Origin of the sequence: Rhizobium sullae, assembly GCF_900169785.1 — a bacterium.
GTDB classification, from domain to species: Bacteria; Pseudomonadota; Alphaproteobacteria; order Rhizobiales; family Rhizobiaceae; genus Rhizobium; species Rhizobium sullae.
Genome location: NZ_FWER01000008.1, coordinates 1 through 54,991, shown reverse-complemented (window position 1 = coordinate 54,991; position 54,991 = coordinate 1). Strand labels below are relative to the sequence as shown.

Sequence of the window (54,991 nt, the reverse complement as noted above, 5' to 3'; positions counted from 1 at the left end):
AGCTTTTCCTTCCGCTGCGGTTCGTCTTTCGTCTCCGAATCCAGCAGCCTTTGCATGTCGCTTCGCCATTCACTGCCGCCCGGCGCCTTGCAGAGCGTGCGCAGGTAATGAACCGACCCGATCACTTCCGCCAGCCGCAAAAGCTTGTCGTCATAAGGCACGATGGCGGGCGCTGCAGGTATGGTTTCGGGCTCGACCGGCGGTGCCTTGTCCTGCGCCCATGCCACAGCCGCCATAGCCGAACCGGCGCAGACAACGAGAGACAAGAAAACGCGTCGAACGGGAATCATGCTGATAGTTGATACCCTCGCCATGACCGGAACAAGGCGGGCTGATGACTATCCACGCCGTTATTGTCGCACGGAGAGCCGTTCGGCGCATTCAAGCACCGACTGGGGCACCGGCAAGCGGCGGATTTCCTCGACGGTGTACCACCCGAGAGCGGCCGCGTCGTCCGAAGCTTCGGCGATCGCTTTCCCGTCAGCCTCTACGGTGAAAACCGAAAGGAGAAAATGGCTGCTGACGCTGCCGTCGGCGGCATGGGCCTTCAGGTCGTAGGCCGCAAAGAGCTGCGGATTATAGGCGCGGATGCCGGTCTCCTCCTCGAATTCGCGCAGCGCGGTCTGGTCCGGTGTCTCGCTATTTTCCGCCCGGCCGCCGGGAAAGGCATACATATCAGCAGACGGCGGGTTGCGGCGGAGTACGAGAAGGAAGCGGCCGTCGCGCTCAAGGATCGCCGAAGACGCTGCTCTTGGATTTGAAGTCATGACCTGCCGTCTCTACACTCAGCCGGGATTTCCGTATTCTCGTTTTGAATATTCAATCGCCGATTCGAAGGGAAGCGTGCCTGACCTACATCATCTACGCTTTTGCGGCCCTTTTTGAAATCGCCGGTTGCTTCGCCTTCTGGGCATGGCTCCGGATAGGCAAGCCGGTCTGGTGGCTCGCGCCGGGCATGGTTTCGCTTGCGCTTTTCGCCTGGCTTCTGACGCTGGTGCCGAGCGAGGCGGCCGGCCGCACCTTCGCAGCCTATGGCGGCATTTATATCGTCGCATCACTTTTATGGCTGTGGCTTGTGGAAAATCGCGTTCCGGACCGCTGGGATATCGGCGGCGCGGCCGTCTGCCTTGCAGGGGCGGCGATCATCCTCTTCGGGCCGCGGCCTTGACCGCTGCAAAACAGGGTGCAAAGACAACGTCATGTGCGGACGCTATGCCTTGACGCTGACCCCCGAGGAGTTGAAGGAGATACTTGGGCTTCTCGAGCTTGAGGACTTTCCCGCTCGCTACAATATTGCGCCGACACAGCCGATCCTCGTCGTCGTTTCCGGCGAAACGCAGGTGAGGGGCAGCAATCTTCCGGATCGTCGCGCCGTGCTGGTGCGTTGGGGCTTCACGCCATCCTGGGTGAAGGATCCCAAGGAATTTCCGCTGCTCATCAATGCGCGGGCCGAAACCGCGACCGGCAAGGCATCCTTCCGTGCCGCCATGCGCCATCGCCGCGTGCTCGTCCCGGCCTCCGGCTTTTACGAGTGGCACCGTCCCTCGAAGGAAAGCGGCGAGAAACCGCAGGCCTATTGGATCAGGCCTCGCCGCGGCGGCGTGGTCGCTCTCGCCGGCCTGATGGAAACCTGGTCGTCCGTTGACGGCTCGGAAGTCGATACGGGCGCGATCCTGACCACAGCCGCCAACGCGTCCATTGCATCGATCCACGACCGCATGCCGGTCGTCATCAAGCCGGAGGATTTCGCTCGCTGGCTCGACTGCAAAACGCAGGAGCCGCGGGATGTCGCTGGCTTGATGCGGCCCGCAGAAGAGGACTTCTTCGAAGCGATCCCCGTCTCTGACAAAGTCAATAAGGTCATCAATATGGGGGCCGATCTGCAAACGCCCGTCGTTGTCGAGAAGCCGGCGAAACCGCCCGGCAAGAAACCTGGCGGCGACCAACTCAGCTTCTTCTGAAACCTCACATCATTCAGCATTTTCCGGATAACAAATGTTCTCGATCTCGGCTGCCCTTTCGGGTTTCTTCCTCGGCGCATCCCTCATCATTGCGATCGGTGCACAGAATGCTTTCGTGCTACGCCAGGGGCTGCTGCGCTCGCATGTCTTCGTCATCTGCCTGATCTGCGCTCTGTCGGATGCGCTGCTGATCGCAGCCGGCGTCGCCGGCCTCGGAACCCTGATCTCGCATTCGCCGGCGCTGATTTCCGTCGTGACGCTCGGCGGCGCGATCTTTCTCGGTGTCTATGCCGTCATGGCCTTCCGCCGCTCGCTGCATCCCGGCGTCATGAAGGCGGGAGCACCAGACGGACTGAGCCTGAAGGCCGCCGTTGCCACCTGCCTGGCCTTCACATTCCTCAATCCGCATGTCTATCTGGATACGGTCGTCCTGCTCGGCAGCCTTTCGGCCGCCTACCAGGGGTCGGATCGAATCGCCTACGGGGCAGGGGCTGCCGTCGGGTCATTCCTCTGGTTTTTCGGGCTGGGATATGGCGCGCGTCTGCTGCAGCCGGTCTTCGCAAAACCCGCCGCGTGGCGGGTCCTCGATGTCATCATCGGTATCGTCATGAGCCTGCTGGCAATCAGCCTACTCGTTCGCTTCTTCCGTCCGGCTTAGGAGACTTTCTTGACGATGGGCGGCTTGCTCTTCAGCATCAGCGCGGCGGCCAGTACGGCCTTGAGGCCGACCGGGCGGTAATGTGTACTCAGATCCGGTTTTGCCGCTTGTTCCGCCTGATCCGTCTTATTCGAACTCACGATACTCTCCTTACGTTTCCCTAGACTTTTTATTATTTTGCTCTTTTGTCGCCAAAGACGACAAAATAGAGGCATGGCTTGTCAGGAATTGTGTACGCCAATCACATCGCGCGAGGCGAAGCCCCGCGCTCGGTGCGGCGTATCGGAGGAGCATGAAATCAGATGTGGCGGCCGATATCGTCGTCGCCGTCGCCCGGCTCTTCGATCGTGAGCGTGCCGTACTTCAGCCGCCACTTGCGTGCCCCAAAGGGCAGCGACAGCAGGTAGACGATGACGGTGAACACCATGACTTCCCACGTGAAGCTCATCAGCAGGGCGACATAAAGCACGACACCGAGCATCAGCGGCAGCACGAGATCGCGCCGCAGGCGGCTGCCTTCCGACTTGCCGGACCAGACGGGCAGGCGGCTGATGAGCAGGAAAGCGATCAGGACCGTATAGGCCGAAGAGATATAGGCGAAGGTGCGGTCCTCGGTGAGGCCGAGGAATCCGAGATAGACGGGCAGGAGCACCAGCATGGCCCCGGCAGGCGCGGGCACGCCGACGAAATACTCGGATTGCCAGGGCGCGCGGCTTTCCCGTTCCGCCATGACGTTGAAACGGGCAAGGCGGAGGCCGGCGGCGATCGCATAGATCAGCGCGGCGATCCAGCCGATGGAGCGCGCGCTGTCGAGCGCAAAGACATAGACGACAAGCGCCGGCGCGACCCCGAAATTGACGATGTCGGCGAGAGAATCCATCTGTGCGCCGAACTTGGAGGTTGCTTTCATCAGGCGGGCGATGCGCCCGTCGATGCCGTCGAGAAAGGCGGCCAGCAGCACCATCATCACCGCCAGCTCGTAGCGGCCTTCGAAAGCGAGGCGGATGCCGGTCAGCCCCGCGCAGATCGCCAGGATCGTGATGAGATTGGGAACGACGAGCCGCAGCGGAATTTCGCGGAGCCGCGGACCGCGCGCCGAATCGTTGGGGCCGTTCGGTTCAAAGGGCGGAAAAGGCGTCTCCATAGCGCGCTCCATTCGTTCTAGCTGCGGCGGCTGATGACCGGCCCTTTGGGGGAGCCGAATTCAGCAAGCACCGTTTCGCCGGCAATTGCCGTCTGGCCGAGCGATACACGCGCCGCCGCGCCGGCAGGAAGGAATACGTCGAGTCTGGAGCCGAAGCGGATAAGGCCGAAACGCTCGCCGGCATCCAGCGGCTCGTTGTTATTGGCCCAGCACAGAATACGGCGGGCGACGAGGCCAGCGATCTGCACGACGCCGACCTGGCCGTGGACGGTCTCGATCACCAGGCCATTGCGCTCGTTGTCCTCGCTCGCCTTGTCGAGCTCGGCATTCACGAAGCTGCCCGACCGGTAGTTGATGCTGACGACGCGGCCGCGCACCGGCGAGCGGTTCACATGGCAGTTGAAGACGTTCATGAAGACGGAGATGCGCAGCATCGGCTCGCTGCCGAGATCGAGCTCGGCGGGTGGGGTGACCATCTGGATCGAGGAAACCTTGCCGTCGGCCGGCGAGATCACCAGATCGTCATCCTGCGGCGTCATGCGCTCGGGATCGCGGAAGAAGTAAGCGCACCAGAGCGTCAGGACGAGACCGACCCAGAAGAGTGGCTCGAATATCCAGCCAAGGATCAGCGAGGCTACGAAGAACGCGGCGACGAATACATAGCCTTCCTTGTGCACCGGAACGATGGTGTTTCGAACGGTATTGAGCAAGCTCATCGACGCTGGTCTCCTCGCGCTTTTTCGTTCCCGCTGGTTATAGAAAAAGTCCTGCGGGAGCAATGCCGTGCCGCTTCCGCTCGACCTTATGGCATGGTTCTAAACAGCAAAACGGCAAAGCGGTCGTTTGGTTCGAACGCTCAGCTTGCCGGCGCGAGACGGGCAACGATGCCCAGGTCGTCGCTTTCGCGTACCTGTTTCAGATGTTCCTCCGCCTGCGTCGCTTCGCGCTGGCGGTTCCACATCGAGGCGTAGAGGCCGTCCTTCTCGAGCAGCGCCGCATGCGTACCGCGCTCGGTGATCTCGCCGCTCTTTAGCACGATGATCTCGTCGGCGCCGATGACGGTCGACAGGCGGTGAGCGATGACGAGTGTCGTGCGGTTTTTCGAAACGACGTCGAGGGCCGTCTGGATCTCCCGCTCCGTCGTAGTGTCGAGCGCCGAAGTCGCCTCGTCGAGGATCAGGATCGGCGGCGCCTTCAGAATCGTTCGGGCGATGGCGACGCGCTGTTTCTCGCCGCCCGAAAGTTTCAATCCGCGTTCGCCGACCTTGGTTTCGAAGCCTTCCGGCAGCAGTTCGATGAAATGCGCGATCTGGGCAATTTCCGCAGCCGCCTTCACCTCAGCATCGCTGGCCGACGGGCGGCCGTAGCGGATATTGTAGGCGACGGTATCGTTGAAGAGCACGGTATCCTGCGGCACCATGCCGATCGCCGAGCGAAGGCTTTTCTGCGTGACATGGCGGATATCCTGGCCGTCGACGGTGACCGCCCCACTCTGGATGTCATAGAAACGGTAGAGCAGGCGCGAAAGCGTCGATTTGCCGGCGCCCGAGGGGCCGACAACCGCGACCGTCTTGCCGGCCGGAACCTCGAAGGATATCCCCTTGAGGATCGGCCGCGCCGGATCGTAGGCGAAATGCACGTCCTTGAAGCTGATCGCGCCCTGGCCGATCTTGAGCGGTGCAGCGTTGGGCGCATCGGTTACTTCGGGCGTCACGTCGAGCAGGTCGAACATCTGTTCGATATCGGTAAGGCCCTGGCGGATTTCACGGTAGACGAAGCCGATGAAGTTGAGCGGCACGGAAAGCTGCAACAGCATGGAATTAACGAAAACGAAGTCGCCGATGGTCTGCTCGCCGCGCTGGACGGCAAAGGCTGAAAGCAAGAGCATGACCGTCGTTCCGATGCCGAAGATGACGCCTTGGCCGAAGTTCAGCCAGCCGAGCGAGGTCCAGACATCGGTCGCCGCCTTCTCGTAGCTTTCCATCGACCTGTCGAAGCGTCTGGCCTCCATCTCCTCGTTGCCGAAATATTTGACGGTCTCGAAGTTGAGGAGGGAATCGATCGCCTTGGTGTTGGCGTCGGTATCGCTGTCGTTCATCGCCCGGCGGATGGCGATGCGCCAGTCGGACGCGCGGATCGTGAACCAGATATAGGCCCAGACGGTGAAGGCCGTCACCGCGAGATAGGAGAAGCCGTAGCCCCACCAGAAGATCACGGCCGTCAGCAGGAATTCGATGACGGTCGGAACCGAGTTCAGGATCGTGAAGCGAACGATCGTCTCGATGCCCTTGGTGCCGCGCTCGATGATGCGCGACAGCCCGCCGGTCTTGCGCTCCAGATGAAAGCGCAGCGAGAGTTCGTGGATATGCACGAACGTCCGGTAGGCGAGTTGGCGCACCGCATATTGCCCGACGCTGGCAAAGAGCGCGTCGCGCAGCTGATTGAGGCCAAGCTGGATCAGACGGGTGAGGTTATAGGCGATCACCAGTACCGTCGCGCCGACGAGGAGCGGCGGCAGCGTACCGGCGAGATCCACGCGGCCATTCAGGGCGTCGGTCGACCATTTGAAGAAATAGGGAACAAGCAGGAGCACGAACTTGGAGACGAGCAAGTAGACCGTCGCCCAGACGACGCGCATCTTCAGGTCCGTCCGGCCGGAAGGCCACATGTAGGGCCAAAGATTGAAGAGCGTCCGCAGCAGGTTGGATTCCGAAACCGTCTTGCCGTTTGCCATGCCCATCTCCAGCCCGGTCGGGCCCGGCCGCGAATGCGGCGTTTCGATACGGCAAAAGTGCAAAAGGCGGAGATGCCCGATTGAGCCTCCGCAGACAGGATCGCCGTCTCCGCCAGATAGGGTGCGCGGCGTGCGAATGCAACATGTGAAAAGCCGGGGCGGACAGAGGCCGGGCGCGATATCGGCCCGGCCTTTCCATCATTTGCTTCGGCTTAGAGATGCTCGCCGGAAAGGCGCTTGCGATGAAGCTCTTCGGCGTTCGGCAGCGCTTCCTTCGGCAGGCCGAAGATCTGGCCGGGCAGAATGCGGTCCGGATTGTTGATCTGGGTTTCATTCGCGATGTAGATCGTCGTGTAACGCACGCCGAGGCCATAGACGCGGCGCGAAATCTGCCACAGCGTATCGCCGCGGCGGATGATGACGGCGGTGTTGTCCGCCGTCAGCGGCGCCTGCTCGATCGTCTTTGGCTGGCTTGGGTCGGCGGCTGCTTCGTTTGAAGCCGGTGCGCCGGCTGCCTTTGGCGTTGGCATGGCCGTAAGACTGTCGATCGTCGTCCCTAGCTTGCCGAGAGCATCGCCTACGGACTTTGCATCCTTCGGCAGCGCCTGGAGCATGGCGAGCGCGCTGGATGCCGACTGGGAGGCCGTGCCCGCCGTCTGTTTGAGGGCAGGCGTTGCTTCTGCTGCCGGACGGAAGTCGGCGATCGAGCGGAGCGCGAATTCAGTTGCCGAACGCGCTGCTGCAAGCTGCTCGGCGCCGGGGAGCTTGCCGTCGGCAAAAAGGCCCTTCAGCAGTCCAAACGCCTTGCCCGCATCGGCCCTCAGCTTGCCGAGTTCGCCTTCATCGAGCGGAACCATCGCGGCACCGGCGCCGTTTGCGGGCGGTTTTCCGGGCTGTGCCGCAACGGTGACCTGGTCGCCTGCCGGGCGGGTGAAGTTGACGGAAGCGCGAATGACCACCTTGCCGCTGCCGTCGACGACATCCACGCGAATCTTGTGGTCGCCGACCGAAAGTTCCATGACGCCGTCGATGACGAAATGGCCGTCGCCACCTGCTGTTGCCTTGCCGATCAGGGCGTCGTCCGCATAGGCGATCACGTTGGCGTTCGGCTTGGCGGTGCCGGCGACGAAGATCTTCTTGCCTTCGATTTCAACCGCATTGACCATCACCTCGGCGGGCGCCGAAGGTGCGCCTGCCTGTGGCGCGGACGGAACTGCGGGTGCGGTATTGGCGATCTCAGGCGAGCCGGCCGGCAGGCCGGGCTGAGCGGAAGCCTGGTCGCCGCCTGCTGCAGGCTGAGCAGCCGGCGTGCCGGCCGTCGGCGCCGTGATGATGCGGCTCGCCGCGCCCGGCTTGGAAACCATGGCAAGAAGTTCGGCTCCGCTGCCATCCTTCGGAACGGAGACGGTTGCGACTTCTTCCGAGGTCTGGCTCTTGCCGTCCTGGCCGGTCGCCTTGAGCACGAGCTGATGGTCGCCGGGCGGCAGCGGGTTGTCGAGGACGGCTGCAAAATCGCCGGTCGGGCCGACATTCGTCGTGGTGACAACCTTGTCGCCATCCATCACTTCGAGCTTGCTGTTCGGCGTGGCCGAACCGGCGATGACGGTGGATCCGTCCGGCTCTACGCGCAGGACGTCGAAAGCGGGAAGCTTCGATCCGGCATTCGCATCAGTTGCCGGTGCCGCGGGCTGGCTTGCACCGGACAGTTCGGCTTCAGCCTTGGAGATGGCGGCAAGCGCGTCGGCGATGTTTTCTGGCAGGGCCTGGACGATTGCCAGCGCCTTTGCCGCGCCGTCCTTGGCTTTTGAGGCGGTGGCCGCAGTTGCCGGATCGGTCCCTTCGGGGATCGCGAAGTCAGCGAGCGCCCTCAGCGAGCCTGCCGCCTTTGTCTTGGCGGCATCGAATGCTTCGGCCGTCGGACCCTTGCCGTCCGCAAAGAGCGCCTTAAGTTGCGTGAGAGACTGACCTGCGTCGGCGGAAAGACGGCCGAGCTTCTCAGTCGTAGCCGCCGCGTCGGCAGCCGTGTTACGCGCGGTCTTGCCGGCTTCTTCAACCGTGTTCTTGACCTCGGAGCCTGCTTGATTGATGGCATCGCCAACTTTTGCCGCGTCTTCGCCGATCCGGGGCATGACCACGAAGACCATCAGAAGGATTGCAACTGCAAGCACTGCGAAAGCCAGCAAGCCGGCACGATTTCTCATCATTTACTCTCCCCAGCCGGCAAATGTGCCGTAGTACTAAAAATTGCTAGCGATTCCCATTGCTTTTCACAAGCATTCAAAGCAATGACGCAGGCTCGACGCGCAGCTTTTCTGTCATTTTTCTTGACTGCGCAGGCATGGAATAGTTGTTTTCCCATATGAGCGATCAATCTCATTCAATTCAGTCCATCTGTGTCTACTGCGGGTCGAGGCCCGGGCGGGATACAGCATACATGGCCGCCGGGCGCGCGCTCGGCAAAGAAATCGCCGAATACGGCCTGCGGCTCGTCTATGGCGGCGGCACCAAAGGCATCATGGGTGCTGTTGCGAGCGGCGTGCTTTCCAATGGGGGGCAGGTGACCGGCATCATCCCCGAATTCCTGATCGACATGGAGGCGACGCGCCATTCCCTCGGCCAGCTCAACGAGCTCATTGTAACGCCGGACATGCATGCGCGCAAACACCTGATGTTCGAGCGCTCCGACGCCTTCGTGGCGCTGCCGGGCGGGATCGGCACGCTGGAGGAAATCGTCGAGATCATGACCTGGGCGCAGCTTGCCCGTCACGAGAAGCCGATGGTCTTCGCCAACATCAAGGGCTTCTGGGACCCGATGATGGAACTGATGAAGCACATGACTGACGAGGGCTTCGTGCACACGGCGCACCGCGTGCAGCCGCTCGTGATCGACGACATCTCCGGCATCATTCCCGCCATTATGGCGCAGGCAGCCGAACTCGCTGCCGACCGTGAGGGCGAGGATGCTGTGATTTCGAAGATGTGAAGCGAGGCGCTCAGCGCCCGCGCGTCGCGTTCAGCATCGACCAAGTGTAAAGCACGAGGCCTGCCCAGATGAGCGGGAAGGCGATCATGCGCGCTGTATCAAGTGGTTCGTGGAAGACGAAGATCGCGATCAGGAAGATCATCGTCGGCGCGATGTACTGCATGATGCCGATCGTCGAGAGCTTCAGAAGCTTTGCGCCGTTGGCGTAGATCATCAGCGGCGCGGCGGTGACGATACCGCAGCCGAAAAGCAGGGCCGTATCACTAAAGCTTGTTTGAACGAAGTGGCCCTGTCCGCTGAAGAACTCCAGATAGACGATGTAGAGGATGGCTGGAACGCTGAGGATCAGCACTTCGAGCAGGAAGCCCTGGTTGGGGCCAAGCGGCAGTGTCTTGCGGAAGAAGGCATAGAAAGCCCAGCTGAAGGCGAGCGTCAGCGCCACCCACGGAAGCCCGCCGCCGTCGACGGCGAGAACGACAACAGCAACTGCCGCCAGCCCGATGGCGACGATCTGGACTGGGCGCAGTTTCTCCTTGAGCAGCACCGCGCCCATGAAGATGCTGATCAGCGGATTGATGAAATAGCCCATCGCGGCATCGAGCGAATGCCCGGCGCCGATCGCCCAGACATAGGTGCCCCAGTTGACGGTGATGAGCGCCGCCGTCAGCGCCGCCATGGCAAGCATGCGCGGCGAGCGCAGCGCGTCACGGATGTCCTGCGTGCGGCCGAGCGCGAGCAGCACGAGCCCGGCAATCGGAACGGACCAGAGAACGCGATGCGCGATCACCTCCGCCGGCGAAATATGCGCCAGCGCCTTCATGTAGATCGGCAGGAATCCCCACAGAAGATAGGCCGCCAGCGCAAACGCGAAACCGCGCGTGCTATCTTCGTTCTTGACGGCAGCAGGGCTCGCTTCGGCAGACATCGGGTGTTTCCATCTTTGTTCTTCTTCTGATCTCGATTAGCGTAAGTGCCGTGAATAGACCAATTCATTTCGGTGAATGGATCGTCAGCGGATTTGAAGCGGAGGAGTTGCATGGCTTTCGAGGATGAGCCGCCATACCGGCAGATTTATGCCCGCCAGATACTGGCGAAGGCAGGTGTTGCGAAGAACGACAGGCTGCTTGCGGCCTTTGCCGAAGTACCGCGTGAGAAATTCGTCGGCCCGCCGCCCTGGGTCTATAACGACTTCCGTAATTATCGGGAAATGGCTTCCACCGATCCGCTCGTGCTTTATCAGGACTTGTTGATAGGCCTCGACACCCAGCGCGGGGTCAACAACGGTATGCCCTCCCTTCACGCGTCTGCTCTGAATACGCTTGGAATCCGGGAGGGCGAGACGGTTGCCCATCTGGGCGTCGGGACCGGTTATTACACCGCGATCATTGCCGGACTCGTCGGCTCCGCTGGCAAGATCGTCGCGATCGAATACGACAAGGCGCTGGCCGAAAAGGCGCGAGAAAACCTTTCCGGTTATCCCAATGTTGAAGTGGTGCAGGGCGATGCGGCCGAATGGCCGAAGGAGGACGCCGACGTCATCTACGTCAATTTCGCGCTCGATCACCCGCCGGCCGCCTGGATCGAAAACCTGGGCATCAGTGGGCGGCTGTTGTTTCCGCTCGGAATCCCGGCAGTCAAGAATGGCAGGTCGACCGGCTTCACCCGTTCGGCAGGCTTCCTGCTTATAGACCGGCGCGCCAGGGGTTTTGGCGCCCGCTTCATTCAGCCTGTCTCCTTCGTTTGGGCCGAGGGTCAGGAACCGCCACCGGGCGGCCGCCACGAGGGACTGGGGGAAGCCTTCCACAGCCGCCGGCTGTTTCAGGTTCGCAGTTTCCGCTGGCGGACCGCGCCCCATGGGGAGGAGTGCTATGGCGAGCAGGACTGGGGGCTTTCCTTCGAGGAGCCGTGATCCTCACTCCGCCGCGATCTTGCCCGCCAGCTGCCGGTTCTTCATCAGCTTGTAGATCACCGAATCCATGAGCGCCTGGAACGAGGCGTCGATGATGTTTTCCGAGACGCCGACCGTCCACCAGCGCACGCCGTCGCTATCGGTGGATTCGATGAGAACGCGGGTGACAGCTTCCGTGCCGCCGTTGAGGATACGCACCTTGAAGTCGGCGAGGACCAGATCGTCGATTTCGTGCTGGTATTTGCCGAAATCCTTCCGCAGTGCCAGGTCGAGCGCGTTGACCGGGCCGTCGCCTTCTGCCACCGACATGATCGTGTGGCCGTCGATGACCATCTTCACCACGGCTTCGGAAACGATCTTCACCCGCCCGTGCGAGTCGAAGCGGCGCTCGACCATCACGCGGAAGCCTTCGACCGAGAAGAATTCCGGGATCGTGCCGAGCGTGCGGCGCGCCAGCAGCTCGAAGCTCGCATCTGCGCCCTCATAGGCATAACCGGTGGCCTCGCGTTCCTTGACGATGGAGATCAGCCGGTCGAGCTTCGGATCGTCCTTGGTGACCTCGATCCCGCGGCGCTTCAGCGCATTGATGAAATTCGCCTTGCCGCCTTGGTCGGAGACCATGACCTTGCGGAAATTGCCGACGCTTTCCGGCGGCACATGTTCGTAGGTGCGCGGATCCTTGAGCAGCGCGGAGGCATGGATGCCCGCCTTCGTGGCGAAGGCCGAAGCGCCGACATAGGGCATCTGGTGGTCCGGCGAGCGGTTGAGAAGTTCATCGAAAGCATGCGAAAGCAGCGTAAGGTTGACCAGCCGTTCCGTATCGATGGCGCTTTCGAAGCGCGTGCTGTAGCTGTCCTTCAGGGCCAGCGTCGGGATCAGAGTCACCAGGTTGGCATTGCCACAACGCTCGCCGATGCCGTTAAGCGTTCCCTGGATCTGGCGCACGCCGGCCTCGATGGCGGCAAGCGAATTGGCCACCGCCTGGCCGGTATCGTTATGCGCATGGATGCCGAGACAGTGCCCGGGGACGCCCGCAGCGATCACCGCCTCGGCGATGGCGCGGATCTCGGGTGGCTGCGCGCCGCCATTGGTGTCGCAGAGCACGACCCAACGCGCTCCCGCTTCATAGGCCGTTTTTGCGCAGGCGAGCGCATAGGCGGGATTGGCCTTGTAACCGTCGAAGAAATGTTCGCAATCGACCATCGCTTCCTTGCCGGCGGCAACGGCTGCCTTCACGCTCTCAGCGATGCATTCGAGGTTTTCCTCATTGGTGCACCCGAGCGCGACTTTGACGTGGTAGTCCCAGCTCTTGGCAACGAAACAGATCGCATCGCTCTGTGCCTGCAAGAGAACGGCAAGCCCCGGATCGTTAGAGGCGGAAACGCCGGGCCGCTTTGTCATGCCGAAGGCGACGAACGCTGCTTGGCTGGTGCGCTTCTCTGCGAAGAAGGCGGTATCCGTCGGGTTCGCACCTGGATATCCGCCCTCGACATAATCGAGGCCGAACTCGTCCAGCATGGTCGCAATCGCAATCTTGTCCTCGACCGAAAAGTCGATCCCGGGCGTCTGCTGCCCGTCGCGGAGCGTCGTGTCGAAGAGGTAGATGCGTTCTTTCATAGCGTCCTCCCGGCAAGCGGGTCCTTTAGTCTCTGTTGGTGTGCGTGGCGCCTCATTCGCCCTTCGGGCCTTCTCCCCGAGGGGAAAAGGGGGCTGCGCCGGTCTCGTTTGGGTTGTCCCCTCTCTCTCGGGTAGAGGCTAGGGGCCTCGCGGCAATGCGTCAGACCTTCCCCGCAAACTTGTCCGTCGCCCGGATCAGCTGATCCAGGATGCCGGGTTCCGAAAACGCGTGGCCGGCGCCTTCGATCAGGTGGAACTCCGCCTTCGGCCAGGCCTTGTGCAGCGCCCAGGCGAAGCGTGCGGGGCAGGGCATGTCGTAGCGGCCGTGCACGATGACGCCCGGGATATCAATGAGTTTGTAAGTGTCGCGGATGAGCTGCCCTTCCTCCAGCCAGCCGGCATTGACGAAGAAGTGGTTCTCGATGCGGGCGAAGGCATAGGCGAATTCCGCCTCCTCGAACTTGCCGCTGGTCGACGGCTCGGGCAGGAGCGTGATCGTCTCGCCTTCCCAGATGCTCCAGGCATGTGCGGCTTCGAGCGCGATCGCCTTGTTATCGCTCGTCAGGCGGCGGTGATAGGCATGCATCATCTCGTGGCGCTCTTCCGGCGGGATCGGAGCGATGAAGCGCTCCCACTTGTCCGGGAACATCTGGGACACGCCGAACTGGTAATACCAGTCGAGCTCCGCCTTCGTCAGCGTATAGATGCCGCGCACGACGAGTTCGGAGACCCGTTCGGGATGCTTCTCGGCATAGGCGAGCGCCAGCGTCGAGCCCCAGGAGCCGCCGAAGACCTGCCATTTCTCGGCCCCCGCCATGTCGCGCAGCCGCTCGATATCGGCGACCAGATGCCACGTCGTGTTGGCATTCAAGTCGGCATGCGGCGTGGACTTGCCGCAGCCGCGCTGGTCGAACAGCGTCACGTCGTAGAGCGCCGGATCGAAGAGGCGGCGGTGAACTGGCGAAATGCCGCCGCCCGGACCGCCGTGCAGGAAGACGGCCGGCTTGGCGCCCGGCGTTCCGCTGCGCTCCCAGTAGATCACATGGCCGTCGCCGACATCGAGATGGCCCGATGCATAGGGTTCGATTTCAGGATAGAGCGTACGCAGCACTTCGGTCATATCTTCACGCCTTTCGCGGGCCAGGCCTTGGTATCATGGTCGGGATGCTGGAAGGAGATGATCTGCTCCTGCCGGGAATAGTAATCAGGATCCCGATGAACCGGTGCCTCGAAGATCGTTTCGACCCAGGGCAGGCGCGAGTCGTAGTTCACCTGTATCTGCGGCGCGAGATCGCTGCGGTCGTCGAAGGTGCCAATGGCGAGCTCCAGTCCGCCCGGATGCCGGTAGGTCATCGGCGTGCCGCAACTGCTGCAGAAGCCGCGGTCGATATTGACCGAGGATTGGAAGTAACTCGGCTCGCCGCGTGTCCACTCCACGCCCTCGTCCGGCGCGGTGACGAGCGCGGAAAAGAAGCCGCCGAATTGCTTCTGGCACATGCGGCAATGGCAGATCGACGGCCGCCCCAGCTTGCCTTTGATGCGGAAACGTACGGCGCCACACTGGCAACCGCCTGTTCGAATGATTTCGCTCATGTCTGTCCTCCGGACGGCCAGTGGCTCGTATCGTGATCGGGATGCTGATGGTTGCTCGCCGCGATCGCGCCTTCGCGCTCCGAACTTTCATCGTCGGGCTCCACCGGCAGCGTGTCCAGCGCGTGGAACCAACTCATCTTGCGGCCGGTATTCGATTGCATCACCGGTTTGACCGCATCGGGCTCGTCCAGCGATCCCAGCGTAATATTGACGGAATCGGCTTCGGGAATGTCGTAGAAGAGCGGCGTGCCGCAATCCCCGCAGAAGCCGCGGCGCACGAGATCGGAGGAGCGGAACCACTTCGGTTCGCCGCGCGTGATGGCGAAATCGACGCGCATGAAACTGCCAAGCGGCAGAAAATAGTTGCCGGCCGCCTTCTGGCACATGCGGCAATGGCAGACATGCGGATAGCCGGGCTCGCCGGAAGCGCGATAACGCACCGCGCCGCATTGGCATCCGCCGCTATGGCTTGCTCCCGCCGTCACTTGCGCTCCTCCGGCCATTCCGCCGTGTCGTGATCCGGATGCTGATAGGAGACGATCTCGTTGATGAATTCGGCCGCCTCGGTGTCGTCCTCAGTCCGGGTGCCGGGAAGCTCGTGCAGTTTGTCCGTGAACGGCAGCTTTCCTTCGATGCCGTATTGGGTTGTCGGGGGCAGCGCCGACGGATCGTCGAACGCGCCCGCGGCGATCGCCATCCCGTCCGGTGCCTCATAGGTCAGCGGCGTGCCGCAATCGCCGCAGAAGCCGCGCTCGGCGAAATTGGACGACCGGAATGTCTTCCGCTCGCCGCGCGTCCACTCAAAATCGGCTCCACGTACGGAAACCAGCGGCGCATAATAGCCGCCGAATGCCTTCTGGCACATGCGGCAATGGCAAATCGACGAATGCGTAAGCCCGCCTTCGAGCCGAAAGCGGATCGCCCCGCATTGGCAGCCGCCGGTGTAGACGGTCATTGCGGCCTCCTCCAGTTTGGCGTGGGCGAAAAGACACCTCCCAACCCTCCCCACAAGGGGGAGGGCCAACTAGTGGCGCCGACGTTATCCTCTGCGTCAACGTCGGTAGATATGGCAAGATTCGCGGTGAGGCTATTCCGCAGCGTCGCGGCATAGTAGCCCCTCCCCCTTGTAGGGAGGGGCTGGGGAGGGGTCTTGGATGTCAGCAAACTCACCGTTTCACCTCCCACGTCGTCACCCGCTTGCCGGTTGCCGCATCCTTGCCATCCTTGAGCTGGATGCCCTCGGCAAGCAGTGTCTCGCGGATCTTGTCGGCCTCGGCGAAGTTCTTTGCCTTCAAGAGTTCAAGGCGGGCGCGCACGCGCCTGTCGATTTCGGCGGCGACCGCTTCGTCGACCTCCGTTTCCCTCATCTCGACACCGAGAAGGGCAGCACTCGCCGCGAAAGCGGCGGCATTGCCGGATTGCGCCAGGGCGTGGAGCGCCTGGACGGCGGCGACCGTGTTCAGGTCATCGGCAAGCGCGTTCAACACGCTCTCATCCGGAACTGCGTCGCCGGCATCCGCCACTGGCCACTTCGCCAGCAGGCGTTCCGCCTCTTCCAGCCGCTTGATCGAAAAATCGATCGGCTCGCGGTAGTGCGTCATCAGCATCGCAAGGCGCAGCACTTCGCCCGGCCATTTGCGGCCGCCGAATCTCTCGGTGTGCAGCAACTCGTAGATGGTAACGAAATTGCCCTCCGACTTCGACATCTTGCGGCCTTCGACCTGCAGGAAGCCGTTGTGCATCCAGACATTCGCCATCACCTCCGTGCCGTGGGCGCAACGCGACTGGGCGATTTCGTTTTCATGGTGCGGGAAGATCAGGTCCAGCCCGCCGCCGTGAATGTCGAAGACCTCGCCGAGATAGCGTTCGCTCATTGCCGAGCATTCGATATGCCAGCCCGGACGGCCGCGGCCCCAGGGGCTTTCCCAGCCGGGTTCGTTGTGGCTTGAAAGCTTCCAGAGAACAAAGTCGCCGGGGTTCTTCTTGTGCGCATCGACGGCGACGCGGGCGCCGGCCTGCTGCTCGTCGAGATTGCGCTTCGACAGCGCGCCGTAATCCGCCATGGATTTCGTGTCGAACAACACTTCGCCCTCCGCCTGATAGGCGTGGCCTTTGGCAATCAGCTTCCCGATGATCTCGACCATCTGCGGAATATTTTCCGTTGCCCGCGGCTGGATAGTCGGATCGAGGCAGCCGAGCGCCTTGGCATCTTCGAGATACTGCGTCTCGGTCTTTTCGGTGACCAGGCGGATCGCCTCGTTCAGCGGCAGGCCGGGGTGGTCGCGCAGCGCCCGCATGTTGATCTTGTCGTCGACGTCGGTGATGTTGCGCGCATAGGTGACGTGCTCGGCGCCATAGACGTGCCTGAGCAGCCGGAAGAGCACGTCGAAGATGATGGCGGGACGCGCATTGCCGATATGGGCATAGTCATAAACAGTCGGGCCGCAGACATACATGCGGACATTCTGCGGATCGATCGGCTTGAAGACCGTCTCCTCGCGCGTCAGCGTATTGTACAGCTTGATTTTCGGCTTCTTCTGTTCCGGCTGACCGGCCATGTCTATTCTCCCAAAATGCAATGATCCGAAAAATACCGGCACCCGCGGGCCGGGGCGTTTCTCATCTTTGGGTATTTGGGAGACGAAAACGGCCAGGCCAGCGAGCGCGCTAGCGGATAATCTTCCGGCAGATAATGCAGATAACCGTTTTCATGGCGCGTTTTATGGCGCGGGAACGGTGTTTGGTCAAGTGCCGCGTAAGCGGCTGTATTCGATCCAGTGAATCGATTGCAGGGCCGGGACGTCGCCATTCGTCGTTGCGCATAAAATTCTGCTAGAAAAAACAGAAATACCGGGAAGGAAGCCGCGTGAGGAAGATCCTGCACCGCGCCGTAATTGGCATTGCCATTCTGGCTGTCGCATCGGCATCGTATCTGGCATACGATCGAGCCATGGCGCCGTTTGTTCCTCCTTCACTCGAAGACTATCCCATCCAGGGAATCGACATCAGTCATCATCAGGGCGTTATCGATTGGAAGACGCTCGCCGCGCGGCCGAATGTGCATTTTGCGATTATGAAGGCGACTGAGGGCGGCGACCACAAGGATACACGTTTCGCGGAAAACTGGCAGGCGGCGAAAGAGGCCGGCATCGTGCGCGGGGCGTACCACTTTTTCACCTTCTGCCGCCCTGGCCGCGAGCAGGCGCAGAACGTATTGGCGACAGTTCCCAAAGAGCAGGGCACGCTGCCGATCGCGATCGATCTCGAATTTGTCGGCAACTGCGACAAGGTCCCGACGCTCGAGGAAATGACTGCTGAAGTAAACGCGTTCGTCACGGAGCTTAAGGGCACTTTTCCCGAAAAGCCAATCTTTTACGTCACCCAAGAGTTCTTTGATCAGTATCTGAAAGGCAACGAATCCCGCTTCCCGGATCACTATCTCTGGTTGCGCAGCGTATTCAAAGAACCAGAGCAGGAGAGATGCGGCCGCTGGTCGATATGGCAGTTTGCCGACAACGGTAGAGTCGACGGCATTGAGGGGCCGGTGGACCTCAATGCGCTATGCCCCGCGCAAACGGGCTTTGCGGCGCTGTTCGCCGAAACCGCGGCCCAGTAGCCCTTATTCCGGCAGACGGTAGTCCACGAGCCTGTTCTCGCGGACGATGAAGAGCTTGCCTGTCTCGGTCACATCCGGGCCGACGAGCGGCAGGATCGCCTTGGCGACTTCGGAAGGGTGCGGCAGCGTCGAAGGATCTTCGCCGGGCACCGCCTGGGCGCGCATGGCAGTGCGCGTGGCGCCCGGATCGACGCTGGTGATGCGAAGGGCCGTCGACCGGCTTTCGCCGGCCCAGGTGCGGGCGAGCGCTTCGACGGCGGCTTTCGACGCGGAGTAGGGACCCCAGAACGGGCGGCACTTGTGAGCGGCAGCCGACGAGATGATCACGGCGCGACCGGCGTCCGAGCGCGTCAGCAGCGGATCGACAGAGCGGATCAGCCGCCAGGTGGCGGTGACGTTGATGTTCATCACCCTCTCGAAGGTTTTCGCCTCGATATGGCCGATCGGCGAGATGACGCCGAGCACGCCGGCGTTGGCAACAAGGACGTCGAGCTTGCCCCAGCGCTCGAAAATCGAGGCACCGAGCGCATCGATGGCGTTCATGTCGGCAAGATCGAAGGGCACCAGCGTAGCGCTGCCGCCTGCCGCCTTGATGGCATCATCGAGTTCCTCGAGGCCGCCGACCGTGCGAGCGCAGGCGATGACGTGCGCTCCGGCCTTTGCCAGTTCCAGTGCCGTGAAATAGCCGATGCCGCGCGATGCGCCGGTCACGAGTGCGATGCGGTTCTTGAGGTCGATGGTCATGATCGTGTCGTCCGTGTCGCTTGCGCGAAAACGCATCTCACCCTCACGAGGGGAAGAGGAGGCGCTGGCGCTCATTCAGATTTATGAAGTCCCTTAGCCGTTGCTGGCCATCACGGCGAGCTTGCGCACGTTGCTCGTGCTTTCCTTGTCGAGCAGGCGCGTCGGGTAGTCGCCAGTGAAATAGTGGTCGGTGAACTGCGGATTCTCGTTATCGCGATCTTCCCCGCCGACTGCGCGATAAAGCCCGTCGATCGACAGGAATTCGAGCGAATCTGCGCCGATGTAATCGCACATCGCTTTCAGGCTGTTGTACTGGTTGGCAAGCAGCTTGTCGGCGTCCGGCGTATCGATGCCGTAGAAGTCCGGGAAATAGATCATCGGGCTTGCGACGCGGATGTGGACTTCCTTGGCGCCTGCGTCACGGATCATCTGGACGATCTTCAGCGATGTGGTGCCGCGCACGATCGAATCGTCGACGAGGACGACGCGTTTGCCTGTGATCGTTGCCCGGTTGGCCGAATGCTTGAGCTTGACGCCGAAGGCGCGGATCTGCTGCGTCGGCTCGATGAAGGTGCGGCCGACATAGTGGTTGCGGATGATGCCATATTCGAAGGGAATGCCGCTTTGCTGGGCGTATCCGAGCGCTGCCGGCGTTCCGCCGTCCGGAACCGGAACGACGACATCGGCATCGACCGGCGCTTCCTTGGCAAGATTGATGCCCATGTTCTTGCGGGCGACATAGATGCTACGGCCGCCGACGACGGAGTCTGGGCGAGCGAAGTAGACAAATTCGAAAAGGCAGAGCCGTTCCGGTTTCGGCGCCTCGGGCTTGCGGGCATCGATGCTGATCGAGCCGTCCGGCTGGATTTCGCAGATGACGACTTCGCCGTTTTCGACGTCGCGGATGTACTTCGCACCGATGATGTCGAGCGCGCAGGTTTCCGAACAGAAGATCGGCTTGCCGTCGAGCTCGCCCATGACGAGCGGGCGGATGCCGATCGGATCGCGCGCGGCGATCAGCTTCGTGCGGGTCATGGCCAGCATCGAATAGCCGCCTTCCATCTGGCGGATAGCATCGATGAAACGGTCGGAGGAGGAGGCCTGCTTGGAGCGGGCGATCAGGTGGAGAACGACTTCGGTATCCGAGGTCGACTGACAGATGGCGCCATCGGCAATCAGTTGACGGCGAAGCGTCAGGCCGTTGGTGAAGTTGCCGTTATGGGCGACGGCGATGCCGCCGACCTCCAGTTCGGCAAAGAGAGGTTGGACATTGCGGAGCGCAACTTCGCCCGTCGTCGAGTAGCGCGTGTGGCCGATGGAGATGAAGCCCGGCAGCTTCGCGAGCGTTGCTGGATCGGTATAGTGGTCGCCGACGAGCCCCATGCGCTTTTCGGTGTGGAACTGGCGGCCGTCGAAAGTGACGATACCGGCCGCTTCCTGTCCGCGATGCTGGAGAGCGTGAAGCCCGAGCGCCGTCAGCGTGGCGCCGTCGGGATGGCCGAGAACGCCGAAGACGCCGCACTCCTCGTGGAGCGTATCTCCATCGAGTTCATCGTTGAGCGTCAAGGAATGGGACTGGTTCATTGATGCGGGCCTTTGCTCTCACAAGAATGGATCGGCTTTTCCATGGTATGATGCCGGATTCAGGCATTTTAAACGGCGGAGGCCCGGCAGAGCAAATGCCCGGCCGGACCCTTATTTCGCGTCCCGCTCAAATGGCAATTGCCACGCGGCAGGTCAAGCTGTTGAACACTGCGTCAATTCGACTGCGGCTGCGCGCCGCCGGACGGGGCTGCATCATCCGCCGGGGCCTGTTCGCCGGCCGGCGCATTGCTGCCTTCAGCGCCCTGGCCCTGCGGCTGAACCTTCTCGAGCACGCTGGCTCTCACCATCTGTGCGAATTCCTCAGGCAGGACCGATTGCAGCTTTACGACCATCGAGTCAAGGAACGGCTTTGACTTGGCGTTGTTTACCCAAGCCGGCCGGTGATCGGCATCGACGAGCCAGTTCCAGAAGGCCACCGCCACGACGAGAAGCAGTATGCCGCGTGCCGCCCCGAAGAGGAAGCCCAAAGTGCGGTCCAGCGCGCCGATCCGGCTGTCGATGATGAAATCGGCAATCTTCATGGTGATGAAGGAAATGACGATCAGCGCAATCAGGAACACGACGGCGGCTGAGCCGACGATTGCGATGCGGTCGTCGTCGGTGTACCGCTTCGCGTAAGGCACGAGATACGGATAGAGGTAGTAGGCAGCGGCGGCCGAGCCACCCCAGCTTGCGATCGACAATACCTCGCGCGAAAAACCGCGGACCATCGCCAGAACGGCGGAGAAGAGGACGACGCCGATGACAATACCGTCGAAAATCGTGATGGGCATATAAATTCAACTCCAGGACCGCCGCTTGGTCATGCGGTTCGGTCGGGCTTCATTCGTGTGCATCCTATATCACCACCGTTTATGGCAATGAAAGGATCAAACCTCGTCTTCCACACGTCGTAGCGCACCTTTGGATCCGGCGATGCGCACGACCAGATCCGGCAGGCTCTCGATTTCGCTCCAGCGTCCGCCCGAACCCTTCGGCAAATCGGCGGAGGCTGACGGAAGCAGCGCTGCAGAAAATCCCAGCTTCTCGGCTTCTTTGAGGCGCTGAGGGGTATGCGCAACCGGACGGACGGCTCCCGACAGGCTGACTTCGCCGAAATAGACGCAATCGGCGGGAAGGGCAATACCGGCAAGCGAGGAAACCAGGGCGGATGCGACGGCAAGATCGGCCGCCGGTTCGCCGATGCGATAGCCGCCGGCGACATTCAGATAGACGTCGTGCTGGCCGAGCCGGATGCCGCAATGCGCCTCGAGCACCGCAAGGATCATAGAAAGCCTGGCCGAATCCCATCCGACCACCGCGCGGCGTGGCGTGCCGAGCGATGTCGGCGCCACCAGCGCCTGCACTTCGACGAGGATCGGGCGCGTGCCTTCCATGCCCGCGAAGACCGCCGCTCCTGGCGACTTTTCATTGCGCTCGCCGAGGAAAAGTTCGGACGGGTTGCCGACTTCGCGCAGGCCCCCGTCGGACATTTCGAAGACTCCGATCTCGTCCGTCGGGCCGAAGCGGTTCTTCACCGTGCGCACGATGCGGTAGTGATGGCCGCGGTCGCCCTCGAAGTAGAGCACCGCGTCGACCATATGCTCCACGACCCGTGGACCTGCGATCTGGCCGTCCTTGGTGACGTGGCCGACGAGAACCATGGCGGCTCCTGTCTGTTTGGCAAAGCGGATCATCGACTGCACGCCGGTGCGCACCTGCGTGACCGTTCCGGGCGCGGATTCCGCCAGTTCGCTCCAGAGCGTTTGGATCGAATCGATGATGACGAGGTCTGGCCGCTTGCCTTCTGCGAGTGTCGCGAGGATATCCTCGACATTGGTTTCAGCGGCAAGCATCACGTCGGTATCGGCAGCGCGCAGGCGCTGGGCGCGCAGGCGCACCTGCGCCACGGCCTCTTCGCCCGAGACATAGATGATCTTGTGGCCGCGCCGCGAAAGGGCCGCCGCCGCCTGCATCAGCAGCGTCGACTTTCCGATGCCGGGATCGCCGCCGACGAGCACCGCCGAGCCGCGCACGAAGCCGCCGCCGAGAGCCCGGTCGAGCTCCGAAATGCCTGTATGGATGCGCGGGGCTTCCTCGATCTCGCCGGAAAGCGCCGTCAGCGTCACCGGGCGGCCCTTCTTCGGCGTTCTTGCCGGTCCGCCGCCAATCCCGCCCATTGGGTCTTCCTCGACGATGGTGTTCCATTCGCCGCAGCTTTCGCATTTGCCGGCCCAGCGGTTATGGATCGTGCCGCAGCTCTGGCAGATGAATTGTGTCCTGGCCTTCGCCATCAATGATGCTTTCGTCCATGAGCGCCGGTGCGCCCGAATCAGATTGCCGTAGATAATGGCTTGCGGGACCGATCAAAACTAATGATTTTCCCATCAAGTGCTCACGTGGCAGCATGGGAGGATCATCTGATGGATTGCCAATGCTCGATTATTCGTTCGCCCACTGGATCGCCTTCTTCACCGCCGCCGTGCTTTTGAACCTGTCGCCGGGTCCGGATCTGGCTTTTATCCTCGGCCATACGATCAAGAGCGGCACGCGCGCCGGCTTTTCGGCCGTCTTCGGAATCTGGACCGGTGCCTGTCTGCACGTGCTTCTTGCCGCCTTCGGCCTTTCGGCGGTACTTGCCGCCTCCGCCGTTGCCTTCTCGGCAGTGAAATGGATCGGCGCGATCTATCTCGTCTGGCTCGGCATCCAGGCCCTGCGGTCGAGCGGCGAGGGCGCCTTCCTCAAGGCGGCAGGCGAAAGGCTGGGTTGGGGACGGATCTACCGGCAGGGCGTGCTCGTTTCGCTGCTTAACCCGAAGGTCGCGATCTTCTTCCTCGCCTTCCTGCCGCAGTTCGTCGTCGAAGGAGCCGGACCGGCCTGGCTGCAGCTATCCGTGCACGGCGCCTTGATCATTGTGGTTGCGGCCTTCATCGAGCCGCCGCTGATCCTGGCCGGAGGGCGGCTTGCCGATCTCGTCAAGCACAACAGCAAGATCGGCCTGTGGCTCGATCGCGGTCTTGGCGCGCTGTTCGTCGCCCTCGGCGCGCGGCTGGCGTTGACGAGCCGTTGAGTTCATTCTTCGCTGATGTATTTGCGCTCGTAGCGCAGCCCAGCGCCCGCGAGCATCTCGTAGCCGATCGTGCCGGCCGCCCGCGCAGCATCGTCGACGGGGATGTTCTTGCCGAAGAGCTCGATGTAATCGCCGGAACGGATGAGGTTTTCCGGCAGATCGGTCACGTCGAAGATGGTAAGGTCCATGGTGATGCGCCCGGCAACCGGAACCATGTAGCCCTCGAAGAAGCCTTGGCCGCCCCGCGGCACAACCTGGCGAAGCGGCACGCCGCCGCTCGACTGGCAGCGCATGTAGCCGTCCGCATAACCGGCGGACACGATGGCGAGGCGGCTATCGCGGTCAAGCTTCAGAGCCCGTCCATAACTGACCGATTCGCCGGCGCGCACGGTGCGGACCTGGATCACGCGGGCCTCCGCCGTCGCAACCGGCCGCATGGGGTTCGCCATGCCGCTCACCGCTTCGCCGCCGTAGATGGCAATGCCGGGGCGCGTCAGGTCGAAATGATAATCCTCGCCGAGAAAGATGCCGCCGGAAGCCGCGAGACTTGATTCGATACCTTCATAAGCGGCGCTAACCTTGCGGAATGATTCAAGCTGCTGCTTGTTCATCTGCGATGACGGATCGTCGCCGCAGGCGAGATGGCTTAGGACCAAAACCGGGGCGAAGCTGGCCGGGCGAGAGACGTCATCAGCCAATGCGAGTGCTTCGTCTATGTGAAGGCCGAGCCGGTTGAACCCGGTGTCGACATGAAGCGCGCAAGGATAGTCGCCATATTCCGAAAGCACGGCCATCCAGAAGGCAAGCTGCTCCTCGGAGGAGATGACCGGCACAAGATCGTTCTCGAAGAAGCGCCGTTCCGTGCCCGGCCAGATGCCCGCGAGCACAAAGATGCGGGCTTCAGGCGCGTAGAGGCGCAATGTCACGCCTTCATCGACTGTTGCGACGAAGAAATCCCGGGCACCCGCCATGTAGAGCGCTTCACCTGCATCCTCGATGCCCATGCCATAGGCGTCCGCCTTCACAACTGCGGATGCGCGCGCCTTGCCGGAGCGCCGTGCCAGGTCCTGCCAGTTTTCCGTCAGTGCAGTCAGATCGACCGTCAGCCGCACGCCGGCGGAAGCAAACCTGTCTTCTTCGAAATCGTCAGAAAATTCAGTCATGAATCCACATCAAAAAATGGCCGGAAGATGAGTCTCCAGCCAGTTTAGTGGCCAACTTGGTCAATAGGAAGTCCGGCGCCGCACTGCAGCTTGGTTCTTCGGAGTGAATGAGGTTTCGTCGGTCGTCGCAAAACTTTGCGCTGCACAATCCTTCAGAAGAAAGCCAGCATCAGGCAACGCTGCGAAGGTCGAAATCCGCGTGGATGACGTCGTAGGGCACATGAATGCGTCCCTCGTCATTGACCTCGACCAGCCCCCATTCGCTGAGCGCCGCCGTGTCCTCATGCACCCGCTTGACGTCGCGGGAAAGGGCGGAGGCTAGACTACGATACGTCGAGGGGCCGAGTCTCTGCAGTGTCTCGATCAAGGTCCAGCGCTTGGGCGTCAGGATCATAAAGAGCTGCTCGGGGGAGGAAAAGCTGAAGACATGGTCCTGTGCTTCACCCGTCTTCCAGCTGCAGCGAATCCCTCAAGGGCTTGCCGGAGCGCAGTTTCGTCGTTTCGCTGAATTCGGATCGTGGCGGTTGTCATCGGCGGGGTTGCCTCCTCATCTCTACGTCTGTGAGGAAATCATCGATAAGCTTGTCGATCGTCGAGAATTCATACGTCTCCTCATGGCCTCGGATATGCTTGTGGTCGCCGTATCCAACGACGCGCTTTCCAGGATAACCGTAGAACAGGCTATATTTGTAATTATGCTGGCTGCCCAGCAATGGCCGCGGAACGTTCCAGATCACCACTTCCACGATGGCCCCGTCCGACAGCACGCTTTTCGAACGGTAAAGCAGTTGCGCCCTCATGTTGGCGATGATGCCAACATGAGGGCAGCTGTCAAATCGCACTGGAACTCAGTGTTCCTCGTACTGAACGAAGGACGAGTCGGCGAGATCGGCAAAGCGCGTGAATTCCGCCTGGAAGGCGAGCTTCACGGTGCCGGTCGGTCCGTGACGCTGCTTGGCGATTATGACATCCGCCGTGCCCTTCACCTTGTCGAACAGCGCTTCCCATTCCGCATACTTCGGATCGGCCGGATCGCGTGGTTCCATGTTCTTGACGTAATATTCCTCACGGAAGACGAAGAGCACGACGTCGGCGTCCTGCTCGATCGAGCCAGACTCGCGAAGGTCGGAAAGCTGCGGGCGCTTGTCGTCGCGGCTTTCGACCTGACGCGAGAGCTGAGACAGCGCGATGATCGGAACGTTAAGCTCCTTGCCGAGAGCCTTGAGGCCGGTGGTGATCTGGGTGATTTCCTGGACGCGGTTCTCGTTCGCCTTGCCCGAGCCGGTCATCAGTTGCACGTAGTCGACGACCAGCACGTCGAGACCGCGCTGGCGCTTCAAGCGGCGGGCGCGGGCGGCAAGCTGGGCAATCGAGATGCCGCCGGTCTGGTCGATATAGAGCGGCACCTTCTGCATCATCATCGAGCAGGCGACGAGCTTTTCGAAATCCGCGTCGTTGATGTCGCCGCGGCGGATCTTCGAGGAGGAGACTTCCGTCTGCTCGGAGATGATGCGGGTGGCGAGCTGTTCGGAAGACATTTCAAGCGAGTAGAAGCCGACGACTCCACCGTTCTTCGCCTTCATGCTGCCGTCGGATTGGACTTCGCCCTCATAGGCGGCGGCAATGTTGTAGGCGATGTTGGTCGCAAGCGAGGTTTTGCCCATACCCGGGCGGCCGGCAAGGATGATCAAGTCCGATCGCTGCAGTCCGCCCATCTTCGAATCGAGCGAATGAATGCCCGTCGAAATGCCCGAGAGACCGCCGTCGCGCTCCTTGGCGACCGCAGCCATATCGATCGCCAGCGCCACGGCGTCGTTGAAGGCCTGGAAGCCGCCGTCGTAGCGACCGTTTTCGGCAAGCTCGAAGAGGCGGCGCTCGGTATCTTCGATCTGCGTCTGGGGCGGCATGTCGAGCGGCGCGTCATAGGCGATATTGACCATGTCCTCGCCGATGGTGATCAGCGCCCGGCGTAGCGCCAGATCGTAGATCGCCCGGCCGTAATCCTCGGCGTTGATGATCGTCACGGCTTCGCGGGCAAGGCGCGCGAGATACTCGGAGACAGTCATGTCGCCGACCTTCTCGTCTGCCTTCAGGAAGGTTTTGATCGTCACCGGATTGGCGATCTTGCCCATGCGGATGATATCGCCCGCAACTTCGTAGATCTTGCGGTGGAGCGGCTCATAGAGGTGGATCGGCTTCAAGAAGTCAGACACCCGGTAATAGGCGTCGTTGTTCATCAGGATGGCACCCAGAAGCGCCTGCTCGGCTTCGATGTTGTTGGGTGCTTCGCGGTAATGCTGCTCCGCTGGAGCAACGGCGGCAATCTTTCGCGCTGCGTCGTTCATCTTGATCCGTTCTGTCTTTTCCGTCCCCGGATTTGCAGGCTCGCCAAGGCAAATGCAAGTGCAGCTCAGCAACAGCCTTGGGCTTGCCGTGAAATCCGTAACGCTTTGCACATTGTTCGACTTCTCCACAGCGCGTGAAGCCGCCAGGGAGAAAATATCGACGGTGTCACCTTGAGGACACGGCGTGGAACCGCGACTCATCCAACCCATATAATTTAGCCCGAATGCGTTGAGCGTGGCACTTGTAAAAGCGCTGGGACTGAATTAGACAGAGGAAATATAATTAGCATACTAACTAAATAATAGGGGAAATGCATGCCGGATATGCAGCTCAGGCGCGAGCTTATCGAGAACATCGCGGCGTTTAGCCGAAAATTGAGAGCGACATTCGATTCGCTCGTGCGCCAGAGGAACATGACGTTGCCGCGCGCGCGAGTCTTTTTTACCCTGAACAAGAAGGATGGCATCAATCAGCGGGAACTCGCCGAACGGCTGGAGCTCGAAACGCCGACGCTCGTCCGGATTCTGGATGCCATGGAAGCACAAGGCTTCCTGGAACGCCGCGTCGCCGGTTCCGACCGCCGCGCCAAGGAGATCTACATGACGGATGCGGGCAGGGTCGTCGCCGGAGAGGTTGAGGATCTAGCCGCAGACGTGCGCGCTCGGGTCGTCGCGGGCATTCTCGAAAACGATCTCAGGACGACATTGAACGTCATCCGCGCAATGCAGGCTAACCTTGCTGTAGTCCGGGGACAATGAGACCGGGCCAGACCAATCTGCAAAACGACAGAAGCCCGGCTGGAGCCGGGCTTCTGTTTCTGTAAGATGCTTCCGAAGCTTATGCTTCGTCTTCGGCGTTACCGTCGGCATCCGGATCGAAGAAGTCTTCCGCGCGAAGGGCGTCTTCATCAACGCCGTAGATGGCGTCGACGGAGGTGAGCGTTTCGCCCTTTGCCTGGCGCTCGGCTTCGTCGGCGGAGCGGGCCACGTTGAGATTGACGTGGATTTCGACTTCGGCGTGAAGCTGCAACTCGATCTTGTGGACGCCGATTGCCTTGATCGGCGTGTTCAGGTGAACCTGGTTGCGGCCGATGTTGAAGCCTTCGGCGGCGAGGATTTCAACGACGTCGCGGGCAGCAACCGAGCCGTAGAGCTGGCCGGTTTCGCCTGCGGAGCGAACGACGATGAAGGATTTGCCGCCGAGGACGTCGGCAACCTTCTGGGCTTCCGACTTGCGTTCGAGGTTGCGGGCCTCGAGCGTGGCGCGCTCGGATTCGAAACGGGCCTTGTTGGCGGCGTTTGCGCGCAGAGCCTTGCCGAGCGGCAGGAGGTAGTTGCGTGCAAAGCCGTCGCGAACCTTCACGGTTTCGCCCATCTGGCCGAGCTTGGAGATGCGTTCGAGAAGAATGACTTCCATCTTCGTTTTCCTTTCGTGTCTCTAGGTTTTCTTGTCTGTGGATTGAGGGGCATCGGCATTCTTGTTCGGGGTCAGGGCGATCGCCTTGCGCGTATCGGACAGACCGACGACGAGAATGAAAAAGGCTGGCAGCATCAGGATGAGCGACACCAGGTAGCAGAGGACGAGAGCCGGCAGGCGCCAATCCTTGCCGCGCGTGCGGAAATGCAGCGCGGCGAAGCCGGAAAGCAGGAAGCCGGCGCCGAAGGTGCCGACGACGGTTGCTCCGATCATCGCTGGAACGCCGCCGAAGAAGGTGGCGGCAAGACCGGCGAGGAAGACGAAGATCGCATTGCGGTTCATGCGCAGGGCCGACGGAATGTCTTCGCGCGGGCGAAGCGCGCGGCCGGATGCATTCACGATGCGTGTCGCGATGTAGTAGGCCGCAAACAGCATCAGCACCCACATCGCGCCCTGGATCGCTGGCAGCATCAGGAGCAGCAACGATTTCGTCTGCGCGGTGGCCGTGTCATTGAAGGTGAAATCAGGCTGCTGCTGCGCAAAGGAGCCGAAAAGCGTATCGACCATCTGGCCGATGAGCTCCGGGCCGTAGCCGATCATATAGCCGGTCACGATGACGGCGAGCGTCACCAGCCCGCAGAGATGCAGCAGGATGTCGGAAAGCGGATACCAGGCCGTCAGGTGGTCGGGACCGCCGAGTTCGGCGGCAGGGCGGGAAAGATTTGCCAGGTGGCTGATCCAGCCGGCCGGGATCAGCGTCACCAGCGTCATCATCAGCGCGAAGGTCGGCGAGATGGCGGTAGCGCCGACGGAGGCGGCCGTCACGACGGCCGAGATTGCCGCAGCATTGCCCCAGCCGAGGCCGACGAGAAGGATGGGTAGCGCGGAAGCGGCGTAAAGCAGGGCGCTGAACGACAACTGCGCGCTCGCGCCGAGCACGAGGAGTGCGGCGGTCAATCCGGCGAGCGCGCCGGTCAGCAGCGTCTTGAAGTTCAGTTTGGTCACGTCGCTGTCCTGCTTCATCAAGCAGTTAGAGGATGTTTCCTGAATCAAATTCAGAGAAACCCGCCTCAACATGGGTTTTCAGGGTTCCGATCCGCGCCCATCGCGGAAGGGAGGAGGGAAGGCATCGCTGCCTTCCCTCAATTCAACTGCGTCAGCCGATTAGGCGAGGACGTAAGGCAGCAGGCCGAGGAAGCGGGCGCGCTTGATCGCCTGGGCAAGCTCGCGCTGCTTCTTCTGCGAAACAGCCGTGATGCGGGACGGAACGATCTTGCCGCGCTCGGAAATGTAGCGCTGCAGGAGACGTACGTCCTTGTAGTCGATTCGCGGAGCGTTTGCGCCGGAGAACGGGCAGGTCTTGCGGCGGCGATGGAACGGGCGGCGGACCGGAGCGGAGGAAGCTTCAGACATATCTCAAATCTCCTTATACGCGGTCTTCGCGCGGACGGCGCGGACGGTCTTCACGGTCGCCGAAGCCACCTTCACGTGGCGGGCGAGGACCACGGTCGCGATCACCGAAGCCGCCTTCGCGCGGGCCACGGGCGCCGTCACGCGGGCCGCGGTCGTCACGGTCGCGCTTCTGCATCATGGCCGACGGGCCTTCTTCGTGCTTTTCGACAGCGATCGTCATGTAGCGCAGGACGTCTTCGCTGATGCGCATCTGGCGTTCCATTTCCTGGACGGCAGCCGGCGGAGCATCGATGTCCATCAGGGCGTAGTGAGCCTTGCGGTTCTTCTTGATGCGGTAGGTGAGGGACTTGAGGCCCCAGTTTTCGATGCGCCCGACTTTACCGCCGTTAGCTTCGATCACGCCCTTGTACTGTTCTACGAGGGCATCGACCTGCTGAGCGGAAATATCCTGCCGGGCAAGGAATACATGTTCATAAAGAGCCATGACAGCTTTGCCTTTCTTGCGTTGGTTCAACCCGAACTTCGGCGGCTAAGCCTCAACGACTGCTCCTGACGGGCTGAGCCCAGGCAAGAAAAGCGTTTCCGAGACGGTCGAGAGCGGAGACACGGGAGGCTGGAACGCTTCCGTTCCGAACGATTTCCACGGAAACCGGCCCTCCGTTCAGCCACCAGCCAGAAGACCGGGTTTGCGAACAGGGGCGCTTATACGGGTTTTTCGGCAGAAGGCAAGAGCACCGCGACAAAGAGGCAAATTCCCTTCGCGCACAGTTGAGGGCAGTCGCGTATCGCAACGTGTGTTGGTTTTCGACGTGTGTCCGATCTTCGGCCAGCGACGAAAGGAGAAGTTCGACCCTTCTCTGCCAGACCTTCGGAGCATTGAAGCCGTGACCCAATGCGGTCTTTCAGCTGCGAGCGTCGCTTGCTGGAGCTGCGTTAGTCAGTCGAAGGCCAATGGTATTTTTAACGGAGCGCTAATATACTTGGACGCTTGAACGAGCCGCGCCGCCAAATGATTGAGGAATGCCATGCGAAGGTTCATCTTCACGGCAATCTGTATCGCCGCCGCAACGGCCGCTAACGCCCATGATTGGTACGAAGGCACGATTGACCCACAGACGAAATTCAAGTGTTGCGGCGGTTCTGATTGCCGCGCCATACCTCCGTCTTCAGTGCGGTCCAGGGTAGATGGTGGTTACACTTATTTGCCGCATAATTTCACCATCCCACGGGACCGTGTACAGGAATCCCCGGACGGCCAATACCATATCTGCGAGAGTACCTACGTCGTAACTAATCAGCTGTATTGGCGTTGCTTTTTCGCACCTCGTGTCAATGTCTCAATGACGGCTAACCGCCCTCCTTGACAATGCGGCTGTACGCACCGAATCCGCATGCGCTAACGGGAAAGTGGAATCCACCGCCGGTCACGAAAGCCGCCGCGGCATCCGCGTTGACGGCTCAGTGACCTGACCCGTCGGGTGGAACTTCGGCGATGTACGCTGCTGGCAGGCTCACGCCCTCACATCGGCATCGGATACTGTCGGCGAACCTTCTCGATCTCGGAGAGGACATCGCTCGAAAGGTTCACCTGGACGGCGCTCAGGTCGATCTTCAGCTGCTCCATCGTCGTCGCGCCGATGATGACGGAGGTCATGAAGGGGCGGGTGAGGCAGAAGGCAAGCGCCATTGTGGAGGGATCGAGACCGTATTTCGCGGCGATCTCGACATAGGCTTTGGTTGGTGCTTCCTGGAGCGGCTGAAGGCGGCCGCCGAGATTTCCGTTGATCGAGGCGCGTGAGCCGGCGGGTCTGGCGCCGTTCAGGTACTTGCCGCTGAGAAGGCCAGCCGCAAGCGGCGAATAGGCGAGCAGGCCGACGTCCTCGTGATGCGACAGCTCCGCCATGTCCAGATCGAAGTGGCGGTAAAGCAGGCTGTACTCGTTCTGGACGCTTGCGACGCGCGGCAGGTTCTTCTTTTCGGAGAGCGTCAGGTATTTCTGCGTGCCCCAGGCCGTTTCGTTGGAGAGCCCGAAGGCGCGGATATTGCCGGCCTTCTGCAGGTCGTCCATCGTCTCCAGGATTTCCGCCATGTTGGCAAGCGCCTTTTCACGATCCTGCCCGAAGGGATCGTAGGTCCAGTTCTGGCGGAAATGGAAATGGCCGCGGTTCGGCCAGTGTATTTGGTAGAGATCGACGTAGTCTGTCTTCAGCCGCTTCAGGCTGGCTTCCAGCGCGAGGCGAATGTTCTTGGCGTCTGCACCTTCGCCGTTGCGGAGGTAGTCGCGGCCCTCGCCGGAGACCTTGGTTGCCAGCACGATGTCCTTGCGCTTGCCCGTCCTTGAAAACCAGCTGCCGATGTAGTCCTCGGTGCGTCCTTGCGTTTCCGGCGAGACCGGGGTCGTCGGATAGAGTTCGGCGGTATCGAAGAAGTTGACACCCTTCTCGACCGCGTAATCCATCTGCGCGTGCGCTTCGGCTTCGGTGTTCTGTGTGCCCCAGGTCATGGTGCCGAGGCAGATTTGCGAAACGGAAATATCGGTACGGCCTAATCGATTCAACTTCATTGGATACCTTGAAAATGGATGAGCGGACATGTCCGGGGAGGGCGGCGCAAATCTAGGCGCGAATTGCGCAAGCGCAAGGAAAAAATTGGGGCTTTTCGCGCCGGCAAAGGCTCTGGAGACCCTGGCGCGGCTATTGACTCTCCCGGCAAGAACGTCAATTGGAGGCGAAATAGTCCAAATGACATAATAAGGGACATATAGATGACCGTCGCTTTCACATTTCCCGGCCAGGGCAGCCAGGCCGTTGGCATGGGCAAGGAACTCGCGGAAAACTATGCCGAAGCCCGTGCCGTCTTCGAAGAGGTTGACGATGCGCTCGGCGAACAGCTCTCGACGGTCATGTTCGAAGGCCCGGAAGATACGCTGACGCTCACGGCCAATGCTCAGCCGGCGTTGATGGCGGTATCGCTCGCGGTTATTCGTGTCCTTCAGGCGAAGGGTCTCGATCTCAAGTCAAAGGTGTCCTTCGTCGCCGGCCATTCGCTTGGCGAATACTCCGCGCTCTGTGCCGCCGGCACCTTCTCGCTTGCCGACACCGCGCGTCTGCTGCGTATTCGCGGCAACGCCATGCAGGCGGCAGTCCCTGTCGGCGTCGGCGCCATGGCGGCAATCATCGGTCTGGAACATGCCGACGTGGTTGCAGTGTGCGAAGCCGCGTCGGTCGAAGGTGCCTGCCAGATCGCCAACGACAATGGCGGCGGCCAGATCGTCATTTCCGGTGAAAAGGCAGCCGTCGAAAAAGGCGCGGCACTTGCGACCGAAAAGGGCGCCAAGCGCGCGATCCTGCTGCCGGTTTCCGCTCCCTTCCACTCTTCGCTGATGGCGCCGGCCGCAGATGCGATGCGCGAAGCGCTCGCAGGCGTTTCGAAGTCCAACCCGGTCGTGCCGCTGATTGCCAACGTCCGCGCCGCGCCGGTGACGGATGCCGGCGAGATCGCCAGGCTGCTTGTTGAGCAGGTCACCGGCCAGGTCCGCTGGCGCGAAACGGTGGAATGGTTTGCCGCAAACAATGTCACGACGCTTTATGAGCTCGGCTCCGGCAAGGTTCTGACAGGCCTTGCGCGCCGTATCGACAAGACGGTGAACGGCATCACCGTCAATACGCCCGCCGATATCGACGCGGCCGTTGCCGCCCTCATGGCCTGATTGGTTTCACCAAATATAAGGAACGCATCCATGCTCGATCTTTCCGGCCGCAAGGCGCTCGTCACCGGTGCATCCGGCGGCATCGGCGAGGAAATCGCCCGCATTCTCCACAAACAGGGCGCCGTCGTAGGCCTTCACGGCACGCGCGTCGAAAAGCTCCAAGCGCTGGCGGGCGAACTTGGCGATCGCGTCAAGATATTCCCGGCGAACCTTTCCGATCGTGACGAGGTCAAGGCGCTCGGCGTCAAGGCCGAAGCCGAGCTCGAAGGCGTCGATATCCTGGTGAACAACGCAGGCATCACGAAGGACGGCCTCTTCGTTCGCATGAGCGACGAGGACTGGGACAGCGTCATCGAGGTCAATCTGACGGCAATGTTCCGCCTGACGCGTGAACTGACACATCCGATGATGCGCCGCCGCTACGGCCGCATCATCAACATTACGTCCGTGGTCGGCGTTACCGGCAACCCGGGACAGGCAAACTACTGCGCCTCCAAGGCGGGTATGATCGGCTTTACCAAGTCTCTTGCCCAGGAGATCGCGACCCGCAACGTGACCGTCAACTGCGTCGCGCCTGGCTTCATCGAATCCGCCATGACCGGTAAGCTGAACGACAAGCAGAAGGAAGCGATCATGGGCGCGATCCCGATGAAGCGCATGGGAACAGGCGCCGAAGTCGCGTCGGCAGTCGCCTACCTTGCCTCCTCGGAAGCTGGCTACATGACGGGTCAGACACTGCACGTAAACGGCGGCATGGCCATGATCTGAAACGGAAAACCGGCCCTGTTCGCGTTTTTCGCCGGAATAGCGTGTTGAGCAATCGAATGGGGTTGATTTTCAGGCTTTGCGGCAGACATAAACCGTGTTAAGCGGGCCATGACTGTCACAGTCGTTCCGGGAAACAAGGCGGACCGGCGGGCTTTTTGCCAGCATGGGACATCTTCGAGAGCCGGGCTAACGAGTTTGCTGAAAGTGCCGAGAGGGCGCCGAAGGCTGAAGCAGGGTAGGGATGCCGGAAGGCATTCTCATCAGGATATAAGGTCGAGGAAACCGACATGAGCGATATCGCAGAACGCGTAAAGAAAATTGTTATTGATCATCTTGGCGTCGACGCCGAGAAGGTTGTCGAGGGCGCCAGCTTTATCGACGATCTGGGCGCTGACTCGCTCGACACGGTCGAACTGGTCATGGCCTTCGAAGAAGAATTCGGCGTGGAAATTCCGGACGATGCAGCAGACTCGATCCTCACGGTCGGCGACGCAGTAAAGTTCATTGAAAAGGCCCAGGCTTAATCCTGTGTGATTTTCAAAGGGCGGGCCATGAGTCCGCCCTTTTTGTTTGTGCATTGCGTTAGCGAAAGAACAGGCGGGGAAGCTGTCGATGAGACGGGTCGTCATCACTGGTACCGGCATGGTATCACCCTTGGGATGCGGAACTGACGTGACGTGGTCGCGGCTGCTCGCCGGACGCAGCGGCGCTCGTCTTGTCACCGAATTCGAGGTGGGCGACCTTCCTGCCAAGATCGCCTGCCGCATTCCGGTTGGCGACGGCACCGACGGCACGTTCAACCAGGATGACTGGATGGAGCCGAAGGAGCAGCGCAAGGTCGATCCCTTCATCATCTTCGGCATGGCCGCCGCCGACATGGCACTGAACGACGCCAACTGGCATCCTGACAATGATGAGGATCAAATCGCGACCGGCGTGCTGATCGGCTCAGGCATCGGCGGCATCGAGGGCATCGTAGAAGCGGGCTATACGCTGCGTGATAAGGGTCCGCGCCGCATCTCGCCCTTCTTCATCCCCGGCCGTCTGATCAACCTCGTATCCGGTCAGGTCTCTATCCGCCACAAGCTGAGAGGGCCGAACCACTCGGTCGTCACCGCCTGTTCGACCGGCGCCCACGCCATCGGCGATGCCGCCCGTATGATCGCGCTCGGGGACGCAGATGTCATGGTCGCGGGTGGAACGGAATCGCCGGTCAGCCGCATATCGCTCGCGGGCTTCGCGGCTTGCAAGGCGCTTTCTACGCAGCACAATGACGATCCTGAGAAGGCGTCGCGTCCCTACGACCGTGACCGCGACGGCTTCGTCATGGGCGAGGGAGCTGGCATCGTCATTCTCGAAGAGTTGGAACATGCCAAGGCGCGCGGCGCAAAGATTTATGCGGAAGTCGTCGGCTACGGCCTCTCGGGCGACGCCTATCATATCACCGCACCGGCGGAAGACGGCGACGGCGCGCAGCGCTGCATGGCCATGGCACTGAAGCGCGCCGGATTGACGCCTGCGGATGTCGATTACATCAACGCGCACGGCACGTCGACCATGGCCGATACGATCGAGCTTGGCGCTGTCGAGCGTCTGGTCGGCAACGCGGTGTCAAAGATTTCGATGTCTTCGACAAAGTCGGCGACCGGTCATCTGCTGGGGGCTGCAGGCGCCATCGAGGCGATCTTTGCGACGCTTGCGATCCGCGACAACGTCGCCCCGCCGACGCTCAATCTCGATAATCCCGAGCGAGAAACCGCCATCGATCTCGTTCCACACAAGGCTCGTCAGCGAGAAATCAATGTCGCACTCTCGAATTCCTTCGGATTCGGGGGTACGAATGCATCGCTGGTGCTGCGCCGCTACACCGCCTGACGGCGGTTTTTGAAGCGACAGGAGGACGGGCCAGTACCTTCGGGAGGATGGCCCTACCTGCTTTTTGCCGTATTGCTTCTTAAAACAGCGGACAGGGCCAAGTTTAGAGGATTGCCGGTGAGCGATACGAATCAGAGCAACGACGCGGCGGGCCACAACAGCCAGCCTGCGCAGAATGGGCCGATCATTCCGAAGTCGCCCAATGAAGCGCTGCGCCCGGAACGCGTTCCGGAGCCGCCGAAGCGCTCGAAGAAGGCGCGCAGCCAGGTCGTCATCTTCCTGAATTTCCTGATGACGATGGTCGTGCTTGCCTGCGCCGCCGGCATCTTCGCGTTCTATTACGCGATCTCCAGCTACCAGGAACCCGGTCCGCTGGAGACGAACACCAATTTCATCGTGCGCAGCGGCGCCGGTCTTTCGGAGATCGCCACCAATCTCGAGCGCAACAACATCGTCTCCGATGCCCGCATCTTCCGCTACCTCACGGCGACGTACCTGAAAGAGGGCGAGAGCCTGAAGGCCGGTGAATACGAGATCAAGGCGAAGGCTTCCATGAACGACATCATGGAACTGCTGAAGTCCGGCAAATCGATCCTCTATTCGATCTCCTTCCCGGAGGGCCTGACGGTGCGCCAGATGTTCAACCGCATGAACGGGGATACCGTCCTCGAAGGCGAGCTGCCGACGGCGCTGCCACCCGAAGGCAGCCTGCGTCCCGACACCTACAAGTTCTCCCGCGGCACGAAACGCCCCGAGATCATCGACCAGATGGCCGCGGCACAGACGAAGCTCGTCGATCAGATCTGGGAGAAGCGCGATCCTTCGGTCTCGCTGAAATCCAAGGAAGAGTTCGTGATACTCGCTTCGATCATCGAGAAGGAGACAGGTATTCCGGATGAGCGCGCGCACGTCGCGTCCGTTTTCCTCAACCGGCTCGCCAAAGGCATGCGGCTTCAGTCCGATCCGACGATCATCTACGGCCTCTTCGGTGGCGACGGAAAGCCCGCCGACCGGCCGATCTTCCTGTCGGACCTCAAGAAGGAAACGCCTTACAACACTTACCTGATCAAGGGCCTGCCGCCGACGCCGATCGCAAATCCTGGCCGCGATGCCCTGGAAGCAGTTGCTAATCCGTGGAAGACGGCGGATCTCTATTTCGTTGCCGATGGCACCGGCGGCCACGTTTTTGCGGCGACGCTTGAAGAACACAATGCCAATGTCAAGCGCTGGCGCAAGCTTGCAGCTGACAAGGGCGCCGATCCGAATATCGTGGTCGACGGCCAGCCGGAAGCTCAGGCCGAGCCGCCGGCTCAGCAGAAGAAAAAGAAGACGAATTGATTTCGGAGGCTCGGATGGCTTTGCAGTCCATGACTGGTTTTGCGCGGCGCGAGGGAACGAGCGGCCGCTGGCGCTGGGCATGGGAACTGCGGTCGGTCAACGGCAAGGGGCTTGACCTGCGGCTTCGCCTGCCGCCCGGCCTCGAGCGCATGGAAACCGATGTCCGCCGTGTCACGGGCGAACAGTTCAGCCGCGGCAACATGCAGGTCAACCTCTCGGTCTCGGCCGGCGAGAACCGCTTCGAAACTGTTCTCAACCAGGAAGCGCTGGCCAACGTGCTCGCCATGCGCGACCAGCTTGCAGGCGTCATCGATCCGGCGCCGCTGACCCTCGATACACTGCTTTCCATCCGCGGGCTCGTTGAGTTTCGCGAGACTGAGGACAGCGAGGCAGAGATCGCCGCGCGCGATTCAGACATCACCAACGGCCTGTTCGCCGCGCTCGCCGACCTCAAGCATATGCGGGAGCAGGAGGGCGCCGCGCTGTCCCGCGTGCTGCTCAATCACGTCTCGACGATCGAAGACCTGACGCATGCGATCGAGCGCGACCCGTCGCGCACGCCGCAGGAGATTTCCTCGCGCATCAAGGCGCAGGTTGCCTTGCTGATGGACGGGATAGGCGCGCTTGACCGCGACAGGCTGCATGCGGAAGCGGCGTTGCTCGCGACCAAGGCCGATCTTCGCGAAGAGATCGACCGGCTGAAGGCGCATGTCGCGGCTGCGCGCGATCTGTTGGGCCGCGGTGGTCCGGTCGGCCGCAAGCTCGATTTCCTTGCACAGGAATTTAACCGCGAATCGAATACTATCTGTTCCAAGTCGAATGCCTCGGCGGTTACGGCTGCCGGCATCGAACTGAAAGTCGTCATCGACCAGTTCCGCGAACAGGTCCAGAATCTGGAGTAGGACATGAAACCGGCGAAAGCTTCGCCCGTTCCGATCGCCCGCCGCGGTCTGATGCTCGTCATCTCGTCGCCGTCGGGCGCGGGCAAGTCGACGATCGCAAGGACGCTGCTGGCACAGGACAAGCAGATCGGCCTCTCCGTCAGCGTGACGACCCGCCAGCGGCGCCCGAGCGAGGTCGAGGGCATTCATTACCATTTCAAGAGCATTCGCGAATTCGAGCGGCTGCGCGATTCCGATGCGCTGCTGGAATGGGCCGAAGTGCACGGCAATTTCTACGGCACGCCGCGCGAGCCGGTGGAAGCTGCGATGGCCGAAGGCCGCGACATGCTTTTCGATATCGACTGGCAGGGCGCCCAGCAGCTGCAGGAGAAGATGTCGGCAGACGTCGTGTCGATCTTCGTCCTGCCGCCGACGATGACTGAATTGCAGTCGCGCCTTCACCGGCGTGCCGAAGATTCGGAAGAGGTCATCGCCCAGCGCCTTTCCAATTCACGCGCCGAGATCTCCCATTGGCGGGAATATGACTATGTCATCGTCAACGACGACCTCGACACCGCCTTCGACGCCGTCCAGTCGATCGTGAAGGCCGAACGCCTGCGCCGCGACCGGCGGCACGGCATCTACGATTTCGTCACCAAATTGCTGGAAGAAACGCCCGCTCTCTAAAGCGAATTCGCAAGCAGGCAGAATTCCTCGACGGAAAGCGTTTCTGCGCGGCGCTGCGGATCGATGCCTACCTTATTGAGCAGGCTCTCGCCGCCCAGCGGCTTGAGGCTCTGGCGTAGCATCTTGCGCCGCTGACCGAAGGCAGCATGCGTTACTCTTTCAAGGTTGGCGACGGCGCAGGGGATGGGGTTTTCCTTCGGCGTCAGATGCACCACCGTCGACGTCACCTTCGGCGGCGGCGTGAAGGCCTGCGGCGAGACGTCGAAGGCCATGTACGCATCGGTCCTCCAGCCGCAAAGCACGCCGAGCCGACCATAGTGGTCGTCGTCCTGTGCGGCGACGATACGCTCACCAACTTCCTTCTGGAACATTAGCGTCAGGGATTCCCAGAACGGCGGCCATTCCTTTGGCAGCAGCCAGTTCACCAGCAGTTGCGTACCGACATTGTAGGGAAGATTGGCGATGATCTTGACAGGTCCCTCGGGGGCCAGCGCCTCGAAATCGGTCTTCAGCGCATCGCCGCCCATAACCTCGAGCCGGTCAGGGTAGTGGTCCGATATTTCCGCTAGCGCGGGCAGGCATCGCGGATCACGCTCGACGGCAATCACCTTCTTCGCCCCTAGCGCCAGGATGGCACGCGTCAGCCCACCGGGTCCAGGGCCTACCTCGAACACGGTACAGCCTTCCAGCGATCCTGCGGTGCGTGCCACTTTCTGCGTCAGGTTGAGGTCGAGAAGGAAGTTTTGCCCGAGCGCCTTGCGCGCATCGAGGCCGTGACGCTGAATCACGTCCCGAAGCGGCGGCAGACCATCAAGTGCGGCCATCAGCGATGTTCCGCCGAACGACTGAGATGGGCTGCAAGCTTGAGGGCGGCAGTCAGGCTCTGTTCGCGCGCAAGGCCCTTACCGGCAATACCGAATGCCGTTCCGTGATCCGGCGATGTCCGCACGAAGGGCAGGCCGAGCGTCACATTGACGGAATCGTCGAAGCCAAGCGCCTTGACCGGGATCAGCGCCTGATCGTGATACATGCAGACCGCGACATCATACCGGGCGCGGGCCTCGTCGTGGAACATGGTATCGGCGGGAAGGGGGCCGATCGCGTCGATGCCCTCGGAGCGAAGAAGCTGTATGGCGGGATGAATGATGTCTTCGTCCTCGCGTCCCATCGTTCCGCTTTCGCCAGCATGCGGATTGAGACCGGCGACGGCAAGGCGCGGTCTCTCGATGCCGAAGCGCTTTCGGAGGTCGGCGTGTGCGATGCGGCACGTTTCCACAATCAGTTCGCCGCTCAGAGCCTGGGGAACGTCCTTGATCGGGATATGAATGGTAACCGGGATCGCCCGCAGCTTGGGGCCCGCCAGCATCATAACGGGCCTGACCGGTTTGCCGGTCGCGCGGGTAGCGAGATCGGCAAGAAATTCAGTATGTCCCGGAAATTTGAAGCCAGCCTCGTAAAGGACGGCTTTGGCGATGGGATTGGTGACGACGCCTGCCGCCTCGCCTTTGACGACCAGCGATACGGCGGTTTCGATCGCGGCGATCGTAGCAGGCGCCGTCGCAACATGCGGCTCGCCGGCGGCCACTTCGACGCCGGCAGGAATTGGCAGGACGGGCAGGGCATCGGCAAAGACATCCGCAGCCGTTGCAGCGCTCGCCTCAGCTATCGCGACGGAAAGATCGAGCTGCCGCGCTCTTACCGCCAGCACGTCTGGGTCGCCGATCAGAAAGAAAGGTGGCAGGCCAAGCTCACGCCGCCTCAGCCAGGCCATCAGGGTTATGTCCGGGCCGATGCCGGCCGGATCGCCTTGCGTCAGCGCAAGCGGGCGCGAAAATGGGGTAGCCACGGCGGTCAGCGATAGATGATCTGCGCCTTCTTGCGCAGCTCTTCCATATATTTGGCGGCGTTTTCGTTTTCCGGCGCGCTCTTGCCGGCCTTGGCCTTGTCGAGGTCTTCCTGCCGGAAAACGATCTCAGCGGCTGTATCGTCGGACACCTCGCGCTGGCTGCAGATCGCAAGATACTCCACGCCCTTGTCCGTCACGCGGGTCGCCGTGGTATTGCCCTTGGCCTGCTCGACCAATGGCTTCCACTCGGCCGGAAGTTCGGGCGCCAGGATGCGGCCAAGTTCGCGGACCGAGACGTCGCGCATTGTTGCTGCAAAGACCTTTGCCTGTTCGCAGCCCGGATATTTCGAACGTGAGGCTTCGGCCTCGCTCTTGCGCTTGCCCGTAATGCCCTTCTTCGCTTGCGGCACGACGAAGATGATTTGCTGAAGCATGTATTCGGTCGTGACCGGCTTTTGCTTGTTGTTTTCCATCATGCGACTGACGAGATCGCTGCTCGACATGCGGGCACTCGATCCATAGCGCGCATTGACGACACGCGGCCAGCTCATTTGCACTGCAATATACTGCTTGAAATGATCGGCGCCGACCCCGGCCTGAGTGAGAACTTGGGTAAGCTGCTCGGTCGAGAGCTTGTTTCCGGATGCAAAGCGCGCAAAGGACGCGTTGACGTCATCCTGGGAGACGGACATGCGCACCCGCGAGATTTCCTGACGCTTCAGGGTTTCCTCAACAAGCGATTCTTCTGCCGTCTTCGCATCGGCCTTCTGGCGCTGGAGACGAAGGAACGCCTGGCGCGTTGCGACGTCGCCTGTGGTCAGCGCCACCCCGTTGACGACGGCCTTGACTTCGCTGGCGGCAAAAGCGGAACCGCCCTGGGGCTGAACAAGCGCCCCGAGCACGCACAAGGCAGCTCCGGCAAACAGAGTTGTGACAATTTTTCTCGCGCCAATCATGTGTCAATCCTTCCCATAGACGCTGCGGCAGCAAGTGCGCGTGTACACAGCTTTGCCGAGGCCGGATACCGCCAAGCGACATCCCTATGCCTCATAACCCGATTGACGGCAATGTCCTGCATAGTGTTGCGGCGAAAGAAAGGCCCCACTTTCTTTCGCCGTCCAATGTCGCGATCAATTATTGTAGATATTCTTTTCGATATCGTCAGAATATCCAACGTTGATATCGCCAAGCGTGCGGAACGTGAGTCTGGCACCGATGCTCCAATCGCTTGCCGACTGGTCGCTCGTATCGCGTTTCGAACTATAGGCGATTGTGAAGATCGTGCATTCGTCTTCATAGGAAAGGCCGAGTGTCTTCCTGCTGACGACATCGTTGTTGAGATCCCATGCGATGCCACCGAAGACGGACCAGTAGTCCTTGAACTTGACCGTTGCCTTGGCCTGGATTTCATCGCTGTCTTCAGCAAACCCGTAGTCCGGCTGTGCGGAAATATGGGTGTAGAGAAGCTGGCTCTGGAACGTATCGGTCTGGAAACCGGTCGTCAGATCGCCGCGACGGAAGGAAAGATCCTCCTCGTCCAGGCGGTACGAGGCGGCGAAGGAAAGCCCCTGCGGCGTCTCCACACCGGCCAGTCCGACATAGTCGGAACGTGTGGTCTCGAGACCCGAATCCGCCCCCACATTCACGAGATCGTCCTCGGCAAACGAGTTCTGACCGGCAAGCTGATAGGACTGGCCGAAAATGCCGTGAAGCTTGTAGCCGTTGTCGAACGTGCCGGTGTACTGGAAGCCAATATTGGCGCGCGTGCCGCCCTCGATGCGATCGTAACCCGAGAACTTGTCACGCTCGAAAAGCGACGTCGCGTCGAAAACGAAGCTTTGCGCGTCCTCGTTGGGTAGGGCGCCTGCCAGCGGCTCGTCGGGACGGGCGTAGACTTGTGCGATCGGTTCGAAGACGTGCGTGCTGTTTGCCGTGGTCATCAGGATAGGATAGCGCGCTTCCAGGCCGGCGGTGATCATTCCGCGCGTTGCGCTTTTGCCGTCGTCGTAATTGCCGTCGTAAGTTCCAAGCACGCTTGGATCGTCCATATTGAGCGCGAGTGCATCGCCTCGTGCGGCGATGAGAGGCGTAATAAGCACGCCCTGGGGCGTCACGAAAGTACGCTTCCATTCCAACTCGCCCGTCAGGCGGGACGTGTGTCCCTCGAGGCCTGGGAAGCGGTTTTCGCCCACAGGGTTGAGGAAGAAGCTGTCGTGGGTGCGCGAAATATTCGTAAAGTTGACATCGAGCGACAGCTCGCCGCCGGCAAGCGGCTGCGGTGCCACGGCATGATAGTCTATCACCGGATAGACGATCGCCTGCTCTTTTTCTGCCTCGCTATCGGGATCGGCATCCTGGACGTCAAAATAGAACGATCTGATGTCGAAGTAATTCCGCTTGCCGAGACCCGTCAGATAAACCTGGTTGTTGTGGGTCGTTTCGTTGAAGCCTTTGAGTTCGTAGGTACGCGAGAAGTTATTGTCGCTCTGCACCATGACATCCCAGCCGAATGTCCAGCGGGGATTGATCTTGAACTCTGCCTGGGACCCAATCATTCCGCGGTTATCGGCTTCACGGTCGCTCGTGTCCTCGGTGAAGCTCTGCGGATGTATCTGGTTGATGCCCGCAACGCGGAGCGTATGCGTGCCGTTTTCGAAACGCTGCCGGAACTCAGCATCGAGCAGGAAGCCCTGATTCGTGTAGCCGGTGCCGCTGACTGTCAGGTCCATGCTCGGCGAGAAAACGTAGTAGTAGGGAACCGTCAGGCCGAAGCCGAGGTTCTGCGATGTGCTGAAGCTGGGGAACAGGAAGCCGGACTTTCGCTTGACCGTCTGGTCCGGAACCTCGATCCAGGGGAGGAAGGCGATCGGATGACCGAGCAGTTCGAAGCGTGCCTTCTCCAGCCGGATGGTATGTTTTTCGCCGTTCTGGATGACGCGCTCGGCCTTGACCTGCCAGAAAGGCGGGCGTTCCGGGCGTTCGGCGCAGGGAAGGCATGCCGTGTAAACGCCCTTGTTGAGGATCATCAGATTGTCGTTGACCCGCTCGCCGCTTTCAGCGGCGATGCGCGTGTTGTCCGTAGTCTCGATGCGCAGCGCATTGACGAAGCCTTCGGCGAAGTCGTCTGTCACGTCGAGCTTGTCGGAATACATGCGATTGCCGTCGGGGCTGATCAGCTCGATATTGCCGATCGCCATCATCCGGCCCGTCTTCTGGTTGTATTCCACACGCTGGGCCACCATTTTGTAGCCCGCATAGTTGATCTGTACGCCTCCGATTGCGGAGACGATCTGCTGATCGCGGTTGTAGACGAGCTCGTTGGCCGAAAGCATCATCTTCGCTTCGGGATCGACCCTCGGCTGCAGCCTCTGCAGCGTCGAATCTTGCGCGAATACGGCGGGAATGTTTCCGGAATAGCTGAGCAGAGTCGTCCCTGCGAGCAGGGCAACCAACTGTTTACTAAAAGTCTTGCGGTCGCCTGCCGCCACTAGCCGTCCTCCTGATGAAGCAGAATCGTTGCGCCGAGAGCCAATGCGACGACGACCGGAATCCAGGCCGCCACGAAAGGCGGTACGACTCCGCTGCTTCCAAATGCCTTTACAAGCACGTTGACGACATAAAGCACGAAGCCCGAAAGGATTCCACCCAGAATCACCGACCTCGACTGGTTGAACCGGCTAAATTTTAGCGACACTGTTGCAGCAATGAGAGTCATCGCGACAAGCAGCAGCGGTTGGGACAGCAATGAGTGGAATTGCGTCTCCAGTGCCTTCGTCGGGACGCCGAAGGATTTGGCAATTGCTATTCGATTGGAAAGATCAAAAAAGGCAATGGTTTCAGGCGCTGTCAACCGTTCCTGGACGAAATCCTGTTTCAGATTGGTGCGAAGTTGAAGAGTATCCTTTCGAACCGCGATTTCGCCTGGCCGGCGTTCGGTAATGTTCTTAAGAAGCCAGTAACCATCTTCCAATTTTGCCGAAGCTGCGTCCTGTCGCAGAATGACGCGGCCGGCCGAATCGAAGTGGATCAAAACGGCATCGATCAGCAGCGTCCCGTTCTCCTGAATCGTGCGCGCGCCGATGATGACGTCGTCCTGGCCGCTGATCTGGCGCAGCCAGGGAACCAGCGGCTTGTTGCTTGTTGCTTTTTCCTGGCCGCGCCAATCGGTTTCCACGAGTGCTGCCTGCCGCTGACCCCAAGCCGCGAGCGGATTGATGACGGTCATCGTCAGGATGCCGAGCAGGAAGGCGCCGGCGATGAAAGGCGACATGAACTGCCACACCGAGATGCCGGCTGCGCGCGCCACCACCAGTTCATACCTGCGGTTCAATCCGATCAGCACGGTCATCCCGACGAAGAGCGCTATGAAAGGCACGGTCTGCTGGATGATGAGCGGCAGCCTGACGGCCGTCATCAGCAGGCCTCCGGCAACTGTATAGCCCGGCAGGCCCGACATCCGGCCTGCCGTCTCACTGAAATCGATAAGGTAGACGATCGAGATGATTCCGAGGAAGAACCAGATCGTGATCGCAAGATACCGGCGGAAGAAGTAGCGTCCTAGGGTGCCGAAGATCATGCGCGGCCTCCGGGCGTTTTTCCGATTGCGGAAGGCAGCAGTCGCTCGATTCTATGCCAGATGCCGGCGGCGCGTTCTCCCACGGCGGCTGGAATCAAAAGACGCTTGTGCATGCTGAGGAAGACGATAGCGGCGATGCCGGCCACGACGGGTATCGCATACAGCACGCTGATGTAGAACGGATCCGTGTCGATCTGGTTTGCCGCGTAGAACGACGCCCAGCGCAGGGCGAAGGCAAGGGTCAGAGCCGCGACCATCGGATGGAGACGCGCCTCGCGATGCGACCGCGCGTCACCGGCGACCGCCAGCGCAATCAGCGCAAAAACGAAAGGCAGAACCCAATCGCTGAGCCGACGGTGAAGTTCAGCGCGGTACGACCCGGGCTTGGCGATGTAATCCTTGTCGGCAGGATCCGGATTGAACAGGAAGGCCAGATCGCGGTCGCTGGCCCGAAGCGTCGCCTGCCCGCGGTTCTGCGTCAGATCGGAGAGATCGAAGGAATAGGAGTCGAATTTGATGATGGAGACGTTGCCGTCACGGGCTTTGCGCTGAACCTCGCCGTCGCGCATGATGAGTGATGTTCCCGCATCGTCGACCGCGCCCTCGCGTGCGTAATAGATCATGTCGAAGGCGGGATCGCGCTCGTCGACGACGAACAGGCCCCTCAGCACGCGGCCTGCCAACCGTTCCGAAATCTGCACGTAGAGACCTTCATCGATCCTGCGGAAGTTCTTCTCTTCGATGACGGTGGACAGCAGATCGGCATAGGCTGCCGCGATCATCTGGCGCGCGCCGGTCTTAGCCTTCGGCTCGACGACGTTGTCGACGAAGAAGGAGAATATGCTTATCACGGCCGCAAGCAGCAGGATCGGGCGGATGATGATGTTCCGTTTTGCGCCGGCCGCATCGATAACGGTCAGCTCCGAATCGTTGTTCATCGTCGTCAGCGTCTGAGTGACGCCGATCACAATGGCGAAGGGCAGGACGACAGGAATGATCGATGGCAGGATCAGCGTCGCAAGCTTGGCGAACGAGCCAATCGACTGACCGCTATCGGTGACCAGGTTGATACGCTGCAGGACCTGGGTCGTCCATATGATCGCGAGCACCGGCAGCAGCGCTACGAGAAACATCTGGCCGACGCGCCGCAATATGTAGATCTCTAGTAGTTTCATGCCTGCCCTTGAAAGCACCTGCGAAGCGGAGGCATCGCAGCAGGAACCCATCTAAGCTGTTTGCTGCGCATTTGCGACAAGCAGGTGTCAAAATTTCACTCAAATTTCAGAATTTTTTGGCCGGTGTGACGAATCGGTAAACGCATAGACACCGGCAAAAACCACAATCGCCAAAAGCCAGCCGAGCACGAGATCGGACAGGTAGTGCGCGCCGAAGGAAAGCCGCATCAGCGGCGTGAGGATAGAGATCGCCAGAATCGGCAAAAACAGTCCGGTTCGCGCCGGTTGCGGTATCAGCATGACGAGGCAGAGCAGCCAGCCGGCGCTTGCCGCCTCTCCGGAGACAAACGAACAGTTCGACATGCACTTTCCGGCAAGCGATCCCGCCTGCACGAAATCGAAGCTGCCGCCGAAGTTGAGGGTCTCGATCGGCCGCGGCCGGCCCCAATGTGCCTTAAGGATGAGGTTCGCGATCAGGCCGGGTCCAAGCAGCAGTGATGCCAGGGCGACTTTGAGGTTTCGGGCCCGGAGCGCGTTGAAGGTTCCGCCGTGATGCCGGTAGCACGCAATCAGCAGGGCGAGTTGAAAGGCCCCCACAACATACGGCAGCCGAAAGAAAATCGTTCTGAGCGTTTCCAGAAAGGGCTGACGTGAGGGGAAATGTCCGCAAATCTGCGCCGCTGCGTTCGAGGGTTTGCAGGTCTCGACGAGAAAGAAATGCCACGAGGCAACGATATCGACCTGCGGGAAAGAATGGAATATCAGAAGCAGCACCCACCACAGACAGAAGAGCGCTATAAAAATATATCCCGCGCTGGATGGAAAGCGAGCTTGGGCGGATGACTTGTCTGCAAGACTAGCGGTCACGTCAGGGCATTCTTCTCATGGTTTCCGGCGCGCCATAGCAAGCACAGTTGCTTTTTGACTCGGTCCTGCAGATTTGTCCATGGTTTCCAGATCACGCTTGTTTTCAGCGCTGAAACCCGAAATTATCGCCGCCGGTTGGATTCCACAGAATCCGAATGGAGAAGACATGGCAGCCAAATTCGATATCTCATTTTCAAAGTCGGCCAAGATCAGCGGCGGACTGAGCATTCTGCTGAAGGCAAGCGACGCCGATTTGGCTGCGGGAGCCGAGATCGCCGACCCGGCCAGCGTCATCGCTAGGGCCATGAAAATTGCGAAATTCTCGGCAAAACCGGTGAGCACGCTCGATATTGTCGCCCCCGAAGGCTCGCCGGCCGAACGCCTTATCGTGATCGGTCTCGGCAAGGCCGAAGAACTGACGGCGCATGACTGGCTGAAGGCAGGCGGTACGGCTGCCTCGAAGATCAAGAGCGTCGAGAAGGCGACCATCTTCATTGATGCCCCAGGCGTTGATATCGATGCAAAGATTGCCGCGGATTTCGCGCTCGGCATTCTGCTGCGGGGTTACAGCTTCGATACCTACAAGACGAAGAAGACCGACGACGAGGACAAGGCGAACGGCAAGGCAACCAAGGTCACCATCATTACCGCCGCTGCGGCCGGCGCAACGAAGGCCTTTGCCGATTCTGAAGTTGTCGCCGATGGCGTCAACCTTGCGCGTGATCTCGTGAACGAACCGCCGAACGTGCTCGGCCCCGTCGAGTTCGCGGCAAAGGCAAAGCAGCTGGAAAAACTCGGCGTCGAGGTCGAAATCCTGACGGAGCGCGAGATGAAGCGTCTCGGCATGGGGGCGTTGCTCGGCGTCGCCCAAGGTTCCGCTCGTCCGCCGCGCCTTGCCATCATGCAGTGGAAGGGCGGAAAGGCCAAGGAGCGTCCCGTCGCCTTCGTTGGCAAGGGCGTCGTCTTCGACACCGGCGGCATCTCGATCAAGCCGGCGGCAGGCATGGAGGACATGAAGGGAGACATGGGCGGTGCGGCCGCTGTCACCGGCCTGATGCATGTGCTTGCCGCCCGCAAGGCAGCCGTCAATGCCGTCGGTATCATCGGCCTCGTCGAAAACATGCCGGACGGCAATGCCCAGCGCCCGGGCGATATCGTCACCTCAATGTCCGGCCAGACGATCGAGGTCATCAACACTGACGCCGAAGGCCGTCTCGTGCTCTGCGACGCACTGTGGTATTGCAACGACCGCTTCAAGCCACAGTTCATGATCAACCTCGCGACGCTGACGGGCGCCGTCGTCGTGGCGCTCGGCAGCGTCCATGCCGGCTTGTTTTCGAACGATGACGCGCTTGCCAGCCGATTGACGGAGGCCGGCCTCTCCACGAGTGAGAAGGTCTGGCGCATGCCGCTCGGCAAGGAATACGACAAGATGATCGACAGCAAGTTCGCCGACATGAAGAACACCGGCGGCCGCTACGCGGGTTCGATCACGGCGGCGCATTTCCTGAAGCGCTTCGTGCAGGACACCCCCTGGGCGCATCTCGATATCGCCGGCACCGCAATGGGTTCGCCGCTGGATGAGATCAACCAGTCCTGGGGTTCCGGCTTTGGCGTCCGGCTGCTGGATCGCCTCGTGCGCGACCACTACGAAGCCTGATCGCGCGCATGACGGAAGTCCTGTTCTATCATCTGACCGAATCCAAGCTGGAAGACGCCCTGCCGCCGCTCGTCGACAAGAGCGTCGGGCGCGGCTGGCGTGTCGCGATCCAGGTGAAGGAGCCGGCCCGAAGGGACGCGCTCGATGCGCATCTCTGGACGTTCCGTGAAGACAGTTTTCTGCCGCATGGCACGGATGAGGCTGAACTTGCCGAAGACCAGCCCGTCTTGCTGACGGCATCCGCTGGAAACGCCAACGCCGCGACCGTGCGTTTCGTCGTCGACGCCGCCGAACCGCCGCCGGTCGACACCTATGAACGGATCGTCTTCATGTTCGACGGATACGACCAGGAACAACTCGAAGCCGCGCGCGCCCAATGGAAGAAGCTGAAAGGCGAGGGGCACAGCCTCACCTATTGGCAGCAGACGCCGGAGGGACGCTGGGAGAAGAAGGCCTGACCGCCGAAGGTCAGGCGAGATCACCGTCCGTTACGACTTTGTCGATGAAGGCCTTCTTCGACGCGGTGTAAGCGGCGCGATTCTCGGCATACTTCCGCGCAAGATCGATCTTCAGTTCTTCGTAGGATTTGACGAGAGCTGGATTGCTCCGAAGCCTGTCGCGGAAAAGAATATTCCGCTTCCAGTTATAACCGTTATGTTCGACGATATGGGCGAGATGCGTACGCGTTTCGCCCTTGATGCCGCGGCCGAAGATGTGATCGTTGGGCACGACGTCTGCTCCAGCATAGTCGTAGCCGATCCGCTCCATCGGTCCGATACAGGTCGCCCCGTCTTCGAAACGTCTGATGCCGATCAGAATGTCGATGATTGGTTTTGCTTTGATCGCCGGGATGGCGGTGCTGCCGAAATGCTGGATGTCGAGCGCCAGAGATCCGAGCGCACCTCGGATTCTAACCTCTTCCAGCGCATAGGCTTTCTGCCATCTCGCGTCGGGAGCGGCGAGCGTGACGGTCAGATGCCGCACGCCCAATCCAAAAGACTCGTCTTGCTCCTGCGGCATGGTATTGGACGTCCTTGGCGAGGGTCGATCTCGTCACTCTAACATTCAACGGCCGGTTTGGCATCTGGCCGGCGATCTGCCGGTCAGTCGTGAAACGCCTCGACGAACTTCCGCTTGCCGAGCATGAAAGCATCGGCGACGTGGCGCAGCGGCGCGAGATCGACGTCGGATTTGCCCGCCTTGACGATTTCCGCAAAACGCCGGTAGAGCTGAGGATATTCCTCCTCCGGCGCGGAGAATTTCAGCTCGCCGTTGATGGAGAGTTTCGATCCGCCTTCCGTAAGCTCCATCGTCCCGGCTGCCGTCTCGGCGATGATGTCCCAGCTCTGCTTTCCGGTCTGGCGCCAGTCGAATTCACCGTGAACCGGAACGTCGTCGGCATTCTTGAAATGCAGGTCGGCGGCAATCGGCGCGTCGCGGTTTTCCGGGAACTCCAGCGTGGCGCTCGTCAGGAAGATCGCCTTCGGCAGGATATGGGTGACGATCGACAGGGCATTGATGCCGGGATCGAAAACGCCCAGCCCACCGGCCTGCCAGATCCAGTCCTGGTTCGGATGCCAGTGGCGCACGTCCTCCTTCCAGACGACGTGAACGCTTTCGATCTTGGTCGAGGCGAGGAATGCTCTCGCGGCCTCGACCGCAGCCGCGTAACGTGAATGCCAGCTTGCAAACAGCGAGACGCCCTTTTCGGCCGCCAGCGCTTCGAGGTCGGCGACCTCGCTCAATGTCGCGCCCGGCGGCTTTTCGAGGAAGACATGCTTTCCGGCGGAAAGCGCTTTATGGGCTGCCTCGTAGCGATATTGCGGCGGCATGCAAAGCGACACCGCATCGATCGCCGGCACCGCGTCGAGCATGGCTTCTATGGACGTGAAGCTCTGGACGCCATCGACGGTGCCGTGGCGGCTCGCCGTCGCGACAAGCTTGAAATCCGGGTTCTTGGCGATCGAGGGAAGGTGCTGGTCGCGGACGATCTTGCCGACGCCGACGATGGCGAGGTTGATGGGTGACATGGGATAAAGCTCGCGTTCGGTGTTTCGCTCAAAAGTATGATTTATTGCGCGGTGTTTTATCAGAATGTTACCGCCGGGCAAGCGGCGTTGTCACCTGCAGATCGACAAGGCGCTGCGGTTAGCCCGCCATGGCGTCCTCATATTCGGCGGAAAGCTCGAGCCACTGCTCTTCGGAGGCTGCGAGTTTTGCTGCTGCCTCGCCACGCTGCTTGACTTTCTCGCTGGCCTTTGCCGGTGTCTTTTCGTAGAGCGCGGGATCGGCAAGCTCGGCATCGAGAGCCTGAATCTGTTTCTCCAGCTTCGCCGTCAAGGATTCGATTTCGTTGATCTTTTTCCTAAGCGGTGCAAGCGAGGCACGTTTGCCGGCATTCGCCTTGCGCTGATCCGCCTTGGAGGACGCTTCGTCATTCAGCTCAGGCTTTTCGTCTTTTTTTTTGCCCGAAGAGACAACGAGGTTGCGGTATTCCTCCATATCGCCGTCGAAATCCGAAACCGTGCCGTTGTTGACCAGCCAGAGACGGTCGACCGTCGCCTCGATGAGATGGCGGTCGTGCGAGATGAGAATGACGGCGCCATCGTAGTCGTTAAGCGCTTCTATCAATGCGCGGCGGCTGTCGATGTCCAGGTGGTTGGTCGGCTCGTCAAGGATGAGCAGGTTCGGCGCGTGGAATGCGGCAAGCCCCATCAGCAGGCGAGCCTTCTCGCCGCCGGAGAGATCCTTGGCGGCGGTCGACATCTTTTCCGTCGAAAGCCCCATCTGCGCAACACGGGCGCGCACCTTGGCCTCGGGCGCCGCGGGCATCAGGCGGCGCACATGCGCGACCGGCGAGTCGTCGGGAACGAGATCGTCGAGCTGGTGCTGGGCGAAAAAGCCGATCTTCAGGCTGGGTGCGAGTTTAATGTCGCCGCTTTCGGCCGAAAGCCGACCGGCGATGAATTTCGCGAAGGTCGACTTGCCGTTGCCGTTGGAGCCGAGCAGCGCGATGCGGTCGTCGTTGTCGATGCGGAGGCTGATGCTCTTGAGGATTGGCTTGCCCGGTTCATAACCGACGGCGCCGCCCTGGATCGCGACGATCGGCGACGCGGGCTGCTTTTCCGGCTCCGGGAAAGTAATCGGCTGGACGTGACTTTCGATCACTGCGGCGACGGTGCCCATACGTTCGAGCGCCTTGACGCGGCTCTGCGCCTGGCGCGCCTTGGAAGCCTTTGCCTTGAAGCGGTCGATAAAGCTCTGCAGATGCTTGCGCGCGGCTTCGTTCTTGGCCTTCGCTTTTGTCTGCAGTTCGTCAGCTTCCGCCTTTTGCCGCTCGAATTGATCATAGCCGCCGCGGTAGAAGGTCAGCTTCTTCTGGTCGAGATGGATGATCGAATTGACGGCGTTGTTCAGAAGGTCCCGGTCATGGCTGATGATGATGACCGTATGCGGATAGCGCCGCACATAGTCTTCCAGCCAGAGCGTGCCTTCGAGGTCGAGATAGTTCGTCGGCTCATCGAGAAGCAGCAGATCCGGTTCGGCAAAGAGCACTGAGGCAAGCGCAACGCGCATGCGCCAGCCGCCGGAGAACGCCGAGGCCGGGCGCTGCTGGGCCTCCTGGTCGAAGCCGAGACCCGCGAGAATGCTCGCCGCGCGCGCCTCCGCCGAATGCGCGTCGATGTCGACAAGGCGCATCTGGATTTCCGCAATGCGATGCGGATCGGTCGCGGTCTCGGATTCGACAAGAAGTGCTGCGCGCTCCTTGTCGGCGGAAAGGACGATGTTGATCAGCGAATCTTCCGTGCCCGGCGCCTCCTGCGCCACCTGGCCGATACGGGCGTTTTTCGGTATGGAAACCAAGCCCGTCTCCGCGCCGAGATCGCCGGTGATGATCCTGAAGAGCGTGGATTTGCCCGCGCCGTTGCGCCCCACAAGGCCAGCCTTCGTGCCCGCCGGAAGCGTGACGCTGGCATTGTCGAGGAGAAGGCGCCCGGCGATGCGGGCGGAGATGTCGGTAATCGTGATCATGCGCGGCGTTTTGGCCGAAAGCCGCGATCAAGGCAAGACCGTGCGGATATTAGCGGCCGAAAGCTTGTACAGGCTGCCGGCGATTGGACTGGGCGGCAAGAAGCGCGACACGGGCATTGGCCTCCAGTTGCGCGGGCGTTGCCGCGTCGGAACTCAGCGCGATACCGAGAGAAATGGTGAGCCTGCCGGGATCGCCCTTGTCGGAGGTCGCAAAAACCATGTTGTCCTCCACCGAATGGCGCAGCCGCTCGGCGATCGCCAGCGCCTCGCGCATACCCACATTGGCAAACAGGAAGCCGAACTCGTCACCTTCGGTGCGCGAAACATGATCGTTCTTCTTGATGGACTTGCGGAAAAGGTCGGCGAGCTTCTTCATCAGCTTGTTGCCGGCCTGCACGCCATATTTGGCGTTCAGCTGCTTGAAGTCGTCGATATCGACCATGATTAGCGCACCGCCGGCGACGCCTTCCTTGAGCTCGTAAAGTTCGCCGATCGCCTTCGTCAGCGCGATGCGGTTTGGCAGGCCCGTCAGCGCATCGGTCACCGATGCCGATTGCACGGCGGACATCGCGCGCTCCAGCATCTCGATGCGTTCGGCATCGGCAAGCAGCTTGACCTCGAGTCCCGCTTCGGACGAAAGCACGCTCGTGAGCGATGCCGCGAGGAATTCCATCTCGCTCATGAAGGCTGCAAGACTCTGGTCGCCATTGCCGGAGATCGATTCCAGCAGGGCCTCCGCGGCGCGCAAAAAGGCGTGCTTCTGCCTGACGCCATCCGCCAGCCGTTCGGCGGCTTCCCGAAGGAGTTTGCCAGCTTCGCTGCCGGCGGCTTCCGCGGCAAGCCCGCAATGGCTGACGAGGCGATACTGCAGGCCAAGTGCATCGAGCTTCGCCTGCTGCGGATGGGAGCCGAGTGCTGCGATGTCGCTGGCAAGCGCCGCATTGTGACCGGCAACCGCCTCGTAGAGCAGTTCGTAGTTCCGCGGCAGGCCGGCAATGCTCAGCCGCGCCATGTGCTGCGCGATCTTCTGGGTATCGGTTAAGGCAGCAGGGCGGGCGCCCTCGTGCTGCATTGCATTTCTAGTTGCATTCTGCATGACGGTCCCTCGCTGTGCCAGCGCTATCCGGCTGCGGCTTTGCGCTCTGTTATGCCGTCAATATTTTAAAATATCTTGAATTTTCAGTTGTTTTGTCTCGCTTATTACGGATCACTGAAATGAAGTTAATGCAACCTTGAAGCGCTGCAACTCGAAACAATGGCGCCCATGAAATTTCCTGATCACACTCGCGCCGCAAACACTTTCCTTCAGGTGAGGGTAAGGCGCGGTCGGGAAGGCATCTTCCTGGCAACATCCGGGAACCGTTCATCATTCCGCCGTCGGCGGCTTTCGAACATAAGGTGAACGCGGTAGCGTCGTCTGCGATGAAAGAGCGCATGGCGTACAAATTCCGCATCTACCCCGACGGGGAGCAGGCCCGCCTGTTCCGCCGCACCATCGGGTGCTGCCGCCTCGTCTACAACACCTGCCTCGAACAGAAGCGCCTGGAAAGACACCGTTCCGATCCGCGGCGGCTGAGCGCCATCGACCAGAACAAGCAGCTCGCAGACCTCAAGGCGGAGCTGCCA

Annotated in this window: 57 protein-coding genes (1 of these 57 cut by a window edge); 19 read left to right on the top strand and 38 right to left on the bottom strand. The window is 61.0% G+C overall.

Features of this window, described 5'->3' with window-relative positions; genetic code table 11:
- Both BN1800_RS08945 and BN1800_RS08940 read right to left on the bottom strand, forming a co-directional pair.
- On the bottom strand, positions 1–314 hold the 5' portion of the coding sequence (locus BN1800_RS08945; protein ID WP_027507414.1) for a TIGR02301 family protein. The gene continues 142 nt to the left of window position 1, outside the view; the window shows 314 of its 456 coding nt (coding positions 1–314); the start codon lies at positions 312–314; its stop codon lies beyond the left edge, outside the window.
- 36 nt (positions 315–350) lie between these two features.
- Positions 351–767, bottom strand: a complete 417-nt coding sequence (locus BN1800_RS08940) for an NUDIX hydrolase (RefSeq protein WP_027507413.1) — start codon at positions 765–767, stop codon at positions 351–353.
- An 80-nt stretch (positions 768–847) separates the two neighbouring features.
- Between BN1800_RS08940 and BN1800_RS08935 the strand changes: the two genes are divergently transcribed.
- From BN1800_RS08935 to BN1800_RS08925, 3 genes are read left to right on the top strand one after another with little or no spacing between them, the layout of a single operon-like run.
- Positions 848–1,168, top strand: coding sequence for a YnfA family protein (locus tag BN1800_RS08935; RefSeq protein ID WP_027507412.1), 321 nt, complete (start codon positions 848–850; stop codon positions 1,166–1,168).
- Between the two features lie 31 nt (positions 1,169–1,199).
- Positions 1,200–1,961 (top strand): SOS response-associated peptidase, encoded by a 762-nt coding sequence (locus BN1800_RS08930; protein ID WP_086996571.1) that lies wholly within the window; start codon positions 1,200–1,202, stop codon positions 1,959–1,961.
- 34 nt (positions 1,962–1,995) lie between these two features.
- Complete coding sequence (locus BN1800_RS08925; protein WP_086996568.1) at positions 1,996–2,619, top strand: LysE/ArgO family amino acid transporter; 624 nt, start codon at positions 1,996–1,998, stop codon at positions 2,617–2,619.
- Here BN1800_RS08925 and BN1800_RS41335 read toward each other — a convergent pair.
- The 5 genes from BN1800_RS41335 to BN1800_RS08905 form a co-directional block, all read right to left on the bottom strand.
- Complete coding sequence (locus tag BN1800_RS41335) at positions 2,616–2,759, bottom strand: hypothetical protein (protein WP_165928296.1); 144 nt, start codon at positions 2,757–2,759, stop codon at positions 2,616–2,618. The genes BN1800_RS08925 and BN1800_RS41335 overlap by 4 nt on opposite strands.
- Before the next feature lie 158 nt (positions 2,760–2,917).
- Positions 2,918–3,763, bottom strand: coding sequence for a CDP-diacylglycerol--serine O-phosphatidyltransferase (pssA, locus tag BN1800_RS08920; protein ID WP_027507409.1), 846 nt, complete (start codon positions 3,761–3,763; stop codon positions 2,918–2,920).
- Positions 3,764–3,780: 17 nt separating this feature from the next.
- Positions 3,781–4,542, bottom strand: a complete 762-nt coding sequence (locus tag BN1800_RS08915) for a phosphatidylserine decarboxylase (protein WP_280173950.1) — start codon at positions 4,540–4,542, stop codon at positions 3,781–3,783.
- Between the two features lie 77 nt (positions 4,543–4,619).
- A complete protein-coding gene (locus BN1800_RS08910) occupies positions 4,620–6,497 on the bottom strand; it encodes an ABCB family ABC transporter ATP-binding protein/permease (protein ID WP_086996565.1) in 1,878 nt (625 codons plus the stop codon).
- A 212-nt stretch (positions 6,498–6,709) separates the two neighbouring features.
- Complete coding sequence (locus tag BN1800_RS08905; RefSeq protein WP_027507406.1) at positions 6,710–8,701, bottom strand: LysM peptidoglycan-binding domain-containing protein; 1,992 nt, start codon at positions 8,699–8,701, stop codon at positions 6,710–6,712.
- Between the two features lie 155 nt (positions 8,702–8,856).
- On the opposite strand from BN1800_RS08905, the gene BN1800_RS08900 reads away from it, so the two are divergent.
- Complete coding sequence (locus tag BN1800_RS08900; protein ID WP_027507405.1) at positions 8,857–9,480, top strand: LOG family protein; 624 nt, start codon at positions 8,857–8,859, stop codon at positions 9,478–9,480.
- A gap of 10 nt (positions 9,481–9,490) precedes the next feature.
- Here BN1800_RS08900 and rarD read toward each other — a convergent pair whose 3' ends face one another.
- Positions 9,491–10,405, bottom strand: a complete 915-nt coding sequence (gene rarD, locus BN1800_RS08895) for an EamA family transporter RarD (RefSeq protein WP_027507404.1) — start codon at positions 10,403–10,405, stop codon at positions 9,491–9,493.
- A 111-nt stretch (positions 10,406–10,516) separates the two neighbouring features.
- Between rarD and BN1800_RS08890 the strand changes: the two genes are divergently transcribed.
- The gene (locus tag BN1800_RS08890; protein ID WP_086996561.1) at positions 10,517–11,389 is read left to right on the top strand and encodes a protein-L-isoaspartate O-methyltransferase family protein; all 873 of its coding nucleotides are present in this window, start codon (positions 10,517–10,519) and stop codon (positions 11,387–11,389) included.
- Positions 11,390–11,392: 3 nt separating this feature from the next.
- Here BN1800_RS08890 and cimA read toward each other — a convergent pair whose 3' ends face one another.
- The 6 genes from cimA to cysS form a co-directional block, all read right to left on the bottom strand.
- On the bottom strand, positions 11,393–13,006 hold the full coding sequence (cimA, locus tag BN1800_RS08885) for a citramalate synthase (RefSeq protein ID WP_027507402.1): 1,614 nt from the start codon (positions 13,004–13,006) through the stop codon (positions 11,393–11,395).
- Between the two features lie 160 nt (positions 13,007–13,166).
- Positions 13,167–14,126, bottom strand: a complete 960-nt coding sequence (gene pip, locus BN1800_RS08880; RefSeq protein WP_027507401.1) for a prolyl aminopeptidase — start codon at positions 14,124–14,126, stop codon at positions 13,167–13,169.
- A complete protein-coding gene (locus BN1800_RS08875; RefSeq protein WP_027507400.1) occupies positions 14,123–14,599 on the bottom strand; it encodes a GFA family protein in 477 nt (158 codons plus the stop codon). Before BN1800_RS08875 ends, pip begins: the two co-directional genes overlap by 4 nt.
- Positions 14,596–15,102, bottom strand: coding sequence for a GFA family protein (locus tag BN1800_RS08870; protein ID WP_375714115.1), 507 nt, complete (start codon positions 15,100–15,102; stop codon positions 14,596–14,598). The genes BN1800_RS08875 and BN1800_RS08870 overlap by 4 nt, the downstream gene beginning before the upstream one ends.
- A complete protein-coding gene (locus tag BN1800_RS08865; protein ID WP_027507398.1) occupies positions 15,081–15,554 on the bottom strand; it encodes a GFA family protein in 474 nt (157 codons plus the stop codon). The genes BN1800_RS08870 and BN1800_RS08865 overlap by 22 nt, the downstream gene beginning before the upstream one ends.
- A 211-nt stretch (positions 15,555–15,765) precedes the next feature.
- Positions 15,766–17,157, bottom strand: a complete 1,392-nt coding sequence (gene cysS / locus BN1800_RS08855) for a cysteine--tRNA ligase (protein WP_027507397.1) — start codon at positions 17,155–17,157, stop codon at positions 15,766–15,768.
- Between cysS and BN1800_RS40230 the strand changes: the two genes are divergently transcribed.
- Both BN1800_RS40230 and BN1800_RS08850 read left to right on the top strand, forming a co-directional pair.
- The gene (locus BN1800_RS40230) at positions 17,156–17,380 is read left to right on the top strand and encodes a hypothetical protein (protein WP_143533921.1); all 225 of its coding nucleotides are present in this window, start codon (positions 17,156–17,158) and stop codon (positions 17,378–17,380) included. The genes cysS and BN1800_RS40230 overlap by 2 nt on opposite strands.
- Positions 17,381–17,465: 85 nt before the next feature.
- The gene (locus BN1800_RS08850; RefSeq protein ID WP_244564472.1) at positions 17,466–18,215 is read left to right on the top strand and encodes a glycoside hydrolase family 25 protein; all 750 of its coding nucleotides are present in this window, start codon (positions 17,466–17,468) and stop codon (positions 18,213–18,215) included.
- A gap of 3 nt (positions 18,216–18,218) precedes the next feature.
- Here the strand turns inward: BN1800_RS08850 and BN1800_RS08845 are convergent, their stop codons facing one another.
- The 4 genes from BN1800_RS08845 to radA all read right to left on the bottom strand — a co-directional run bounded on the left by BN1800_RS08845 (position 18,219) and on the right by radA (position 22,837).
- Positions 18,219–18,959 carry an SDR family NAD(P)-dependent oxidoreductase gene (locus tag BN1800_RS08845; RefSeq protein WP_086996724.1) on the bottom strand — a complete coding sequence of 247 codons (741 nt, stop codon included), beginning with the start codon at positions 18,957–18,959 and terminating at the stop codon, positions 18,219–18,221.
- Positions 18,960–19,052: 93 nt separating this feature from the next.
- The gene (purF, locus tag BN1800_RS08840) at positions 19,053–20,543 is read right to left on the bottom strand and encodes an amidophosphoribosyltransferase (protein WP_086996556.1); all 1,491 of its coding nucleotides are present in this window, start codon (positions 20,541–20,543) and stop codon (positions 19,053–19,055) included.
- A 173-nt stretch (positions 20,544–20,716) separates the two neighbouring features.
- Positions 20,717–21,337, bottom strand: coding sequence for a CvpA family protein (locus BN1800_RS08835; protein ID WP_086996553.1), 621 nt, complete (start codon positions 21,335–21,337; stop codon positions 20,717–20,719).
- Between the two features lie 96 nt (positions 21,338–21,433).
- Positions 21,434–22,837: a DNA repair protein RadA gene (radA, locus tag BN1800_RS08830; protein WP_027507392.1), complete on the bottom strand. Its 1,404-nt coding sequence runs from the start codon at positions 22,835–22,837 to the stop codon at positions 21,434–21,436.
- A gap of 140 nt (positions 22,838–22,977) precedes the next feature.
- Between radA and BN1800_RS08825 the strand changes: the two genes are divergently transcribed.
- A complete protein-coding gene (locus tag BN1800_RS08825) occupies positions 22,978–23,613 on the top strand; it encodes a LysE family translocator (protein WP_086996550.1) in 636 nt (211 codons plus the stop codon).
- A gap of 2 nt (positions 23,614–23,615) precedes the next feature.
- Here the strand turns inward: BN1800_RS08825 and alr are convergent, their stop codons facing one another.
- The 4 genes from alr to BN1800_RS08805 all read right to left on the bottom strand — a co-directional run bounded on the left by alr (position 23,616) and on the right by BN1800_RS08805 (position 27,121).
- Positions 23,616–24,776: an alanine racemase gene (gene alr, locus BN1800_RS08820; RefSeq protein ID WP_086996547.1), complete on the bottom strand. Its 1,161-nt coding sequence runs from the start codon at positions 24,774–24,776 to the stop codon at positions 23,616–23,618.
- A gap of 169 nt (positions 24,777–24,945) precedes the next feature.
- Positions 24,946–25,170, bottom strand: a complete 225-nt coding sequence (locus tag BN1800_RS42290; RefSeq protein ID WP_244564471.1) for an HVO_A0114 family putative DNA-binding protein — start codon at positions 25,168–25,170, stop codon at positions 24,946–24,948.
- 133 nt (positions 25,171–25,303) lie between these two features.
- Positions 25,304–25,618, bottom strand: a complete 315-nt coding sequence (locus BN1800_RS08810; RefSeq protein ID WP_342210299.1) for a toxin-antitoxin system TumE family protein — start codon at positions 25,616–25,618, stop codon at positions 25,304–25,306.
- 6 nt (positions 25,619–25,624) lie between these two features.
- Positions 25,625–27,121 (bottom strand): replicative DNA helicase, encoded by a 1,497-nt coding sequence (locus BN1800_RS08805; protein ID WP_027507388.1) that lies wholly within the window; start codon positions 27,119–27,121, stop codon positions 25,625–25,627.
- Between the two features lie 315 nt (positions 27,122–27,436).
- On the opposite strand from BN1800_RS08805, the gene BN1800_RS08800 reads away from it, so the two are divergent.
- On the top strand, positions 27,437–27,880 hold the full coding sequence (locus BN1800_RS08800; protein WP_027507387.1) for a MarR family winged helix-turn-helix transcriptional regulator: 444 nt from the start codon (positions 27,437–27,439) through the stop codon (positions 27,878–27,880).
- 79 nt (positions 27,881–27,959) lie between these two features.
- Here the strand turns inward: BN1800_RS08800 and rplI are convergent, their stop codons facing one another.
- From rplI to BN1800_RS08770, 5 genes are all read right to left on the bottom strand, one after another.
- The gene (gene rplI / locus BN1800_RS08795; RefSeq protein ID WP_027507386.1) at positions 27,960–28,538 is read right to left on the bottom strand and encodes a 50S ribosomal protein L9; all 579 of its coding nucleotides are present in this window, start codon (positions 28,536–28,538) and stop codon (positions 27,960–27,962) included.
- Between the two features lie 21 nt (positions 28,539–28,559).
- A complete protein-coding gene (locus tag BN1800_RS08790; RefSeq protein ID WP_425298977.1) occupies positions 28,560–29,561 on the bottom strand; it encodes a DUF2232 domain-containing protein in 1,002 nt (333 codons plus the stop codon).
- 141 nt (positions 29,562–29,702) lie between these two features.
- Complete coding sequence (gene rpsR, locus BN1800_RS08785; RefSeq protein WP_027507384.1) at positions 29,703–29,951, bottom strand: 30S ribosomal protein S18; 249 nt, start codon at positions 29,949–29,951, stop codon at positions 29,703–29,705.
- Between the two features lie 13 nt (positions 29,952–29,964).
- Entirely contained in the window at positions 29,965–30,435 is a 471-nt protein-coding gene (gene rpsF, locus BN1800_RS08780) for a 30S ribosomal protein S6 (protein ID WP_027507383.1), read from the bottom strand.
- A 1,035-nt stretch (positions 30,436–31,470) separates the two neighbouring features.
- Positions 31,471–32,514, bottom strand: a complete 1,044-nt coding sequence (locus BN1800_RS08770; RefSeq protein WP_086996542.1) for an aldo/keto reductase — start codon at positions 32,512–32,514, stop codon at positions 31,471–31,473.
- Positions 32,515–32,715: 201 nt separating this feature from the next.
- Here BN1800_RS08770 and fabD point away from each other — a divergent pair, with 201 nt between their 5' ends.
- The 7 genes from fabD to gmk all read left to right on the top strand — a co-directional run bounded on the left by fabD (position 32,716) and on the right by gmk (position 39,209).
- A complete protein-coding gene (gene fabD / locus BN1800_RS08765) occupies positions 32,716–33,660 on the top strand; it encodes an ACP S-malonyltransferase (protein ID WP_027507380.1) in 945 nt (314 codons plus the stop codon).
- A 30-nt stretch (positions 33,661–33,690) separates the two neighbouring features.
- Entirely contained in the window at positions 33,691–34,428 is a 738-nt protein-coding gene (gene fabG / locus BN1800_RS08760; protein ID WP_086996539.1) for a 3-oxoacyl-[acyl-carrier-protein] reductase, read from the top strand.
- Between the two features lie 287 nt (positions 34,429–34,715).
- Positions 34,716–34,952, top strand: a complete 237-nt coding sequence (locus BN1800_RS08755) for an acyl carrier protein (RefSeq protein WP_027507378.1) — start codon at positions 34,716–34,718, stop codon at positions 34,950–34,952.
- Positions 34,953–35,040: 88 nt separating this feature from the next.
- The gene (fabF, locus tag BN1800_RS08750) at positions 35,041–36,303 is read left to right on the top strand and encodes a beta-ketoacyl-ACP synthase II (RefSeq protein WP_086996536.1); all 1,263 of its coding nucleotides are present in this window, start codon (positions 35,041–35,043) and stop codon (positions 36,301–36,303) included.
- 117 nt (positions 36,304–36,420) lie between these two features.
- On the top strand, positions 36,421–37,641 hold the full coding sequence (mltG, locus tag BN1800_RS08745) for an endolytic transglycosylase MltG (protein ID WP_086996533.1): 1,221 nt from the start codon (positions 36,421–36,423) through the stop codon (positions 37,639–37,641).
- A gap of 14 nt (positions 37,642–37,655) precedes the next feature.
- Entirely contained in the window at positions 37,656–38,543 is an 888-nt protein-coding gene (locus BN1800_RS08740; RefSeq protein ID WP_027507375.1) for a YicC/YloC family endoribonuclease, read from the top strand.
- 3 nt (positions 38,544–38,546) lie between these two features.
- The gene (gene gmk / locus BN1800_RS08735; protein ID WP_027507374.1) at positions 38,547–39,209 is read left to right on the top strand and encodes a guanylate kinase; all 663 of its coding nucleotides are present in this window, start codon (positions 38,547–38,549) and stop codon (positions 39,207–39,209) included.
- Here gmk and rsmA read toward each other — a convergent pair.
- From rsmA to BN1800_RS08700, 7 genes are all read right to left on the bottom strand, one after another.
- Entirely contained in the window at positions 39,206–40,033 is an 828-nt protein-coding gene (rsmA, locus tag BN1800_RS08730; RefSeq protein ID WP_086996530.1) for a 16S rRNA (adenine(1518)-N(6)/adenine(1519)-N(6))-dimethyltransferase RsmA, read from the bottom strand. The genes gmk and rsmA overlap by 4 nt on opposite strands.
- Positions 40,033–41,055 carry a 4-hydroxythreonine-4-phosphate dehydrogenase PdxA gene (gene pdxA / locus BN1800_RS08725; RefSeq protein WP_086996528.1) on the bottom strand — a complete coding sequence of 341 codons (1,023 nt, stop codon included), beginning with the start codon at positions 41,053–41,055 and terminating at the stop codon, positions 40,033–40,035. The genes rsmA and pdxA overlap by 1 nt, the downstream gene beginning before the upstream one ends.
- A 5-nt stretch (positions 41,056–41,060) precedes the next feature.
- Positions 41,061–42,011 carry a SurA N-terminal domain-containing protein gene (locus BN1800_RS08720; RefSeq protein ID WP_027507371.1) on the bottom strand — a complete coding sequence of 317 codons (951 nt, stop codon included), beginning with the start codon at positions 42,009–42,011 and terminating at the stop codon, positions 41,061–41,063.
- Positions 42,012–42,185: 174 nt separating this feature from the next.
- A complete protein-coding gene (locus BN1800_RS08715) occupies positions 42,186–44,543 on the bottom strand; it encodes an LPS-assembly protein LptD (protein ID WP_086996525.1) in 2,358 nt (785 codons plus the stop codon).
- The gene (lptG, locus tag BN1800_RS08710; RefSeq protein WP_086996523.1) at positions 44,543–45,631 is read right to left on the bottom strand and encodes an LPS export ABC transporter permease LptG; all 1,089 of its coding nucleotides are present in this window, start codon (positions 45,629–45,631) and stop codon (positions 44,543–44,545) included. The genes BN1800_RS08715 and lptG overlap by 1 nt, the downstream gene beginning before the upstream one ends.
- Complete coding sequence (gene lptF / locus BN1800_RS08705) at positions 45,628–46,806, bottom strand: LPS export ABC transporter permease LptF (RefSeq protein WP_027507368.1); 1,179 nt, start codon at positions 46,804–46,806, stop codon at positions 45,628–45,630. Before lptF ends, lptG begins: the two co-directional genes overlap by 4 nt.
- Positions 46,807–46,905: 99 nt before the next feature.
- Positions 46,906–47,673 (bottom strand): phosphatase PAP2 family protein, encoded by a 768-nt coding sequence (locus BN1800_RS08700; protein ID WP_280173949.1) that lies wholly within the window; start codon positions 47,671–47,673, stop codon positions 46,906–46,908.
- Positions 47,674–47,839: 166 nt separating this feature from the next.
- Here BN1800_RS08700 and BN1800_RS08695 point away from each other — a divergent pair, with 166 nt between their 5' ends.
- Both BN1800_RS08695 and BN1800_RS08690 read left to right on the top strand, forming a co-directional pair.
- Complete coding sequence (locus BN1800_RS08695; RefSeq protein WP_086996520.1) at positions 47,840–49,333, top strand: leucyl aminopeptidase; 1,494 nt, start codon at positions 47,840–47,842, stop codon at positions 49,331–49,333.
- A gap of 8 nt (positions 49,334–49,341) precedes the next feature.
- Positions 49,342–49,791: a DNA polymerase III subunit chi gene (locus BN1800_RS08690; RefSeq protein ID WP_027507365.1), complete on the top strand. Its 450-nt coding sequence runs from the start codon at positions 49,342–49,344 to the stop codon at positions 49,789–49,791.
- Positions 49,792–49,801: 10 nt separating this feature from the next.
- On the opposite strand, the gene BN1800_RS08685 is transcribed toward BN1800_RS08690, so the two are convergent.
- From BN1800_RS08685 to BN1800_RS08670, 4 genes are all read right to left on the bottom strand, one after another.
- Positions 49,802–50,353, bottom strand: coding sequence for a GrpB family protein (locus BN1800_RS08685; protein WP_086996517.1), 552 nt, complete (start codon positions 50,351–50,353; stop codon positions 49,802–49,804).
- An 83-nt stretch (positions 50,354–50,436) separates the two neighbouring features.
- Positions 50,437–51,363: a Gfo/Idh/MocA family protein gene (locus tag BN1800_RS08680; RefSeq protein ID WP_086996514.1), complete on the bottom strand. Its 927-nt coding sequence runs from the start codon at positions 51,361–51,363 to the stop codon at positions 50,437–50,439.
- A 118-nt stretch (positions 51,364–51,481) separates the two neighbouring features.
- Positions 51,482–53,365, bottom strand: a complete 1,884-nt coding sequence (locus tag BN1800_RS08675; protein ID WP_086996511.1) for an ABC-F family ATP-binding cassette domain-containing protein — start codon at positions 53,363–53,365, stop codon at positions 51,482–51,484.
- 49 nt (positions 53,366–53,414) lie between these two features.
- Positions 53,415–54,461: a GGDEF domain-containing protein gene (locus BN1800_RS08670; protein WP_086996508.1), complete on the bottom strand. Its 1,047-nt coding sequence runs from the start codon at positions 54,459–54,461 to the stop codon at positions 53,415–53,417.
- A gap of 338 nt (positions 54,462–54,799) precedes the next feature.
- Between BN1800_RS08670 and BN1800_RS40225 the strand changes: the two genes are divergently transcribed.
- A partial coding sequence (locus tag BN1800_RS40225) for a helix-turn-helix domain-containing protein (RefSeq protein ID WP_179213767.1) occupies positions 54,800–54,991 on the top strand: 192 nt, incomplete at its 3' end.

Excerpts from the sequence above, each read along its gene's own strand:
- BN1800_RS08940 (WP_027507413.1), bottom strand. The coding sequence starts at position 767 with ATGACTTCAAATCCAAGAGCAGCGTCTTCGGCGATCCTTGAGCGCGAC.
- BN1800_RS08930 (WP_086996571.1), top strand. The coding sequence starts at position 1,200 with ATGTGCGGACGCTATGCCTTGACGCTGACCCCCGAGGAGTTGAAGGAG.
- BN1800_RS08925 (WP_086996568.1), top strand. The coding sequence starts at position 1,996 with ATGTTCTCGATCTCGGCTGCCCTTTCGGGTTTCTTCCTCGGCGCATCC.
- pssA (WP_027507409.1), bottom strand. The coding sequence starts at position 3,763 with ATGGAGACGCCTTTTCCGCCCTTTGAACCGAACGGCCCCAACGATTCG.
- BN1800_RS08910 (WP_086996565.1), bottom strand. The coding sequence starts at position 6,497 with ATGGCAAACGGCAAGACGGTTTCGGAATCCAACCTGCTGCGGACGCTC.
- BN1800_RS08905 (WP_027507406.1), bottom strand. The coding sequence starts at position 8,701 with ATGATGAGAAATCGTGCCGGCTTGCTGGCTTTCGCAGTGCTTGCAGTT.
- BN1800_RS08900 (WP_027507405.1), top strand. The coding sequence starts at position 8,857 with ATGAGCGATCAATCTCATTCAATTCAGTCCATCTGTGTCTACTGCGGG.
- rarD (WP_027507404.1), bottom strand. The coding sequence starts at position 10,405 with ATGTCTGCCGAAGCGAGCCCTGCTGCCGTCAAGAACGAAGATAGCACG.
- BN1800_RS08890 (WP_086996561.1), top strand. The coding sequence starts at position 10,517 with ATGGCTTTCGAGGATGAGCCGCCATACCGGCAGATTTATGCCCGCCAG.
- cimA (WP_027507402.1), bottom strand. The coding sequence starts at position 13,006 with ATGAAAGAACGCATCTACCTCTTCGACACGACGCTCCGCGACGGGCAG.
- pip (WP_027507401.1), bottom strand. The coding sequence starts at position 14,126 with ATGACCGAAGTGCTGCGTACGCTCTATCCTGAAATCGAACCCTATGCA.
- BN1800_RS08875 (WP_027507400.1), bottom strand. The coding sequence starts at position 14,599 with ATGAGCGAAATCATTCGAACAGGCGGTTGCCAGTGTGGCGCCGTACGT.
- BN1800_RS08870 (WP_375714115.1), bottom strand. The coding sequence starts at position 15,102 with ATGGCCGGAGGAGCGCAAGTGACGGCGGGAGCAAGCCATAGCGGCGGA.
- BN1800_RS08865 (WP_027507398.1), bottom strand. The coding sequence starts at position 15,554 with ATGACCGTCTACACCGGCGGCTGCCAATGCGGGGCGATCCGCTTTCGG.
- BN1800_RS40230 (WP_143533921.1), top strand. The coding sequence starts at position 17,156 with ATGTCTATTCTCCCAAAATGCAATGATCCGAAAAATACCGGCACCCGC.
- cysS (WP_027507397.1), bottom strand. The coding sequence starts at position 17,157 with ATGGCCGGTCAGCCGGAACAGAAGAAGCCGAAAATCAAGCTGTACAAT.
- BN1800_RS08845 (WP_086996724.1), bottom strand. The coding sequence starts at position 18,959 with ATGACCATCGACCTCAAGAACCGCATCGCACTCGTGACCGGCGCATCG.
- purF (WP_086996556.1), bottom strand. The coding sequence starts at position 20,543 with ATGAACCAGTCCCATTCCTTGACGCTCAACGATGAACTCGATGGAGAT.
- BN1800_RS08835 (WP_086996553.1), bottom strand. The coding sequence starts at position 21,337 with ATGCCCATCACGATTTTCGACGGTATTGTCATCGGCGTCGTCCTCTTC.
- radA (WP_027507392.1), bottom strand. The coding sequence starts at position 22,837 with ATGGCGAAGGCCAGGACACAATTCATCTGCCAGAGCTGCGGCACGATC.
- BN1800_RS08825 (WP_086996550.1), top strand. The coding sequence starts at position 22,978 with ATGCTCGATTATTCGTTCGCCCACTGGATCGCCTTCTTCACCGCCGCC.
- alr (WP_086996547.1), bottom strand. The coding sequence starts at position 24,776 with ATGACTGAATTTTCTGACGATTTCGAAGAAGACAGGTTTGCTTCCGCC.
- BN1800_RS42290 (WP_244564471.1), bottom strand. The coding sequence starts at position 25,170 with ATGATCCTGACGCCCAAGCGCTGGACCTTGATCGAGACACTGCAGAGA.
- BN1800_RS08805 (WP_027507388.1), bottom strand. The coding sequence starts at position 27,121 with ATGAACGACGCAGCGCGAAAGATTGCCGCCGTTGCTCCAGCGGAGCAG.
- BN1800_RS08800 (WP_027507387.1), top strand. The coding sequence starts at position 27,437 with ATGCCGGATATGCAGCTCAGGCGCGAGCTTATCGAGAACATCGCGGCG.
- rplI (WP_027507386.1), bottom strand. The coding sequence starts at position 28,538 with ATGGAAGTCATTCTTCTCGAACGCATCTCCAAGCTCGGCCAGATGGGC.
- BN1800_RS08790 (WP_425298977.1), bottom strand. The coding sequence starts at position 29,561 with ATGAAGCAGGACAGCGACGTGACCAAACTGAACTTCAAGACGCTGCTG.
- rpsR (WP_027507384.1), bottom strand. The coding sequence starts at position 29,951 with ATGTCTGAAGCTTCCTCCGCTCCGGTCCGCCGCCCGTTCCATCGCCGC.
- rpsF (WP_027507383.1), bottom strand. The coding sequence starts at position 30,435 with ATGGCTCTTTATGAACATGTATTCCTTGCCCGGCAGGATATTTCCGCT.
- BN1800_RS08770 (WP_086996542.1), bottom strand. The coding sequence starts at position 32,514 with ATGAAGTTGAATCGATTAGGCCGTACCGATATTTCCGTTTCGCAAATC.
- fabD (WP_027507380.1), top strand. The coding sequence starts at position 32,716 with ATGACCGTCGCTTTCACATTTCCCGGCCAGGGCAGCCAGGCCGTTGGC.
- fabG (WP_086996539.1), top strand. The coding sequence starts at position 33,691 with ATGCTCGATCTTTCCGGCCGCAAGGCGCTCGTCACCGGTGCATCCGGC.
- BN1800_RS08755 (WP_027507378.1), top strand. The coding sequence starts at position 34,716 with ATGAGCGATATCGCAGAACGCGTAAAGAAAATTGTTATTGATCATCTT.
- fabF (WP_086996536.1), top strand. The coding sequence starts at position 35,041 with ATGAGACGGGTCGTCATCACTGGTACCGGCATGGTATCACCCTTGGGA.
- BN1800_RS08740 (WP_027507375.1), top strand. The coding sequence starts at position 37,656 with ATGGCTTTGCAGTCCATGACTGGTTTTGCGCGGCGCGAGGGAACGAGC.
- gmk (WP_027507374.1), top strand. The coding sequence starts at position 38,547 with ATGAAACCGGCGAAAGCTTCGCCCGTTCCGATCGCCCGCCGCGGTCTG.
- rsmA (WP_086996530.1), bottom strand. The coding sequence starts at position 40,033 with ATGGCCGCACTTGATGGTCTGCCGCCGCTTCGGGACGTGATTCAGCGT.
- BN1800_RS08720 (WP_027507371.1), bottom strand. The coding sequence starts at position 42,011 with ATGATTGGCGCGAGAAAAATTGTCACAACTCTGTTTGCCGGAGCTGCC.
- lptG (WP_086996523.1), bottom strand. The coding sequence starts at position 45,631 with ATGATCTTCGGCACCCTAGGACGCTACTTCTTCCGCCGGTATCTTGCG.
- lptF (WP_027507368.1), bottom strand. The coding sequence starts at position 46,806 with ATGAAACTACTAGAGATCTACATATTGCGGCGCGTCGGCCAGATGTTT.
- BN1800_RS08695 (WP_086996520.1), top strand. The coding sequence starts at position 47,840 with ATGGCAGCCAAATTCGATATCTCATTTTCAAAGTCGGCCAAGATCAGC.
- BN1800_RS08690 (WP_027507365.1), top strand. The coding sequence starts at position 49,342 with ATGACGGAAGTCCTGTTCTATCATCTGACCGAATCCAAGCTGGAAGAC.
- BN1800_RS08685 (WP_086996517.1), bottom strand. The coding sequence starts at position 50,353 with ATGCCGCAGGAGCAAGACGAGTCTTTTGGATTGGGCGTGCGGCATCTG.
- BN1800_RS08680 (WP_086996514.1), bottom strand. The coding sequence starts at position 51,363 with ATGTCACCCATCAACCTCGCCATCGTCGGCGTCGGCAAGATCGTCCGC.
- BN1800_RS08675 (WP_086996511.1), bottom strand. The coding sequence starts at position 53,365 with ATGATCACGATTACCGACATCTCCGCCCGCATCGCCGGGCGCCTTCTC.
- BN1800_RS08670 (WP_086996508.1), bottom strand. The coding sequence starts at position 54,461 with ATGCAGAATGCAACTAGAAATGCAATGCAGCACGAGGGCGCCCGCCCT.